The sequence below is a fragment of the Streptomyces sp. NPDC018964 genome, assembly GCF_044390325.1.
Taxonomy (GTDB): domain Bacteria; phylum Actinomycetota; class Actinomycetes; order Streptomycetales; family Streptomycetaceae; genus Streptomyces.
In genome coordinates this window covers 109,521-165,782 of record NZ_JBIRYZ010000004.1, presented here as the reverse complement: position 1 = coordinate 165,782, position 56,262 = coordinate 109,521, and the positions used below count along the sequence as shown (strand labels likewise).

Annotated in this window: 51 protein-coding genes and 4 pseudogenes (2 of these 55 running past the window's edge); 25 read left to right on the top strand and 30 right to left on the bottom strand. The window is 71.9% G+C overall.

Translation table 11 applies throughout. From position 1 onward, the window contains the following. From ACH5AO_RS08530 to ACH5AO_RS08505, 6 genes are all read right to left on the bottom strand, one after another. Positions 1–1,066, bottom strand: the 5' portion of a protein-coding gene (locus ACH5AO_RS08530) for a succinic semialdehyde dehydrogenase (protein WP_398923137.1). It extends 548 nt beyond the left edge of the window; only the first 1,066 of its 1,614 coding nucleotides appear in the window; its start codon is at positions 1,064–1,066; its stop codon lies beyond the left edge, outside the window. 130 nt (positions 1,067–1,196) lie between these two features. Then, positions 1,197–2,882 (bottom strand): serine/threonine-protein kinase, encoded by a 1,686-nt coding sequence (locus tag ACH5AO_RS08525; RefSeq protein ID WP_398923135.1) that lies wholly within the window; start codon positions 2,880–2,882, stop codon positions 1,197–1,199. 80 nt (positions 2,883–2,962) lie between these two features. Continuing rightward, positions 2,963–4,180 carry a serine/threonine-protein kinase gene (locus ACH5AO_RS08520; RefSeq protein WP_398923133.1) on the bottom strand — a complete coding sequence of 406 codons (1,218 nt, stop codon included), beginning with the start codon at positions 4,178–4,180 and terminating at the stop codon, positions 2,963–2,965. A gap of 82 nt (positions 4,181–4,262) precedes the next feature. Then, positions 4,263–5,981, bottom strand: a complete 1,719-nt coding sequence (locus ACH5AO_RS08515; protein ID WP_398923131.1) for a protein kinase — start codon at positions 5,979–5,981, stop codon at positions 4,263–4,265. A 159-nt stretch (positions 5,982–6,140) separates the two neighbouring features. Continuing rightward, the gene (locus ACH5AO_RS08510; RefSeq protein ID WP_398923129.1) at positions 6,141–8,672 is read right to left on the bottom strand and encodes a protein kinase; all 2,532 of its coding nucleotides are present in this window, start codon (positions 8,670–8,672) and stop codon (positions 6,141–6,143) included. Between the two features lie 153 nt (positions 8,673–8,825). Continuing rightward, complete coding sequence (locus ACH5AO_RS08505; protein ID WP_398923127.1) at positions 8,826–10,880, bottom strand: protein kinase; 2,055 nt, start codon at positions 10,878–10,880, stop codon at positions 8,826–8,828. A gap of 162 nt (positions 10,881–11,042) precedes the next feature. On the opposite strand from ACH5AO_RS08505, the gene ACH5AO_RS08500 reads away from it, so the two are divergent. After that, positions 11,043–11,324, top strand: coding sequence for a hypothetical protein (locus tag ACH5AO_RS08500; protein ID WP_398923659.1), 282 nt, complete (start codon positions 11,043–11,045; stop codon positions 11,322–11,324). Beyond that, positions 11,255–11,398 (top strand): annotated as a pseudogene (locus ACH5AO_RS08495) (serine hydrolase); the annotation flags it as partial. The gene ACH5AO_RS08500 and the pseudogene ACH5AO_RS08495, both read left to right, overlap by 70 nt. Positions 11,399–11,491: 93 nt before the next feature. Here ACH5AO_RS08495 and ACH5AO_RS08490 read toward each other — a convergent pair. Next, a complete protein-coding gene (locus tag ACH5AO_RS08490; RefSeq protein WP_398923125.1) occupies positions 11,492–13,198 on the bottom strand; it encodes a glycerol-3-phosphate dehydrogenase/oxidase in 1,707 nt (568 codons plus the stop codon). 273 nt (positions 13,199–13,471) lie between these two features. Between ACH5AO_RS08490 and ACH5AO_RS08485 the strand changes: the two genes are divergently transcribed. After that, complete coding sequence (locus tag ACH5AO_RS08485; protein ID WP_398923123.1) at positions 13,472–14,680, top strand: nucleotide sugar dehydrogenase; 1,209 nt, start codon at positions 13,472–13,474, stop codon at positions 14,678–14,680. Positions 14,681–15,056: 376 nt separating this feature from the next. On the opposite strand, the gene ACH5AO_RS08480 is transcribed toward ACH5AO_RS08485, so the two are convergent. The 4 genes from ACH5AO_RS08480 to ACH5AO_RS08465 form a co-directional block, all read right to left on the bottom strand. Further along, complete coding sequence (locus ACH5AO_RS08480; protein WP_398923121.1) at positions 15,057–16,181, bottom strand: GuaB3 family IMP dehydrogenase-related protein; 1,125 nt, start codon at positions 16,179–16,181, stop codon at positions 15,057–15,059. A 105-nt stretch (positions 16,182–16,286) separates the two neighbouring features. Further along, on the bottom strand, positions 16,287–17,792 hold the full coding sequence (gene guaB / locus ACH5AO_RS08475) for an IMP dehydrogenase (RefSeq protein ID WP_398923119.1): 1,506 nt from the start codon (positions 17,790–17,792) through the stop codon (positions 16,287–16,289). 168 nt (positions 17,793–17,960) lie between these two features. After that, the gene (locus ACH5AO_RS08470; protein ID WP_217128125.1) at positions 17,961–18,548 is read right to left on the bottom strand and encodes a sigma-70 family RNA polymerase sigma factor; all 588 of its coding nucleotides are present in this window, start codon (positions 18,546–18,548) and stop codon (positions 17,961–17,963) included. Between the two features lie 1,282 nt (positions 18,549–19,830). Continuing rightward, on the bottom strand, positions 19,831–20,442 hold the full coding sequence (locus tag ACH5AO_RS08465) for a response regulator transcription factor (RefSeq protein WP_003948568.1): 612 nt from the start codon (positions 20,440–20,442) through the stop codon (positions 19,831–19,833). Between the two features lie 380 nt (positions 20,443–20,822). Between ACH5AO_RS08465 and ACH5AO_RS08460 the strand changes: the two genes are divergently transcribed. Next, entirely contained in the window at positions 20,823–21,152 is a 330-nt protein-coding gene (locus ACH5AO_RS08460; protein WP_398923117.1) for a WhiB family transcriptional regulator, read from the top strand. Between the two features lie 105 nt (positions 21,153–21,257). On the opposite strand, the gene ACH5AO_RS08455 is transcribed toward ACH5AO_RS08460, so the two are convergent. Continuing rightward, the gene (locus tag ACH5AO_RS08455) at positions 21,258–22,154 is read right to left on the bottom strand and encodes a LysR family transcriptional regulator (protein ID WP_398923115.1); all 897 of its coding nucleotides are present in this window, start codon (positions 22,152–22,154) and stop codon (positions 21,258–21,260) included. Between the two features lie 80 nt (positions 22,155–22,234). Here ACH5AO_RS08455 and ACH5AO_RS08450 point away from each other — a divergent pair, with 80 nt between their 5' ends. From ACH5AO_RS08450 to ACH5AO_RS08435, 4 genes are all read left to right on the top strand, one after another. Beyond that, positions 22,235–22,915 carry an MOSC domain-containing protein gene (locus tag ACH5AO_RS08450; protein ID WP_398923113.1) on the top strand — a complete coding sequence of 227 codons (681 nt, stop codon included), beginning with the start codon at positions 22,235–22,237 and terminating at the stop codon, positions 22,913–22,915. Between the two features lie 61 nt (positions 22,916–22,976). Continuing rightward, positions 22,977–23,750: an SDR family NAD(P)-dependent oxidoreductase gene (locus ACH5AO_RS08445; protein ID WP_398923111.1), complete on the top strand. Its 774-nt coding sequence runs from the start codon at positions 22,977–22,979 to the stop codon at positions 23,748–23,750. 160 nt (positions 23,751–23,910) lie between these two features. After that, positions 23,911–24,618 (top strand): ester cyclase, encoded by a 708-nt coding sequence (locus ACH5AO_RS08440; protein ID WP_398923109.1) that lies wholly within the window; start codon positions 23,911–23,913, stop codon positions 24,616–24,618. A 215-nt stretch (positions 24,619–24,833) separates the two neighbouring features. Then, positions 24,834–25,226 carry a DUF6281 family protein gene (locus ACH5AO_RS08435; RefSeq protein ID WP_398923107.1) on the top strand — a complete coding sequence of 131 codons (393 nt, stop codon included), beginning with the start codon at positions 24,834–24,836 and terminating at the stop codon, positions 25,224–25,226. A gap of 44 nt (positions 25,227–25,270) precedes the next feature. Here the strand turns inward: ACH5AO_RS08435 and ACH5AO_RS08430 are convergent, their stop codons facing one another. Then, on the bottom strand, positions 25,271–26,374 hold the full coding sequence (locus ACH5AO_RS08430) for a hypothetical protein (RefSeq protein WP_398923105.1): 1,104 nt from the start codon (positions 26,372–26,374) through the stop codon (positions 25,271–25,273). A gap of 310 nt (positions 26,375–26,684) precedes the next feature. On the opposite strand from ACH5AO_RS08430, the pseudogene ACH5AO_RS08425 reads away from it, so the two are divergent. From ACH5AO_RS08425 to ACH5AO_RS08390, 8 genes and pseudogenes are all read left to right on the top strand, one after another. Then, a pseudogene (locus tag ACH5AO_RS08425) lies at positions 26,685–26,942 on the top strand (NERD domain-containing protein); the annotation flags it as partial. 686 nt (positions 26,943–27,628) lie between these two features. Then, positions 27,629–28,369 (top strand): hypothetical protein, encoded by a 741-nt coding sequence (locus ACH5AO_RS08420; RefSeq protein ID WP_398923657.1) that lies wholly within the window; start codon positions 27,629–27,631, stop codon positions 28,367–28,369. Next, a complete protein-coding gene (locus tag ACH5AO_RS08415; RefSeq protein WP_398923103.1) occupies positions 28,363–29,007 on the top strand; it encodes a hypothetical protein in 645 nt (214 codons plus the stop codon). Before ACH5AO_RS08420 ends, ACH5AO_RS08415 begins: the two co-directional genes overlap by 7 nt. 110 nt (positions 29,008–29,117) lie before the next feature. Next, positions 29,118–30,488, top strand: a complete 1,371-nt coding sequence (locus tag ACH5AO_RS08410) for an ATP/GTP-binding protein (RefSeq protein ID WP_398923101.1) — start codon at positions 29,118–29,120, stop codon at positions 30,486–30,488. Further along, complete coding sequence (locus ACH5AO_RS08405; RefSeq protein ID WP_398923099.1) at positions 30,442–31,074, top strand: RloB family protein; 633 nt, start codon at positions 30,442–30,444, stop codon at positions 31,072–31,074. Before ACH5AO_RS08410 ends, ACH5AO_RS08405 begins: the two co-directional genes overlap by 47 nt. A 187-nt stretch (positions 31,075–31,261) precedes the next feature. Then, positions 31,262–32,836 (top strand): hypothetical protein, encoded by a 1,575-nt coding sequence (locus tag ACH5AO_RS08400; RefSeq protein WP_398923097.1) that lies wholly within the window; start codon positions 31,262–31,264, stop codon positions 32,834–32,836. Positions 32,837–33,053: 217 nt separating this feature from the next. Beyond that, entirely contained in the window at positions 33,054–33,845 is a 792-nt protein-coding gene (locus ACH5AO_RS08395) for a hypothetical protein (protein ID WP_398923095.1), read from the top strand. A gap of 45 nt (positions 33,846–33,890) precedes the next feature. After that, positions 33,891–34,577, top strand: coding sequence for a DUF7008 domain-containing protein (locus ACH5AO_RS08390; RefSeq protein ID WP_398923627.1), 687 nt, complete (start codon positions 33,891–33,893; stop codon positions 34,575–34,577). Positions 34,578–34,652: 75 nt separating this feature from the next. Here the strand turns inward: ACH5AO_RS08390 and ACH5AO_RS08385 are convergent, their stop codons facing one another. After that, positions 34,653–34,859, bottom strand: coding sequence for a DUF397 domain-containing protein (locus tag ACH5AO_RS08385; RefSeq protein WP_398923093.1), 207 nt, complete (start codon positions 34,857–34,859; stop codon positions 34,653–34,655). Then, positions 34,856–35,710: a Scr1 family TA system antitoxin-like transcriptional regulator gene (locus ACH5AO_RS08380; protein WP_398923091.1), complete on the bottom strand. Its 855-nt coding sequence runs from the start codon at positions 35,708–35,710 to the stop codon at positions 34,856–34,858. The genes ACH5AO_RS08385 and ACH5AO_RS08380 overlap by 4 nt, the downstream gene beginning before the upstream one ends. Positions 35,711–36,644: 934 nt before the next feature. On the opposite strand from ACH5AO_RS08380, the gene ACH5AO_RS08375 reads away from it, so the two are divergent. From ACH5AO_RS08375 to ACH5AO_RS08365, 3 genes are read left to right on the top strand one after another with little or no spacing between them, the layout of a single operon-like run. After that, positions 36,645–37,049, top strand: coding sequence for a hypothetical protein (locus ACH5AO_RS08375; protein ID WP_398923089.1), 405 nt, complete (start codon positions 36,645–36,647; stop codon positions 37,047–37,049). Between the two features lies 1 nt (position 37,050). Beyond that, positions 37,051–37,332, top strand: a complete 282-nt coding sequence (locus ACH5AO_RS08370; protein ID WP_037872376.1) for a type II toxin-antitoxin system Phd/YefM family antitoxin — start codon at positions 37,051–37,053, stop codon at positions 37,330–37,332. A 5-nt stretch (positions 37,333–37,337) separates the two neighbouring features. Beyond that, positions 37,338–37,619 carry a type II toxin-antitoxin system RelE/ParE family toxin gene (locus ACH5AO_RS08365; RefSeq protein ID WP_398923087.1) on the top strand — a complete coding sequence of 94 codons (282 nt, stop codon included), beginning with the start codon at positions 37,338–37,340 and terminating at the stop codon, positions 37,617–37,619. Positions 37,620–37,835: 216 nt separating this feature from the next. Here the strand turns inward: ACH5AO_RS08365 and ACH5AO_RS08360 are convergent, their stop codons facing one another. From ACH5AO_RS08360 to ACH5AO_RS08345, 4 genes are all read right to left on the bottom strand, one after another. Then, complete coding sequence (locus ACH5AO_RS08360) at positions 37,836–38,420, bottom strand: TerD family protein (RefSeq protein ID WP_398923085.1); 585 nt, start codon at positions 38,418–38,420, stop codon at positions 37,836–37,838. After that, positions 38,377–39,084: a hypothetical protein gene (locus ACH5AO_RS08355; protein WP_398923083.1), complete on the bottom strand. Its 708-nt coding sequence runs from the start codon at positions 39,082–39,084 to the stop codon at positions 38,377–38,379. Before ACH5AO_RS08355 ends, ACH5AO_RS08360 begins: the two co-directional genes overlap by 44 nt. Positions 39,085–39,191: 107 nt before the next feature. After that, on the bottom strand, positions 39,192–39,767 hold the full coding sequence (locus tag ACH5AO_RS08350) for a TerD family protein (RefSeq protein ID WP_398923081.1): 576 nt from the start codon (positions 39,765–39,767) through the stop codon (positions 39,192–39,194). Positions 39,768–39,901: 134 nt separating this feature from the next. Continuing rightward, entirely contained in the window at positions 39,902–40,168 is a 267-nt protein-coding gene (locus ACH5AO_RS08345; RefSeq protein ID WP_398923079.1) for a GlsB/YeaQ/YmgE family stress response membrane protein, read from the bottom strand. 167 nt (positions 40,169–40,335) lie between these two features. Here ACH5AO_RS08345 and ACH5AO_RS08340 point away from each other — a divergent pair, with 167 nt between their 5' ends. Together ACH5AO_RS08340 and ACH5AO_RS08335 are read left to right on the top strand one after the other, a co-directional pair. Further along, a complete protein-coding gene (locus tag ACH5AO_RS08340; RefSeq protein ID WP_398923077.1) occupies positions 40,336–40,725 on the top strand; it encodes a BlaI/MecI/CopY family transcriptional regulator in 390 nt (129 codons plus the stop codon). Between the two features lie 6 nt (positions 40,726–40,731). After that, positions 40,732–41,667 carry a M56 family metallopeptidase gene (locus ACH5AO_RS08335; RefSeq protein WP_398923075.1) on the top strand — a complete coding sequence of 312 codons (936 nt, stop codon included), beginning with the start codon at positions 40,732–40,734 and terminating at the stop codon, positions 41,665–41,667. A gap of 308 nt (positions 41,668–41,975) precedes the next feature. Here ACH5AO_RS08335 and ACH5AO_RS08330 read toward each other — a convergent pair whose 3' ends face one another. Together ACH5AO_RS08330 and ACH5AO_RS08325 are read right to left on the bottom strand one after the other, a co-directional pair. Beyond that, on the bottom strand, positions 41,976–43,001 hold the full coding sequence (locus tag ACH5AO_RS08330; RefSeq protein WP_398923073.1) for a sporulation protein: 1,026 nt from the start codon (positions 42,999–43,001) through the stop codon (positions 41,976–41,978). Between the two features lie 97 nt (positions 43,002–43,098). Further along, complete coding sequence (locus tag ACH5AO_RS08325; protein WP_398923071.1) at positions 43,099–43,317, bottom strand: hypothetical protein; 219 nt, start codon at positions 43,315–43,317, stop codon at positions 43,099–43,101. A gap of 300 nt (positions 43,318–43,617) precedes the next feature. Here ACH5AO_RS08325 and ACH5AO_RS08320 point away from each other — a divergent pair. From ACH5AO_RS08320 to ACH5AO_RS08310, 3 genes and pseudogenes are all read left to right on the top strand, one after another. After that, a pseudogene (locus ACH5AO_RS08320) lies at positions 43,618–44,076 on the top strand (ATP-binding protein); the annotation flags it as partial. Positions 44,077–44,315: 239 nt separating this feature from the next. Beyond that, positions 44,316–45,590, top strand: a pseudogene (locus tag ACH5AO_RS08315) (helicase-related protein); the annotation flags it as partial. A 119-nt stretch (positions 45,591–45,709) separates the two neighbouring features. Beyond that, a complete protein-coding gene (locus ACH5AO_RS08310; RefSeq protein ID WP_030861073.1) occupies positions 45,710–46,126 on the top strand; it encodes a DUF1761 domain-containing protein in 417 nt (138 codons plus the stop codon). A gap of 11 nt (positions 46,127–46,137) precedes the next feature. On the opposite strand, the gene ACH5AO_RS08305 is transcribed toward ACH5AO_RS08310, so the two are convergent. The 5 genes from ACH5AO_RS08305 to ACH5AO_RS08285 all read right to left on the bottom strand — a co-directional run bounded on the left by ACH5AO_RS08305 (position 46,138) and on the right by ACH5AO_RS08285 (position 51,498). After that, entirely contained in the window at positions 46,138–47,187 is a 1,050-nt protein-coding gene (locus ACH5AO_RS08305; RefSeq protein WP_398923069.1) for a hypothetical protein, read from the bottom strand. 162 nt (positions 47,188–47,349) lie between these two features. Beyond that, on the bottom strand, positions 47,350–48,978 hold the full coding sequence (gene groL, locus ACH5AO_RS08300) for a chaperonin GroEL (RefSeq protein WP_381223889.1): 1,629 nt from the start codon (positions 48,976–48,978) through the stop codon (positions 47,350–47,352). A gap of 149 nt (positions 48,979–49,127) precedes the next feature. Next, positions 49,128–49,436: a co-chaperone GroES gene (gene groES, locus ACH5AO_RS08295; protein WP_006130737.1), complete on the bottom strand. Its 309-nt coding sequence runs from the start codon at positions 49,434–49,436 to the stop codon at positions 49,128–49,130. 302 nt (positions 49,437–49,738) lie between these two features. After that, entirely contained in the window at positions 49,739–50,578 is an 840-nt protein-coding gene (locus ACH5AO_RS08290) for a polysaccharide deacetylase family protein (RefSeq protein WP_398923066.1), read from the bottom strand. Continuing rightward, positions 50,575–51,498 (bottom strand): polysaccharide deacetylase family protein, encoded by a 924-nt coding sequence (locus tag ACH5AO_RS08285; protein ID WP_398923064.1) that lies wholly within the window; start codon positions 51,496–51,498, stop codon positions 50,575–50,577. Before ACH5AO_RS08285 ends, ACH5AO_RS08290 begins: the two co-directional genes overlap by 4 nt. A gap of 90 nt (positions 51,499–51,588) precedes the next feature. Between ACH5AO_RS08285 and ACH5AO_RS08280 the strand changes: the two genes are divergently transcribed. Beyond that, the gene (locus ACH5AO_RS08280; RefSeq protein WP_398923062.1) at positions 51,589–52,776 is read left to right on the top strand and encodes a methyltransferase domain-containing protein; all 1,188 of its coding nucleotides are present in this window, start codon (positions 51,589–51,591) and stop codon (positions 52,774–52,776) included. Between the two features lie 24 nt (positions 52,777–52,800). Here the strand turns inward: ACH5AO_RS08280 and ACH5AO_RS08275 are convergent, their stop codons facing one another. The 4 genes from ACH5AO_RS08275 to ACH5AO_RS08260 form a co-directional block, all read right to left on the bottom strand. Then, on the bottom strand, positions 52,801–53,436 hold the full coding sequence (locus ACH5AO_RS08275) for a Uma2 family endonuclease (RefSeq protein WP_398923060.1): 636 nt from the start codon (positions 53,434–53,436) through the stop codon (positions 52,801–52,803). 127 nt (positions 53,437–53,563) lie between these two features. After that, positions 53,564–54,706 (bottom strand): LCP family protein, encoded by a 1,143-nt coding sequence (locus ACH5AO_RS08270; RefSeq protein ID WP_398923058.1) that lies wholly within the window; start codon positions 54,704–54,706, stop codon positions 53,564–53,566. Between the two features lie 99 nt (positions 54,707–54,805). After that, positions 54,806–55,858, bottom strand: coding sequence for a LacI family DNA-binding transcriptional regulator (locus ACH5AO_RS08265; RefSeq protein ID WP_398923056.1), 1,053 nt, complete (start codon positions 55,856–55,858; stop codon positions 54,806–54,808). A gap of 148 nt (positions 55,859–56,006) precedes the next feature. Further along, positions 56,007–56,262, bottom strand: the 3' portion of a protein-coding gene (locus tag ACH5AO_RS08260) for a hypothetical protein (RefSeq protein WP_398923054.1). The gene runs 41 nt beyond the window's last position; only the last 256 of its 297 coding nucleotides appear in the window; its start codon lies off the right edge, out of view; its stop codon occupies positions 56,007–56,009.

Below are 56,262 nucleotides of genomic sequence, written 5' to 3'. Positions count from 1 at the left end.
GCTGGCGCTGTCCGACCAGCGAGCCCATGTCGGCGCCGTAGGCGAGGGAGGTGCCGAGGCGGAGCGCCTTGGTGCGGGCGGTGAAGCGCTCCAGGAAGGTGTCCGCGACCGACGCGTGGACGTAGAGCCGCTCGATGGAGATGCACAGCTGGCCGGCGGAGGAGAAGCAGGCGTGGACGGCGCCCGCGGCGGCCTTGTCGAGGTCGGCGTCCTCCAGTACGAGCATGGCGTTCTTGCCGCCGAGTTCGAGGGAGACGCCGATCAGGCGGGCGGCGGCGCCCTGGGCGACCTCGCGGCCGGTGCGGGTGGAGCCGGTGAAGGAGACGTAGTCGGCGTGCCGGACGACCTCGGGGCCGACGACCGGGCCCTCGCCGAGGACGACCTGGAAGACGTCGGCGGGCAGTCCGGCCTCGATCAGCAGGTCACGGGCCCACAGAGCGGTGAGGCAGGTCTCCGTGTCGGGCTTCATGACGACCGCGTTGCCCGCGACGAACGCCGGGAGGGCGTCGCCGACGGAGAGTTCGAGGGGGTAGTTCCAGGGGGCGATCTGGCCGACGACACCGCGCGGGTGGCGCAGTTCGGTGACCTTGGTGAGGGCCGGCACGGCGCCCGCGTGCCGCCTGGGCCGCAGGTAGGCGGCGGCCCGGCGGCCGTAGTGGCGGGCGGCGACGGCGACGGCCTGCACCTCCTCGTGGGCGTGCAGCCGGGCCTTGCCGGTCTCCAGCTGGATGAGGTCGAGCACTTCGGCCTGGCGGGCCAGCACCAGGTCGTGGAAGCGGAGCAGGACGGCGGCGCGCTCCCGTACCGGGATCCTCGCCCAGACGGCCTGGGCGGCGCGGGCCGCCTCGAAGGCCTGCGCCACGTCCTCGGGCGTCGACTCGGGCAGGTCGGCCAGCTTCTCGCCGGTGAACGGCGTGTGGTTGGCGGTCCGGCCGGAACCGGCCACGCCCTTGGTGAGCTGGGCGACCAGTTCCGGCGTGACCACGTCGGCGGCGGTACGGGCACCCGCCGGCGCGGGGGCGAGGGGGTTGGTGCCGGTCGTTTCCCGGGTCTGCGCGTCCGTCATGAGCCGCAGGGTATGCCCGGGGGAACGCTTTGTGTACCCGTCGGTAACAGATTCACCCACCGCTCACACACCGCCAGTGAACGCTGGCAACGAAGCCCCTGATCAGGGCGTCGACCGTGACACCGACCGTTCAGAGCTCGCGGATGTCCCACGAGTCGATGACCTTACGGGCGATCTCCCGGCCGGCCTCGGTGAAGTGGCCCTTGCCCGGATACACGATCCAGAGCCGGTACATGTCGCCGTCCTTGTTCCGGTAGTACACAACCTGTGCCTCGTGCACCAGCGCCGGAGTGGTGGTCGTCGTGTAGACGATGGTGTTCGTGGCCGCCTCACGGTCCTTGTACGTGGTCTCGCGCGGCTTGCCCTTCGGGGCCGGGGTGTCGGCGATGCCCCAGCCGTACTCGCCGTCCTTCAGCTCCTCCCAGTGCGCGAACGCCTCTTCCGGGGCCGAGGCCTCGATCTCGCCGTCCTTGTCCTCGGCCTTGATGTCGCGGTCGATCTCGACCCGCACCAGCCCGCTGGGGTCGGTGAAGGAGGCGACCGTCCCGTCCGAGTCGTCGGCCTGCTCGTCCTTCACGAAGCCCTCCGGCACCGCGACGGAGACGCCCACCCGCTCCGGGAGGTCGTGGCGCTTCCAGCCGTCCGGCAGCGGCCCCGCGAACGGGTCCGCGATCACCAGGTACGCGGCCACCGCCGCCGCGACGACCGCCGCGCCCAGCGCCGTCAGCGTCCTGCGGCCGATGCGGACGCCCCTGCTCCCGGACTCCCCGGCGGGGAACCGGGCGACCTGGGTGGGCTGCGGGGCGGGCGGGTTCGCGGCCGTTTCCAGCGCGGCACGGACCCGGTCGGCGTGGGGACGGCGCGCCGGGTCCTTCTGCAGCAGCCCGGTGATGACCTCGGCCAGCGGGCCCCGCGCGGAGGCGGGCGGCGCCGGTGTGGCGTTGAGGACCGACTGGAGGGTGGCGGGGGTGTTGCCGCGGCGGAACGGCGAGACGCCCTCCGTCGCCGCGTACAGCACGACACCGAGCGACCACAGGTCGGAGGCGGGGCCGGGGCGCTGGCCCAGCACCCGTTCCGGGGCGATGTACTCGGGCGAGCCGACGAATCCGCCGGTGTCGGTCAGACTGGTCTCGCCCTCGATCCGGGCGATGCCGAAGTCGGTGAGGACGACCCGGTCGTACCGGCCGAGCAGCACGTTGTCCGGTTTGACGTCCCGGTGCAGGACGCCCGCCGCGTGCGCGGCCTCCAGCGCGCCGAGCACCTCCAGGCCGACCCTGGCCGCCTCGCGTGCGGAGAGGGTGCCCTCCTCCTGCAGCACGGCGCCCAGCGAACGGCCCCGGACCAGTTCCATCACGATCCACGGGCGGCCGTCGACCACCGCGACGTCATGGACGTCGACCACCGCGGGGTGGTCGAGCCGGGCGGCGGCGCGGGCCTCCCGGCGCATCCGCTCGAAGGCGTTGGAGCGTTCGCGTTCGGGAAGGTGGTCCGGGACGCGGGGCTCCTTGACGGCGACCTCGCGGTCCATGGTCTCGTCCACGGCCCGCCACACCGTGCCCATGCCGCCGTGCCCGAGCTTGGCGAGCAGCCGGTAGCGGCCGGCGATCAGCCGGCCGGCACCGGGGTCGTCCTGTGCCTGTGGCTGTGGCTGCGGCTGCGGCTGCGGCTGCGGCTGCGGTGGTACCGCCTGGGCCGGTGGTGCCGCGTACGGGTTGTCGGGGTGCGGCACGGCCGCGGGCGGTCTCGGGGCCGGCGGCCGCAGGTCGAAACTGGTCGGCTCGTCGGCCCCGTGGCGGGCTCCCCCGTTGCTGCTCATGGCTCATCCATATCGCGCCACGCCCCCACGTATCCACCGCGGATGCCGACCGGTCACAGACCCGTGACCCTCGCGGGGGCCTATCTCCCGTTCACGGGACCGTGCGGCCGGACCGAGGAGTCGGCCGGTGTGGGACTGGCCGGGGGACGCGGGGAGCCGGAGGGCGACGCCGATGCGCCCTCGGGTGTCTCCGGCGCCGTGCTCGCCGGCGTACCGCCCCCGTCGCCTCCCCGGTCCTGCAGGAGCAGCGCCGCCGCGGACAGCCCCGCTCCCACCATGGCGGCGACCGCCAGCGCCGCGACGAGCACGCCTCTCGTGGGCTGCCGCCGGACCGGACGCGCCTCGGGCCTCCCGCCCGCTTCCTCCCGCCGCACCGGGGGCCGCCGGCGGGGCACGGCCCGGTGCGGGGGCAGCAGCCCGGGGGGCGCCGACTCCGGCGTACGGCCCGTCTCCCGGAACGCCCGCAGCATCAACTCGGCCCGGTCCGCGTCCAGCCGGCGGTCGGGGTCGCGCTCCAGCAGGCCGCGCACCACGGGAAGAAGCGGTCCCGCCTCGGCGGGCGGCCGGATCTCGTCGACCACGACGGCGTGCAGGACCCCGCCGAGCGAGTCGCGCCGGAACGGCGACTCGCCGCTGAGCGCCGTGCACAGCAGCGCGCCCAGCGACCACAGGTCGGACTCCGGTCCCGTCCTGGCACCGGACATCCGCTCGGGAGCGGTGTACTCGGGCGAGCCGACGAAGGAGCCGGTCTCGGTGAGCGTGGTGGAGCCCGACAGCCGGGCGATGCCGAAGTCGGTGAGGACGACCCGGTCGGTGCCGTTCTCCAGCAGGACGTTGGCGGGCTTGAGGTCGCGGTGCAGGACGCCCGCCGCGTGCGCGGCCCGTAACGCCCCGAGCAGGTCGATGCCGATGCGCGCGGCCTCGGCGGCGTCGACCGGGCCCTGCTCCGCGATCCGGTCGGCGAGGGACGGCCCGTCGATCAGCTCCAGGACGATGTACGGGCGTTCGTCGTCCTCGACGACGTCGTGGACGACGATGATGTGCGGGTGGCTCAGCTGGGCCAGGGCACGCGCCTCGCGCAGGGTGCGGTCCCGCTGCCGCCGGGCGTCCGCCGCGGAGAGCGTCTCGTCGAGGGGGAGTTCCTTGACGGCGACACCCCGTCCGAGCAGTTCGTCGGTGGCCCGCCAGACCACACCCATGCCGCCGCGCCCGAGCCTCGACTCCAGACGGTAACGGCCCGCGATGACCCGGCCGTTGGTCCTGGCGGTCGCGTTCTCGGCGTCCCCGTCGGTCCCCATGGGCCCATCATGCCCCACCGGATGTGTCCGCTCCGGTACGGCGATTCGGACAAGCGGCGCGCGTTTGCTCCCGCCACGGGGGTCAGGGCTCGCGCCACCCCTTCAGCACCGTCTCGAACTGCCCGCTGACCGTGGCCCAGTCCTCGGCCGGCCCGGACATGTAGAGGGCGTACTCGACGCCGTCCCGCGAGAGGTACATCTGGTCGACCGCCCGCCGCGGCCCCGGGAACTCGGTGTCCTTGGCCAGCGCGGTCCAGCCGTACTCCAGCCGGGCGCTCTCGCGGTCCCGGTAGACGCGGCGGTCCAGGACGATCCGCTGGTAGTCGACCAGGCGTTGCCCTATCTGCTGGTCGAGATCGCGCAGGTGCTCGTACGGGTCGTCGAAGTCGGGCGAGTCGTCGACGGCGATGCGGATGAAGTGCTCGCCGCCGTCGGGCGTGTAGTCGACCTGCCGGGTCGCCTCGTCGAAGACCACGCGCTCCCAGTCGTCGCCGGGCAGGGCGATGCTGAAGCCGTAGGGGTCGCTGCGGCGGACCCAGCCCTCCGGGAGGCCCCCTCGCGACTCGGTCTCCCCCGTCTCCGTGGGACCGGGCGCGGGTGCGGAGGTGTCCGTCGGGGACGGGGCTGCCGTGATGCCGCCCCGGTCCTGCTGCTGGAGCATCACCGCGGTTCCCCCGCCGATGATCGCCGCCAGGACGACGACCAGGGCGATCATCCGTCCGCGCACCCGCCGGCGGGGCGCGACGGCAGGGGACGCGTACGGCTGCTGAACGGTCGTGGGGCCGCCCTGCGGGTACTGCGGGGCCTGGGGAACCTGCGGGGCCAGGGGAACCTGCGACGTCTGGGCGGCCTGCGGCGCCTGGGGAACCTGTTGCGCCTGGGGAACCTGCGGTGTCTGGGGGACCGCCTCCGGTCCGGTCTCGTACGGCAGGGGCGCGTGGGCGTCGACGGCCCGGGTCGGCACGTACTCCTGCGCCGCCCGGGGCCGGCGCCCCTCGGCCACCTCGGCGAGCATCTGCTCGGCCCGGACCGCGTCGGGGCGGGTGTCCGGATCCTTGCGCAGGAGTGCGCTGATGACGGGCCCGAGCGGGCCGGCGTGCCGGGGCTCCTGGGCCTCCTCCTCGACGACCGCCTGCATCGTGGTCAGCGGTGAGGTGCGGCGGAACGGCGAGATGCCCTCCACCGCCGCGTACAGCGTCGCGCCGAGCGCCCACAGGTCGGAGGAGGGGCCGGGATCGTGGCCGCGGACCCGCTCGGGTGCGAGGTAGTCGACCGAGCCGACGACCTCGCCGGTGCGGGTGATCGCCGTGTCGCCGTCTATCTGCGCGATGCCGAAGTCGGTGAGCAGCACCCGGCCGTCCCGCCCGAGGAGGACGTTGCCGGGCTTGACGTCACGGTGCAGTACGCCGGCGGCGTGCGCGGCGCGCAGCGCGCGCAGCACCCACAGGCCGATGCGCGCGGCCTCGCGGGGGTCGACGCGTTCCTGTTCCTTCACCGCGTCGGCCAGCGAGCGGCCCTCGATCAGCTCCATCACGATCCACGGCCGGCCGTCGTGCTCCAGCACGTCGTGCACCGTGACGACGGCGGAGTGGTTGATCCGCGCGGCCGCCCGCGCCTCCGCGCGGGTGCGTGCCAGCAGCATGGCCTGTTCGCTGTCGGAGACGTAGAGTGCCGCGGTCAGTTCCTTGATGGCGACGGCCCGGTGCAGCACCTCGTCATGGGCGCGCCACACCCGGCCCATGCCACCGCTCCCGATGGACTCTCCGAGCCGGTAGCGGCCCGCGACGAGCGAGCCCTGCATCTGATTCACGTTGCCCCGCAATGGTCTTGACAGGGTCAGCGTAAATATCCCGGCGCGTCCTGGGAACCGAGGGCGTGCCATGGAGACAGCACTGTGACAGTTGTCGCTGTGGGGGACGGGAGGCAGCCAAAACCCCTGCGGCTGCGTGGAGTCGGTGGTTCAGCCGGTGAACCGGTAGGTCGCCGCCGCCTGTTCGAAGAGCCGCGTCACCTCGTCCCGCTCGGCCTCCGGTCCGCGTACCTGCACCACGTGGTAGCGGCCGTCGATCAGCGCCGCGAGGTTGCGGACGTACAGCTCGCCGCCGTCGCCGGTCCAGGTGAACTGGCCCTCGGCCATGGTCCGTCCGCCCACCTCGATGGTCTTCAGGCCGGTGGAGGTGGCCCAGCTGGAGTCGCGGTAGGGCTGCAGTTCGCGCTCGTCGTCCCGCTGGTAGGCCATGGGGTCGCTGCCGTACTTCCGCGCGCTGTCCCGGCCCGGTACGACGATGAGCTCGAAGTCGCCGCTCGCGTAGACGACCTGGCCGCTGCCGTTCTTCGCGGTGCGCTGCCAGCCCTCGGCGACGGCGACCCGGAAACCCTCCGGGTCCTTGGCCAGGGTGAAGCCGTCGGCGACCTCGGGGGCGGTGGTCTGCGTCCCGGCGGAGGCGGCCGACTCCTCGGGGCCGTCCTCCGGCTCCGTCGGGGTCTTCCCGTCCTCCGGCTCTTCGCCGGTGTCCGGGAGGCTCGGTGCGGGGCTCACCGCACCGGCCGAACCGGTGCGGTCGTCCGCACCCGAGGTGTCCTCACCGGACTTCGGCATGAACAGCATGGCGTAAGCGATCGCCGCCGCCATGGCGAGCAGCACCAGCAGGAGCAGGGTGCGGCCGAGCCTGCGCGGGGAACCGGTGTCCTGTCTGGTCCGCTTGTGCCGTCCGTGGTGCACGGGGAGCCCGGCGCGGCGCCTGCGCACCAGCTCTCCCCGGCGCCGTACGACGGGCAGCCGGCCGGCGTCCACGGGTGGCGCCGCTATGACGTGCACGCCCGCCTCGGGTTCGGGCGCCGACCGCACCAGCGAACGCAGCCAGCCGCGCAGCTCCTCGATGTCGAGCCGCTCGGTGGGGTCCTGGCGCAGCAGCGACTCCACGACCGGCCGCAGCGGTCCGCACTCCTCGGCGAACGCGGGCGGCTCGGCGCACACCATCTGCACCAGCTCGGCCGTCGACTCCTCCGGGTAGGGGGCGTGTCCCTGTACGGCGCGGAACAGCAGGGAGCCCAGCGCCCACAGGTCGGTGGCGGGGCCGATGGGGGCGGCGAGCTGCCAGTTCTCGTGCACGGGTCCGGCCTGCTCCGGCGCCCACCGCTCGGTCACGGGGCCGACGACGGCCATGCGTGTCTGGCGTGCCCGCTCGGCGGCCAGCGCGGTGGTCGGGCCGCGGCGCGCGGGGACGTGGGCCGCCAGGTCGTCCCAGCGCGCGGGCGGGGCGGCGGCCACCGGTTCGAGGTCCGCGGGGGCTCCAGGGGCTCTGGGGGCGGTGCGTCCGCTGCCGCCGTCCGTGCGGGGCACGGTCCCGTGCCGGCCGGCGGCGCCCACACCGTAGGGGTCGGCTATCCGCCCCGGCGGGGCCGCGCCCGCGTCCTCGTCCCCCGGCCGGGGGACGGACGGCGGCCGTGCGGAGGTGCTGCCGTACTGCGGGGCGGTGGCCGGGCCGCCGCCCTCGGGGGCGGGCCGGGCGCCGGGCAGGGCGGCACGGCCGTTCTGCTGGGCCTCCTGCACCCGGGCGGCGGCACGGGTGCCCGCCCGGTACGCGGCGATCGCCCCCGCGCGGGCCGCCCGCACGTCACCCGCGCTGTCGAGGGCCTTGGGGGCCGCCACGGGCGAGAGACCGCCCGCCGTGTCCGCCCCGCCGCCGGGCATCCGGCCGGCCCGTGCCTCGATGGCGGCCCGGCGCGCGGCGTCGGGGTCGGGGGCGGGGTCGGCGGTGAACCCGGGCGGCCAGGACGGGGCGCGCCCGGCGTCCGGTGGTCCCGCCGGTGCCACCGGGCCCGGGGCCTCGCGCGTCGCCGCGGGGTCCGGCTCCTCGTCGTCCGGAGGGGGCACCGGGTCGTATCCGCACAGTGCCTCCTCGGCCGCGCCGACCGCGAGGCCGGTGAGCATCACCCGGCCGTCGTCGCAGACGAGCACCGTGCGCGCGGTGATGTTGCGGTGCACCCAGCCGTGGGAGTGCAGGACCCGCAGCGCGGTCAGGACGTCGGAGGCGACCTCCGCCGCCCGGTACGGGGACAGCGGTTCCTCGGCGAGCAGGGCGGCGAGCGGACGCGCCGGCACGAGTTCGCTGACGATCCACAGCGAACCGCCCTCCGCGAACACGTCGAAGACCTGGTCCAGGCGCGGGTGGTCGGGGACGGCGGCCGCCGCCTGCGCGGCCTCGACGGCGCGCCGCACGACCGGGTCGGCGGGCCGCCGCGTGTCCCCGCGCGCGGGCCCGGGGCCGCCGCGCCGCGCACCCCCGTCACGGGCGGTGAAACCGTCGGGCAGCCCTCCCGCGTCCAGCACCTCGGCCTCGACGACCTCCGGCAACGGAACCTGCCTGACCAGGACTTCCTGCCCGCTGTAGGTGTCGAAGGCGCGGGTCTCGGTCAGTTCGTACTCGTCGGAGGGCGGCAGCGGCAAGCGGTAGCGGTCGGCGAGAACCCGTCCCGCGTAGTCGTCCACGTTGCCTCCCCCGGCCCTACGGTCGGTCGGTTTCGTTCGTCCGGCGGGCCGTTCCGGCTGCGTACGGTCCGCGAGCATTCACGATACGTGCCGGAGGCAACCCGTAGAGAGGGGATGCCACATCTGACTCCCCATTCCGCGGGCCGGTCATGCTCAGGACTTCGGCCGGAACGTTTCCGTCAGCGTCCGCCACGTGTCCTTGCGCCGGTCGCTGCCCCAGTCGGCGGCCTTGGCCGTGTACATCAGCCCGTACCCGAGCCGGTCGCTGACGACGGTGCCCCGGTCTATGGAGCGGTACTTCGTCCCGCTCTCCACATAGGTGAACTCCCAGTCGGCCGTGTCCCAGCCGCGGTAGTCCACCGCCTCTATGCGGATCCGCTGGTACTGGGCGCGCACCATGCCGCGTTCCTGGTTCTTCCAGTCCGCGACCGGGTCGTCCTTGGGCGTGGTCGTCCAGCCGATGAGCAGCTTCTGTCCGTCCGGCCCGGTGAACCGGTCCCCGGCGGCCCCGGTCGACTGGAACTTCCACCCCTCGGGCAGCCCGATCGAGTACCCCTGGCTCCCCTCGTACGTCTCCGCCGCCGACGTACCGCCGCCGTCCTCCTCTTTCTCCGCCTCTTCCCCCGCCTCGTCCTCGTCCTCGGAGGAACCGCCGGCGCCGGCGCCCGTGGTGGTGGTCGCCCCGCCCGTTCCCGCTCCCGTTCCCGTCGGCCCGGTCGCCGTGCCGTCGGTGTGGGTGCCGTCGCCTTCGTCGTTCTTGGTGTCGGCGCTCGGGGTCCCCCTGACGACGGTCGCGCCGCCGCCCTCGGCTCCCTTGTCGCCCGCGCCGTCGTCGCCGAGCGTGAGGGCCAGCACGGTGCCGAGCACGGCGAGCACCACGACCACCGCGATGATGACCAGTGTCCGTCGCGGCACCACGTCGGTGAGCGGCGCCCGCGGCACGGTCCTCGCCGGCAGGTCCGGTGGCGTCATCACCGGCCAGCCCGAACTGCGGCCGCCCGCGGCCGGCTCCTGCCGTGCGGTCCCGCGCGCGCTCGGGGCGGACGCCTGGGCCGGCTTCACGGCCGGGGCGGAGGGCGATGCCGTGCCGGGGCGCGTCCTGGAGGCGCCCGTCGGCGTGCTCCTGGTTCCCGCGGCCGGTCCGGCGGTCGAAGCGGTGCCGCCGCTGCCGGACTTCGCGCGGGCCGCCGCGGCGGCACCGGCCGAGCCGGCCGCCACCGCCGCCTTCCGCACGGAACGCAACGCGCCCCGCAGCTTCTCCCCGGCCTCCTCGCCGCGCCTGCCTCCGGTGTCCGGCTGCTCGGGCAGCGGCACGACCTTCGTCGCGTCCGCCGGTTCCCCGGCCTCCTTGGACGCGGGCGCGTTGACGATCGCGTTCAGCATGGCCCGGGCGCCGCTGTCGTCGAGCCGCTGGGCGGGGTCCTTGGTGAGCAGCCCGTAGATGACGTCCCTGAGCGGTCCCGCGTTCTTCGGCTCCTCGAGCGGCTCGGTCATCACCGCCGTGAGCGTCGCGATCGCGGACCCCTTGTCGTACGGCGGAGTGCCCTCCACCGCCGCGTACAGCAGCCCGCCGAGCGACCACAGGTCGGCCGCCGGCCCCGGCTTGTGCCCGCGGGCCCGCTCCGGGGAGATGTAGGAGGGGGCGCCGACCAGCATGCCGGTCGAGGTGATGGACGGGTCGCCCTCGACCTGGGCGATGCCGAAGTCCGTGAGCACGACCCGGCCGTCCTCGGCGATCAGCACGTTCGACGGCTTCACGTCACGGTGCAGGATGCCCTCGCGGTGCGCGGAGCGCAGGACGTCCAGGATGGCGAGACCGACCTCGGCCGCGCGCCGCGGCTCCAGCAGGCCGTCCTCCCGGATGGCCTCGGCGAGCGACTTGCCCTCGACGAGTTCCATCACGATCCAGGGCCGGTCGTCCTCCTCGACCACGTCGAAGACGGTCACGGCGCTGTTGTTGCGGATCCGCGCGATCGCCTTGGCCTCGCGCAGGGTCCGGGTGATCAGCCGCCGCTTCTCCTCCTCGTCGATGCTCGACGGGAAGCGGAGTTCCTTGACGGCGACGGTCCGCCCCAAGGTCTCGTCCTGGGCCCGCCACACCGTGCCCATGCCGCCGCGGCCGAGCACGTCTCCCAGCCGGTACCGCCCGGCGAGGAGACGTGCGCTCTCGTTCTGACGGGATGTCCCCGCCCGCTCCGCCTCCGACATGCGTCCCCTCATGCAACCCGCCCTGACAGAGCCTTCATTGTCCCTCACCCGACAAGTGGTCGACGCCCAGGGTGCCTCTGGGGCCCGGCGCGCACGGCACCCGGGCGACGGACGCCCTTCCCCGGCCCTGCACGACGGGCCTCCGCCACGGGAGGAGCCGGGATGCCGCCGATCCGGACTCTACTGGCCGTTCCCGTCTCCCCGGCCTTGCTCGCCCTGCCCCCGAGCACCTCCTCGGCCCCGGCCGTCCCGCCCGCGGACGCGCTCCTCCCGCTCCTGGTCACGCGGGGCGGCGTCCCCCGCCTCCCCTACTCGAACATCAACTACGTCCTGCTCGGCCCGGTCGTCGAACAGGTCACCGGCCGCTCGTACGCCGCCGAGCCGGCAGCCATGTGCGCACCGCCGCCATCGTCGACGGCCGACATGTCCACATTTTCCGGGTGAACACGGACACGATGGCGGACCCCGGTCTCGAACCCGCGGTGCTCGCGGCCGAGTTCTGCCCCCGCGCTTCCTGAAACGACCGGGTTCCGAACGAAGATCCCGGTTCCCGCCACCCGTTCGAGTGATTCGCTCCGGGGCCGGTCCGCGGCGCGACTACAACGGCGCGATTACAACGGAACGATGTCCGGCGCCCCCAGCCGTGCCGCGTCCGCCGTCAGGTCGTCGGGCTGCCGCTGCGACTCCCGTTCGGCCTCCACCCGCTTCTCGTAGTGCCGCACCTCGCGCTCGATCTGGCCCTCGTCCCAGCCCAGCACCGGCGCCATCAGCTCGGCCACCTCACGGGCGCTGCGCGTCCCCCGGTCGAACGTCTCGATCGAGATGCGGGTGCGCCGGGTCAGCACGTCGTCCAGGTGCCGCGCGCCCTCGTGCGAGGCGGCGTAGGTGATCTCGGCACGCAGATAGTCGTCGGCCGCCCGGAGCGGCTCGCCCAGCGAGGGGTCCGCGGCGATGAGGTCCAGGACCTCCTCCGCCAGCGCGCCGTACCGGTGCAGCAGGTGCTCCACCCGCACCACGTGCAGGCCGGTGCGCGCGGCCGTGCGCGCCCGCGCGTTCCACAGCGCGTGGTAGCCCTCGGCGCCGACCAGCGGCGTGTCCTCGGTGACGCAGTCGGCGACGCGCACGTCGAGTCCGTGCACCGCCGCGTCCACCGCGTCCTTGGCCATGACCCGGTACGTCGTGTACTTGCCGCCCGCCACCACGACGAGGCCGGGCACGGGATGGGCCACGGTGTGCTCGCGGGACAGCTTGCTCGTGGCGTCCGACTCGCCCGCGAGCAACGGCCGCAGACCGGCGTACACGCCTTCCACGTCGTCCCGCGTCAGTGGCACCGCGAGCACCGAGTTCACGTGTTCCAGCAGGTAGTCGATGTCCGCGCTGGACGCGGCCGGGTGCGCCTTGTCGAGGTTCCAGTCGGTGTCCGTGGTGCCCACGATCCAGTGCCGGCCCCAGGGTATGACGAACAGCACGGACTTCTCGGTGCGCAGGATGAGCCCGGTCGTGGAGTGGATGCGGTCCTTGGGGACGACCAGGTGGATGCCCTTCGAGGCCCGTACGTGGAACTGTCCGCGTTCGCCGACCATCGCCTGGGTGTCGTCGGTCCACACCCCGGTGGCGTTGACGACCTGCCTGGCGTGGATCTCGTACTCGCCACCGCCCTCGACGTCCTGCACCCGGGCGCCCACGACGCGTTCGCCCTCGCGCAGGAACCCCGTGACCCGCGCGCGGTTGGCGGTCTTCGCGCCGTACGCCGCGGCCGTGCGCACCAGCGTCGTCACGAACCGGGCGTCGTCCATCTGGGCGTCGTAGTACTGCAACGCTCCGACCAGCGCGTCCTTCTTCAAACAGGGCGCGACCCGCAGCGCGTGACGTCGCGACAGGTGGCGGTGCACGGGCAGGCCCCGCCCGTGTCCCCGGGCCATCGCCATGGTGTCGTACAGCGCGACGCCCGCTCCGGCGTAGAGCCGCTCCCAGCCCTTGTGCCGCAGCGGGTACAGGAACGGAACCGGGCGCACCAGATGCGGAGCGAGCTTCTCCAGCAGCAGGCCGCGTTCCTTCAGCGCCTCCCGCACGAGCACGAAGTCGAGCATCTCCAGGTAGCGCAGGCCACCGTGGATCAGCTTGCTGGACCGGCTGGAGGTGCCCGACGCCCAGTCACGCGCCTCGACGAGGCCCGTGGACAGGCCGCGCGTCGCGGCGTCGAGCGCCGTACCCGCACCGACCACGCCGGCGCCCACCACCAGCACGTCCAGTTCGTGCTCGGCCATGGACGCGAGTGATTCGGCGCGCCGCGCCGGCCCCAGTGTCGCTGTCCTCACCGCTGCCTCCCGCTCATCGGTCGCATCGGCCGCACCCGTCGGGCGAAGCCCGGTCCCCCACCCTCATGCCCAGATTCTGACCGGCTTGCCCGACTTCAGCCACCACGGGCCCCAGCCTGTGGACAACCCGTGCGGGACGACTCACCGAAACTCGGCCGACCAATCCCACATGTCGGTCATATTTACTCCTAGTCTGACATTGCGCTCGCCTACCCGGTCCACAGGGCTTGCGCACCTGTCGCACTCCGGTTATTGGGAAGGACGGCCCACGCCATGCCCGCAGATCTCGCCGTCATCGGACTCGGCCCGTACGGCCTGCCCCTGGCCCAGGCCGCCGTCGCCGCCGGCATCTCCACCATCGGTTACCGGACCGGCCCCGAGCCGGGCTCCCTCAGCGCCGCCGAACAGCGCCGCATGCTCGCACAGGGCTTCCGTACGACCGCCAACGCCACCGAACTCGGCCGGGTGCGCACCGCCGTCATCTGCGCACCCACTCCGCGCGGCGCGGACGGCGGACTGGATCTGGGCCAGGTGGAGGCGGCCGCCCACACCCTCGCCGCGTGGCTGCGCCCGCACACCACGGTGATCCTCGAGTCCCCCGTGCCCCCGGGGACGACGGAGGGCCCCCTGCTGCGCCTGCTCGAGTCGGTGTCGGGCCTGCGCGCGGGGCACGACTTCCACCTCGCCTACTCCCCCAACCGGATCGACCCCGGCAACCGCGACCACACCCCCGCCAACACCCCGAAGGTCATCGGCGGCCTCACCCCCGCCTGCACCGAGTCGGCCGCCGCCTTCTACGGACGCATCACCGACAAGGTCGTCCGCGCGCGCGGCCTGCGCGAGGCGGAGACCGTGCAGCTCCTGGAGACCAACTTCCGGCACGTCAACATCGCCCTCGTCAACGAGATGGCCACCCTCTGCCACGACCTGGGCATCGACCTGTGGGACGTCCTGCGCTGCGCGGAGACCAAGCCCTTCGGCTTCCAGGCGTTCCGCCCCGGCCCCGGCGTCGGCGGCCACACCGTCCCCCAGGACCTGACCACCCACGCGGGCCGCACCCTGCGCATGGCGGAACTCGCCCAGGAGGTCAACGGCCGCATGCCGCGCTACGTCGTACAGCGCGCCGCCGCCCTCCTCAACGAGCACGGCAAGTCCGCGCGCGGCGCACGCGTGCTCCTCCTCGGCGTCACCTACAAGCCCGACCTCGCCGACCGGCAGGGCTCCCCGGCCCAGGAGATCGCGGTCCGGCTGATGGAGCTGGGCGCCTCCGTCAGCTACCACGACCCGTACGTGCCGTCCTGGAACGTCCTCGACCGTCCGGTCCCCCGCGCGGACTTCCTCTACGAGGCCGCCGCCGACGCCGACCTGACGATCCTCCTCCAGCACCACCGCACGTACGACCTCCAGGGCCTGTCGGTGAAGGCCCAGCTGATGCTGGACACGCGGGGGGCGACGCCTACGGGGGCGGCGCATCGGTTGTGAGGAGGGGGCGCGCGGGCGCCCTCCACGCCACAGGGGTTGGTGGTGGGCGGGGTGTTGTACCGGTACGGTGGAAAGCGGGTGGAGCCCACCGCAGAGGGCACTGCGGCAGGCTCCTGAATGGTGAACCGAGTGTCCACCCCTACCTCTCATAGGGGTGGCTGCTCACCATCCGTGAATCCACAAGATGCGCCTCCTCCGGAACTTCACCATCCGCAGACGGATCCGGTCCCAGGCGGTGGGCTTGCGGTGACGGCCCATGGCGCGCCCCTGAACACCACGCGCGCCCCGGACACGCGAAAGAGGCCGGTCACCTCACCAGGTGACCGGCCTCTTCAGTGCCGTATCGAATCGGTTCCGTACCGAAGCCCGCCCGGCCCTACCGCCGGTGCTGTGAGTCCGCCACCGTCACCTCGACGCGCTGGAACTCCTTCAGCTCGCTGTAGCCGGTGGTGGCCATCGCGCGGCGCAGGGCGCCGAAGAGGTTCATCGAGCCGTCGGGGGTGTGGGAGGGGCCGGTGAGGATCTCCTCCAGGGTGCCGACCGTGCCGAGATCGACCTTCTGGCCGCGCGGCAGCTCCTCGTTGACGGCCTCCATGCCCCAGTGGTTGCCCTTGCCCGGACCGTCCGTCGCGCGGGCCAGCGGGGAGCCCATCATCACGGAGTCGGCGCCGCAGGCGATCGCCTTGGGCAGGTCGCCGGACCAGCCGACACCGCCGTCCGCGATGACGTGCACGTACCGGCCGCCGGACTCGTCCATGTAGTCGCGGCGGGCGGCGGCCACGTCGGCGACCGCGGTGGCCATGGGCACCTGGATGCCGAGCACGTTGCGCGTGGTGTGCGCGGCGCCGCCGCCGAAGCCGACCAGCACGCCGGCCGCACCGGTGCGCATCAGGTGCAGGGCGGCGGTGTAGGTGGCGCAGCCGCCGACGATCACCGGGACGTCGAGCTCGTAGATGAACTGCTTCAGGTTGAGGGGCTCGTGCGCGCCGGAGACGTGTTCCGCCGACACCGTCGTGCCGCGGATGACGAAGATGTCCACGCCCGCGTCGACGACGGCCTTGGAGAACTGGGCGGTGCGCTGCGGGGAGAGCGCGGCGGCGGTGACCACGCCCGAGTCGCGCACCTCCTTGATGCGCTGCCCGATCAGCTCCTCCTTGATGGGTGCGGCGTAGATCTCCTGGAGGCGGCGGGTGGCCGCCTCGGCGGGCAGGCCGACGATCTCGTCCAGCAGCGGCTGCGGGTCCTCGTAGCGCGTCCACAGGCCCTCGAGGTTCAGCACGCCGAGGCCGCCGAGCTCGCCGATGCGGATCGCGGTGGCCGGGGAGACGACCGAGTCCATGGGAGCGGCCAGGAACGGCAGCTCGAAGCGGTAGGCGTCGATCTGCCAGGCGATCGAGACCTCCTTCGGGTCCCGCGTACGGCGGCTGGGGACGACGGCGATGTCGTCGAAGGCGTACGCCCGGCGGCCGCGCTTGCCGCGCCCGATCTCGATCTCAGTCACGTCTGTGGCCTTTCCCTGATGCGTTGCAGCGCCTTCCAGTATCCCCGACGGACACGCCGAGGGCGGTCCCGGAGGTGTCCGGGACCGCCCTGGAAGGCCTTCTGACTACTTGCGGCTGTAGTTCGGCGCTTCGACCGTCATCTGGATGTCGTGCGGGTGGCTCTCCTTGAGGCCCGCGGAGGTGATCCGCACGAACCGTCCGTTGGCCTGCAGCTCGGGCACGGTCCGGCCGCCGACGTAGAACATCGACTGGCGCAGACCGCCGACCAGCTGGTGGACGACCGAGGAGAGCGGGCCGCGGTAGGGCACCTGGCCCTCGATGCCCTCGGGCACGAGCTGCTCGTCGGAGGCGACGCCCTCCTGGAAGTAGCGGTCCTTGGAGAACGACTTGCGGTCGCCGCGGCTCTGCATGGCGCCGAGCGAGCCCATGCCGCGGTACGACTTGAACTGCTTGCCGTTGATGAACAGCAGCTCGCCCGGGGACTCCTCGCAGCCCGCGAGCAGCGAGCCCAGCATGACTGTGTCGGCGCCCGCGACCAGGGCCTTGGCGATGTCGCCGGAGTACTGGAGGCCGCCGTCGCCGATGACCGGGACACCGGCCTCCTTGGCGGCGAGCGACGCCTCGTAGATGGCCGTGACCTGCGGGACGCCGATGCCGGCGACGACGCGGGTGGTGCAGATGGAGCCGGGGCCGACGCCGACCTTGATGCCGTCCACGCCGGCGTCGATGAGGGCCTGGGCGCCGTCGCGGGTGGCGATGTTGCCGCCGATGACGTCGACGCCGGAGGAGTTCGACTTGATCTTGGCGACCATGTCGCCGACCAGGCGGGAGTGGCCGTGCGCCGTGTCGACGACGATGAAGTCGACGCCCGCCTCGATCAGCGCCTGGGCGCGCTCGAAGGCGTCACCGGCCACGCCGACCGCGGCGCCGACCAGCAGCCGGCCCTCGGCGTCCTTGGCCGCGTTGGGGTACTTCTCGGCCTTCACGAAGTCCTTGACCGTGATCAGGCCCTTGAGGACGCCGTCGTCGTCGACCAGCGGCAGCTTCTCGATCTTGTGGCGGCGCAGCAGCTCCATGGCGTCCGCGCCGGAGATCCCGACCTTGCCGGTGACCAGCGGCATCGGCGTCATGACCTCGCGCACCTGGCGGGAGCGGTCGGTCTCGAAGGCCATGTCGCGGTTGGTGACGATGCCGAGCAGCTTCTTGTTGCCGTCGGTGACCGGGACGCCGCTGATGCGGAACTTGGCGCACAGCGCGTCGGCCTCGCCGAGGGTGGCGTCCGGGTGGATGGTGATGGGGTCGGCCACCATGCCCGACTCGGAGCGCTTCACCAGGTCGACCTGGTTGGCCTGGTCCTCGATGGACAGGTTGCGGTGCAGTACGCCGACACCGCCCTGGCGGGCCATCGCGATCGCCATGCGCGATTCGGTGACCTTGTCCATGGCGGCGGACAGCAGCGGGATGTTGACCCGCACGTTCTTGGAGACGTACGAGGCGGTGTCGATCTGGTCGGGCGCCATGTCCGACGCGCCCGGCAGCAGCAGCACGTCGTCGTAGGTCAGCCCGAGTGTCGCGAATTTACCGGGCACTCCGTCGACGTTGGCAGTCATGACACCTTCCCCAAATGGCCTTGATCGGTGCGGATGTCCATGCTAACGGGAAGCGGAGGTGTCACATTCCACGGTTTCGCACGGCTCACGGCTTCGTATGTTCGTACGGGAACGGCTGATCTTCCGTTCATATTCCGTTCGTATGCCTGAGGGGCGGCGCGGTGGCGGTTATTGCTCCGCCAGGGCGCGCAGCCGGCTCAGCGCGCGGTGCTGGGCCACTCGGACGGCGCCGGGTGACATTCCCAACATCTGTCCAGTCTCCTCCGCCGTGAGGCCCACGGCGATCCGCAGCAGGAGCAGCTCGCGCTGGTTCTCGGGCAGGTTGGCCAGCAGTTTCTTGGCCCATTCGGCGTCGCTGCTGAGCAGGGCGCGTTCCTCCGGGCCGAGGGAGTCGTCAGGGCGTTCGGGCATCTCGTCGGACGGCACGGCCGTCGATCCGGGGTGCCGCATCGCCGCGCGTTGCAGGTCGGCGACCTTGTGGGAGGCGATGGCGAAGATGAACGCCTCGAAGGGCCGGCCGGTGTCCTTGTAGCGGGGCAGCGCGAGGAGCACCGCGACGCAGACCTCCTGGGCGAGGTCCTCGACGAAGTGCCGGGCGTCGCCGGGCAGCCGTGACAGACGGGTGCGGCAGTAGCGCAGCGCCAGGGGGTGGACATGGGCGAGCAGATCGTGCGTGGCCTGCTCGTCCCCGTCGACCGCGCGGTGGACGAGCGCGCCGATCGCCCCGTGGGCCGTGCCCGCCTCGTCGTCGCGCATCGGTCCATGGTGCCCTGCGGCCGTCTGGTCCGCGGCACCGTGCCCCTGGTTGTGCACCGAAGCGTTATGAGCAGGTGCGCCGGAACTCATCCCTTGCGCCCTCCCCTTCCGCTCGACCGACTCGTCCCCGAGGAACTCCACACCTCAAGGATGCGGCATCCGCGGCGAAACGAGCAGCGGGCGTTCGGCGGCTGTCTCCGACGCGCCGGCGGACGGGGTTCTCCGCACCTCGGGCACGGCGGACGACGAGGGTTTCCACACCCTGGGGACGGCGGACGACGGACGCGGCCGCACCCCCGACACTGCGGATCCGACCAACCGCGCCGACCACACCGACTCGACACGCTCCGGGGCCCACCCGACCGCGGCCTGCCGTGCGACTCGGTCCGGGGCTGTGGGACCGGCGACCCGCCATGCGGCTCGGTCCGGGCCCGTAGGGTCGGTGACCCGTCATGCGGCTCGGTCCGAGGCTGTGGGGCCAGTGACCCGTCATGCGGCTCGGTTCGGGGCCGTGAGACCGACGACCTGTCGTGCAGCTCGGTCCAGGCCCGCAAAGCCGGTGACCCGTCATGCGGCTCGGTCCGGGGCCGTGAGGCCGGTGACCCGTCGTGCGGCTCGGTCCAGGTGCATGGGGCCGGTGGCGTGCCGGGTCGGGTGGCGGGGGACGTGCTCGTCGGCGGCGTGTCGGCCGGGGTCGCGGGTCTTCCGGGTGGCGACGGCGCACCGCGCGGGGCCACAGGCCTCGGGCCCGCCGGAAGCACACCGCGCGGAGCCACGCCCCGCACCCCCACCGAGAACACACCACACGGAGTCACACCCCGCACCCCCACCAGAAGCGCACCGGGCGGAGCCTCAGGCCCCGCGTCCGCCGAAACCACGCTCCACCGGGTCGCGGAACCCCGTGGTCGTCGAGCTCCGCACCGTCGGCCGGTGAGCTTCGCTCGGGCCCGGTGCGCATGCGACCGGTCACGCGGAGGTGTCGCGTCGACGGTCGCGGCCGGATTCCGGACGGGGGCGTCCGCAGGCCCCCGCACACCGGCTGCCGTGCGGTGCCGCGCGCCGGGGTGGGCCGGGCCGGGGCGGAACGGGCCCAGGGCCTCCCGTTCGGATCGTGCCGGATCCCACGGCCCCGGTTCCGCACCAGGCCGCGCAGGCGCAAACGCAGGCGCAGACACAGGCGCAGGCGCAGGCATCCGGCGTTGTGCCCCCGGGTCCCGTCGCCGTCCCGTGGTGCGGGGCACGGGGCCCTGCTCGCTACCCGGCGTGATCCCCACGCAAGGCCTTAGCGCACCAGGCCCCACCGGAAGCCGAGCGCCACCGCGTGGGCCCGGTCCGACGCGCCGAGCTTCTTGAAGAGCCGCCGCGCGTGCGTCTTGACGGTGTCCTCGGAGAGGAACAGCTCGCGGCCGATCTCGGCGTTGGAGCGGCCATGGCTCATGCCTTCGAGGACCTGGATCTCCCGCGCGGTGAGCGTGGGCGCCGCACCCATCTCGGCGGAGCGCAGCCGGCGCGGGGCGAGCCGCCAGGTCGGGTCGGCGAGCGCCTGTGTGACCGTCGCCCGCAGCTCCGCGCGGGAGGCGTCCTTGTGCAGGTAGCCGCGCGCACCGGCGGCCACCGCGAGCGCCACGCCGTCGAGGTCCTCGGCGACCGTGAGCATGATGATGCGTGCTCCGGGGTCGGCGGACAGCAGCCGCCGGACCGTCTCGACGCCGCCCAGACCGGGCATGCGCACGTCCATCAGGATCAGGTCCGAGCGGTCGGCTCCCCAGCGGCGGAGGACTTCCTCGCCGTTGGCAGCCGTCGTCACGCGCTCGACGCCGGGCACGGTCGCAACCGCGCGGCGGAGCGCCTCCCGGGCAAGCGGGGAGTCGTCGCAGACGAGGACGGAAGTCATGGCCGCCCTCCGCAGCTGATGCGCGTCACCTTGAGCCTCCAGGCTGGTACGAAATCGTCACCTGTGCGGTCGACCGTCTCGGACACCCGTCCGAGCGCTTGTTCCTTCAACCGCCTCGCACTCTCAACGACGGTCACTCGAAAGAGTTACGGGGCCGTCTGCCACCTTCGGCACTCTACGTGAGGAGACGGACACGGTGCAGATACGCGCGACGTACCCTCGAAGTTTCATCACAACCCATGCCCCATTCAGCCCCTTTTCTTCCCCTTTGCTGGTGTCCGGGGCTAGATTCGCAATGAGTCATATTTTCATCTCCTTGGATCGTAGTTGTACGGTCGTGGACACCGGATCCGCCCAGAACGGCTACAAGGGGTCACGCAATGGCAGATTTCTCCCGCCTTCCCGGACCGAACGCGGACCTGTGGGACTGGCAGCTCCTGGCTGCCTGCCGCGGAGTGGACAGCTCACTCTTCTTCCACCCGGAGGGCGAGCGTGGTGCGGCTCGGAGCGCTCGCGAGAACTCGGCCAAAGAGGTCTGCATGAGGTGCCCGGTGCGCGCCGAGTGCGCCGCGCACGCGCTGGCGGTTCGCGAACCGTACGGCGTGTGGGGCGGACTGACCGAGGACGAGCGCGAAGAGCTGATGGGGCGGGCGCGCAACCGCCTGGTGTCGGCGTCGGCCATCGGAGGGCACGCCGCATCGGACGACTGAGGGAACGTTTCTCCACGGCACGGGGCACCTACACGCGCCCTTGTTCCGTCACTGGGGGTGACCAATCACTCCTCACGCACGGTGATCCACGTACCCGGGACCCCCTTACCGGGCGGCCGCTCCGGCCAGCTTCTCCAACGTCGCGGTGACCGCCGGTACCTGGGCGAGGTCCGGGAGGGTGAGCGCGACGATCTCCCGGCGCACGGCGGGCTCCAGCGCCACGGTGCGCACGCCCCTGGGCCGTACCGACTCGACGGCCAGCTGGGGCAGCACCGCCACCCCGAGCCCGGCGCCGACCAGTCCGGCGACGGCCGGGTAGTCGTCGGTCGCGAAGTCGATGCGCGGCGTGAAGCCTGCCGCCTCGCACACCTCCACCAACTGGCCCCTGCAGCGCGGGCAGCCGGCGATCCAGGGTTCGTCCGCGAGTTCGCCGATGGCGACCGACCCCGCGCGGGCGAGCCGGTGCCGTTCGGGCACGAGCCCCACCAGCCGGTCCGACAGCAGCGGCCGTACGACGAGGTCGTCCCACTCCTCGGCGCCCGCCGCCCCCTCGTACCGGAAGGCGAGGGTCACGTCGCAGTCGCCCTCGCGCAGCATCTCCACGGAGCGGGGCGGTTCGGCCTCCTCCAGGGAGACCCGGGTGCCGGGGTGGGCGGCGCGCAGGGCGGCGAGGGCCGTGGGGACGAGCGTGGAACTGCCGCTGGGGAAGGAGACGAGCCGGACGCGGCCCGCGCGGAGCCCGGCGATGGCGGCGACCTCCTCCTCGGCGGCGGTCAGTCCGGCGATGATCCCGGCCGCGTGCCGCACCAGCGCCTCACCGGCCTGCGTCAGGCGCATCTCGCGGCCGCTGCGTATGAGCAGGGGCGTGCCGACGGACGCCTCCAGGGCCTTCATCTGCTGGCTGACGGCGGGCTGGGTGCAGCCCAGTTCGCGGGCCGCGGCGGAGAAGGAACCGGTGGCGGCCACGGCGCGCAGCACGCGGAGATGACGGGCTTCGATCACCCTTCAAGGATAAGCCGACCTTTGACACGGCGCCGGATAATGCGTCGCCGCTTTGATGACCATCGCTTACCGTGCGGTTCATGAAGCTTCTCTCTGTGAACCTGGGGCGACCCGAGGCCGTGCCGTACACGGATCAGCGCGACGGCGTGACCGGCATCGACAAGCGGCCCGTGGACGGACCGGTGCGGGTGGCCGCGCCGGGGCCGAAGGGCACCGGTGCGAGCGGTCTGGCCGGGGACGCCGTGTGCGAGACGCGGCATCACGGCGGGGACGACCAGGCGGTGTACGCCGTGGCCCGCGAGGACCTCGACGAGTGGGAGCACGCGCTGGGGCGCCCGCTGACCAACGGGATGTTCGGCGAGAACCTCACCACCGAGGGGATCGACGTGTCCGGCGCCCTGATCGGTGAGCGCTGGGCCGTCGGTCCCGAGGTGGTGCTGGAGGTCACCTCCGGGCGCATCCCCTGCCGCACCTTCCAGGGCCATCTGGGTGAGAAGGGCTGGGTGAAGCGGTTCACGGAGCGGGGTGCGCCGGGGGCGTACTTCCGGGTGATCCGGCCCGGTGAGATACGGGCGGGGGACGCCGTACGGATCCTGCACCGGCCGGAGCACGAGGTGACGGTCGCGTTGCAGTTCCGCGCGGTGACGACCGAGCGGGCGCTGCTGCCCCGGCTGCTGGCGGCCGGCGGGGCGCTGCACCCGGAGGCGCTGGCGACGGCGCGGACGTACGTGGAGAAGTACGGGACGGGGTCGACCGCCTGACCGCGTGTCCAGGGGATGACATGAAGCGGATGCCTCCCCTCCGGGTAACTACTCTTGCGCCATGACAACGGCTCTGATTACGGGATCGACGGCTGGGATCGGTGCCGCGTTCGCGCGGCGGCTGGCGGCCGACGGACATGACCTGGTGCTGGTCGCCCGCGACACCGTCCGGCTGCGCGAACAGGCGACCGAGCTGCACGACCGCCACGGCATCGAGGCGGAGGTGCTGACCGCCGACCTGGCCGAGGACAAGGGCATCGAGGCGGTGGCCGCCCGCCTCGGCGACCGCAAGAGCCCCGTCGACCTGCTGGTCAACAACGCCGGCTTCGGCCACCGGGGCCGTTACCTCGAGGTCCCCATGGCCGACGAGCTGAGGATGCTGAAGGTGCACTGCGAGGCGGTGCTCCGGCTGACGTCGGCGGCGGTGGAGGCGATGCGCGAGCGCGGACGCGGAGGCGTCGTGAACGTCGCCTCGACCGCCGCGTTCGTGCCGCGCGGGACCTACGGGGCGTCCAAGGCGTGGGTCGTGCAGTTCACCCAGGGCGCGGCGCAGGACCTGGCGGGCCACGGCGTACGGCTGATGGCGCTGTGCCCCGGTTTCGTGCGCACCGAGTTCCACGCGCGGGCCGGGATGGGCACGGACAACATCCCGAACTGGATGTGGCTGGACGCGGACAAGGTCGCCGCGGCGGCGCTCGCGGATCTGGCCCGGGGCAAGACGCTGTCGATCCCGGATCCGCGCTACAAGGCGCTGATGGGCGCGGCGAAGCTGGTCCCGCGCGGGCTGCTGGGCGGGCTCTCGTCGCGGACGGGACGGAAGTACGGGCCCCGGTAACCGCGACAGCCCCGACAACCCCGGTAACCACGGCAGCCTTGGTAGCCGTGGTCCGGCGGTCACGCGGTCGCGCGGTCACGGCGGGACGGACTCCGCTCCCCGGGAGAAAATGGGTGCTGAGGAAGACCGACCCGGACGCAGGGGACCGGAGGCGAGCGCCATGACCTTCGTACAGCTCATCGACTGCCGGACCAGCCGGTTCGAGGAGATGGACCGGCTCATGGACCAGTGGGTCGAGCAGACCAGGGGGAAGCGGACGGCGACCCACGCGGTGGTCGGCAAGGACCGCGCGGACACGTCGCACGTCGTCGAGATCGTGGAGTTCCCGTCGTACGAGGAGGCGATGCGGAACTCGAAGCTGCCGGAGACCGACCGGATCTTCCGGGAGATGGTGGCCCTGTGCGACGGTGTGCCGACGTTCACGGACCTGGACGTGGTGCGTGACGCGCGGCTGAACGCGGACTCCGCGCGGCGCTTCTTCGAGGTGGTCGCCACCGCGGACGACCTCTCCCCGATGACGGGCCTGATCGAGGAGCACTACCACGACCACGATCCGGCCAACGAGCAGGACGTCATCGGCCTCGACCACTTCCGGCGCGAGATGGACGTGTGGCGCGGCGGCTTCGACTTCGCGTTCCGGATCGAGGACCAGCTCGCCGAGGGGGACCGGGTGTGCACCCGGTGGAGCTGGGAGGGCACCCACAAGGGCGACTTCCTCGGCATCCCGGCGACGGGGAGGAAGGTCTCCATGACGGGCACGACCGTCTTCCGCTTCGGTGACAGCGGGAAGATCGTCGAGGGCTGGTGGCAGTACGACCGGCTGGGGCTGATGGTGCGGCTGGGGGCGCTGGAGCCGACGGGATCGTGACGGCGGCCCCGCGGTCCGGCCGGTCCGGGACCCACGCCCACGGCTTCCCGGACGATTCGACCGGCCGCTGACCGAACGAACACCCCTTCCGCCCCGTCGTCCTCATGAGGCCGGACGCGTCTTCGCCCCGGAGCACGTCGGCTCGACCGCTCCGGCCTCACGACGTGGACGTACACGAACGCGTGCGCGTCCGAGGCGATCACCGGGGAGGAACGATGAGGCGGCCGGGACGGATCACGCGTCCACCACTGGTGGCGGCCCTGCTGATGCTGGCTGTGGCCTGCACGTCGGGGAGCGGAGGAGGCGAGGGGGAGGCGTCCTGCGCCTACCTCGTCCGCTACCAGGACCGCACCTACCAGGGAGTCGCCGGCGTGCGGTTCACGGTGGGAGAGGAGCTCGGCCCCGCCACCCTCCCGCCGTGCGACGACACCGGCGGACGGGATGAGGCCGGACAGGCCGGGGAGACGACGACCGCCTACCGGGTGGACGGCGTCTCTTCCGAGGTGGCCGTCGCCGTCGGGGACGGCCCCGACGACACCACCTTCGTGACCGCCCACCCGGACGAGGGGCTTCCCCCGGAGGTACGGAAGCTGATCGACGGGTCCTGACACCGGCCGCGCCCCGGCCGGGCGGGCCCTCGGAGGCGGGCCGGTCAGCCGCCCGTCCCGGGCGCCGGCCGCGTCCAGCGGTGGAGCGTGGCGCTCTTGTCGTCGTACGTGAGCCAGGTCCCGTCGCCGAGCGGGCGCACGTAACTGTCGACGGGGCCCGTCGGGTACGTGACCACCCCTCGTATGCGCAGCGTGTGCGCGTCGAGCAGCCAGTGACGGGCCCGTTCGAGGTCCTCGTCGGCGTCGACGGTCGAGGCGATGACCGTGTCGGCGTCGACGAAGCCACAGCTGTGGTCCCAGTAGATCCCGTCCTCGTCGTCGTCCTCGTCGTCGGCCTCGCCGTCGGCCGCCTCCGGCTCCTGCTCGGCGATCACCGTGCCGTCCAGGGCGTGCAGGCGCAGGTCCGCCCCGTAGTGCTCGACCGTCAGGAAGCCGGGGTGTCCCGCGTGGACGTCCGCCAGGATGCGGTCCAGGCCCTCGTTCACGTCCCAGCCCGTCAGCTTCCCGCCGTCCCGGCGCGCCCAGTGCAGCAGGACGCCGTCCTGGCCCATGCCGATGCACAGCCCCATGTGCACGCCGTCGGGGTGGGAGAAGTGGTACGAACCGGCCGCCGCGCTGTCGGCCAGCGGCAACCACCCCAGCTCCCGTCCGTCGCGGGCGTCCAGGACCACCCAGCGCTCCTGCCAGTCACCGGGCTCCGGCTCCGCCACCACATGCGCCCATACGAGCCCGCCGTCGTCCGATATCCGGCAGGAGCCGTGCTCCGAGCCGCGGCACACCTCCTGCTCGTCGCCCGTGTGCGGGTGATCGAGCTCGGGGCCCCAGCAGTGGTGCCGGTACTCCCACAGCGTCTTCCCGTCCGTCCCCATGGCCCGTACCGCGCGCTGCCCCGAGAAGACCGCGAAGGTGCCGTCCGGGCTCACCGAGTGGACGCCGCGGTCCCACCGGGGCCAGGGCAGGGGGAAGACGGCCGCCGGCGCGCGCTCCCCCGCGAACAGTTCCTGAAGGTCGTAGACCTCCAGCTCGTGCCCGTTGCGGAGGAGGACGCGGCAGGAACCGTCCCCGCGGCTCTCCAGCGCGAAGCCCCTGACCAGTGCGCGCCCACCCGGCAGCCTCACCGAGTCGCGCAGTTGTGCGGTGATCGACATGGCCCGAAGGTAAGGGACCCCACTGACAGGACGGCCCGCCCTCCGCCCTGCCCCGGCGTCCACCGCGTCCGGTCGTCGCCGTCGGGGCGGGCCCCGGTGTCGGAGGGGGCGACTAGGATTTCGCACCTGTCGTCAGGGGAGGATCACCACGCCGCGGCGTGCGCGGGCCCTCCCGCCCGCTGTCCACGGAGGTGCTCGGTGTCCCCCTGCTCCGAAGCCGGCCGCTCCCGCTCCCCGTGAGCGCTGGTTCCAGCCGCGGCGGTCGGGCTTCCGGTGGGAGCAGGAGGGGCTGGACCACCTCCGGGGGCTGATGCCGGGCATCGAGCCCTACCGGGCGTGGGCGACGTTCCAGTTCACCGGGGCGTCCGGGCGGATCAACGAGTGCGACGTGCTGATCGCGGTCCCCGGCGGGGTCTACCTCCTGGAGCTCAAGGGGCACCCGGGCCGGGTCGTGAACCACGGCGACACCTGGCAGTTCCACGGCGACGACCGGGTGCGGACGCTGCGCAACCCCCTGCACCTGACCGACCTCAAGGCGAAGGAGCTGAAGGGGCAGCTGGAGCGGGCGGCCCGCACGCTGGGGATGGATCCCCGGCAGGTCCCCTTCATCAAGCCGGCGGTCTTCCTGCACGATCCCGGTCTGGTGAGCGGCCTCGACGAGTTCCAGCGCACCTCCGTCTACGGCCGCGACGACGGGGCGAGCGGACTGCCGAAGGTCTGGGACGACCTGCTCGGCCGCCCTCCGGAGCGGGAGAGCCGGCGCATCACCCCGGTGATCGGCCAGCGTCTCGAGCAGCTGATGCAGCGGATCGGCATCAGTCACTCCACCGCCCACCTGCGGTTCGGCGACGACTGGAAGCTCCAGCCGCGCGCACTGGACGCCGGTCCGGGCTGGGAAAACCGGCTGGCGGTGCGGGACGACGGGCTGGTGCAGGAGAGCGGCCGGGTCCGCATATACCTGGCCGGGCAGGCCGCCTCCGCGGAGCAGCGGGCGAAGGTGGACCGCGCGGCCCGCCGTGAGTACCAGGTGCTCCAGGGGATCAACCACCGCGGCATCGTGCAGGCGGCGCAGATCCGCGAGCACCAGGGCGGTCCGGTGATCCTCTTCCGGCACCGCGAGTCCGATCTGCGGCTCGACGCCTATCTCGACGCGTACGGCGGCCGGCTCACCCCGGCGGTGCGGCTGGACCTGGTGCGCCAGCTCGCCGAAGCGGTCCGTTACGCGCACCACCGCTCCCTACCGAGCGGGACCGGGTGTCCACGGCGGAGGAGCTGGCGGCCGAGCTGCGGGCGCGGCACGGTTCGGGGGCCGGTGCCCCCGCCGTGTCCCTGGCCAGGGCGCTGGCGGTGGTGCGCGCGGCGGTCGAGGCGGAGATCCGCAAGCGGGACGACGACCCGGCCTCGGCCGCCTCCGGTGAGCCGGCCGAGGCGCCCGCGCGGCTGGCCGTGCAGCGGCGTGGCGGCCGGGTCGTCGTCGCGCTGGAGGACCAGCCGGGTTCCGACGATCCGACCCCCGCCGAGCTCGCCGACTACGCGGCGGCGCTGGGTGAGACGGCCGCCGACCTGGCCCGCCGGGAACCGCTGCCGGGCCGGGCCACGGTGCTGCGTGAGCTGCGCGCCGTCGTGGCTCCGGACGGCATGGCGCCGCTCGCCGACACGCGGCTGGTGGAGCTGGCCGCGTCGATGGCGGGCGGGGTGGCGTTCTCGCCGCGTCTGGAGCTGTTCCCGCTGGATCTGGGGCTCTCGCGGGCGCTGCGCATCTCGCAGGCCGCGGCGGGGGTCCGGCCGGAGAGCGGCATTCCGCTCGAGGACCTGCTGTCCCGGGTGCGGGCGCGGTTCCCCGGTCTGACCGTGCTGGACGAGACGACGTACGTCGAACTGTCCGAGGCGCTGGCCGAGGCGGGTTTCCCGCTGGACTGGGATCCGGAGCGGCGGCGCTTCCTCCCGAGGGCCGAGGAGGGCCGCGCCGGCCGGCCCTGTCGTCCTCCGTGCTGACCAGCACCGGTTCCCTGTACGCGGCGGCCCAGGGCCGCATCGCCGAGGGCCGTGACCCGCGTGAGGTGCTGTCCGCCCGGCTGACGGAGTCCCGTCGTCTCGGCGGTTTCCTCACGCTCACGCTGAAGGGCCCGGACCTGCCGGGCGTCGCCGACGCGCTGGCCGCCCGGTACGACGCGGTGGGGGTGTCGCTGGGCGCGGTGTTCCTGGACGCGCTGCGGGAGCTGGCCGAGGAGCAGTCGGTGCGCTGGCAGGCGCTGCTGAAGGCGGACGCGAAGTTCACGGCGACGGGCACGCTGGGCGCGGCGCTGGCCTCGTACACGCGGCTGGCGGCGGAGCGGGTGCGGCGGCGGGTGGTGGACGTCGCGGAGGGGGCGGGTCCGCGCTCGGTGGTCCTGCTGCACGAGGCCGGTCTGATCACCCGTTGCTGGGACGCCGGCGGCCGTGAGCTGCTGGCCGGCCTCCAGCAGGCGGCCCGCCGCCCGGCGGACACCCCGCACGGCCTGTGGCTGCTGCTGCCGACGGAGGACCCGCGCGCGACGCCCACGCTGGACGGCCGGACGGTGGAGGTGGTGGACCGGGCGACGGAGTGGGAGGTGCTGGACGGGCTGTTCCTCAAGAGTTTGAGAGCACTCTGAGAACGCTTCGTTCACCCGCCTGATTACCGGGTTCGGCTTGCCAAGTCCCATTACCGACGATTCACTTGCAAGAAGTCCGGTGAAACTAGGTTCTGGAGGGGGGGTACACGATGCTTCTCAACTTCCGGGTGGCCAATCACCGGTCGATCAGGGACGAGCTGGAGTGGCAGCTCCACCCCGTGTACGACGGGGACCGGCCCACGGGTACGTCCTGGCAGGCAGTGCCCGTGGCAGGGGTCTTCGGGTCGAACGCGGCCGGCAAGTCGAACGTCGTGGACGCGCTGCGTTACATGACGACCATGGTGATCCGTTCTCCGCTCCTGGCGGAGGACGGTGAAGGTGTGCGCAGGCAGCCCTTCTCACTGGACACCGTGGCACCGTCGGAATCTTCCTGGTACGTCACCGATCTCCTTCTCCGTGGCGTTCGCTACAACTACGGCTTCGAGGTGGACGACCAGAGCGTCGTCGGTGAATGGCTCTATGCCTATCCGGAGGGCCGTAAACGAGTGGTGTTCGAGCGGGACGGTGATGCCTTCCGGGTCGGCAGCTCCCAGCGGGAGGCCAAGGCACTGACCACGGTGGCGGAGGTGACGGCGCCGAACGCCCTCTTCCTGTCCATGGTGGCCCGGTCGAGAGCATCCGTGGCCTCCCTCGGCCGGGTGTACCGCTGGTTCCGTGAGGACCTGGTCTTCCGGATCCCCGCGCCGGACCGCGGGTTTCGTCCCCTTCCTCTGGTGATGCGTGAACTGGCCTTGCGCCTGGACAGGATGGAGGAGCCGGCACATCTCCGGGACCTTCTGCGTGCCGCGGATCTCGGCATCGAGGACTTCCGCGTGGAGGCCGTGGAGGAGGACCCCTTCGAGGAGGGCCGGCCGCTCCTGAAGGACCAGTCACCCGACGGGACGAAGGCGGAGGAGACACTGTTCGGTGTTCCGCCTCGCAGAGCGCACCAGGTGCGGCGCGAACTTTGGCTTCGGCACACGGGAAGGAACGGATCATTCGAACTTCCCCTGTCGGCCGAGTCCTTGGGAACCAAGGCGATCGTGGAATACGCGCTGGCGCTGGAGCGGGTGACCAGCACCGGCGGCACCCTCGTGGTCGATGAGCTGGACAGCAGTCTGCATCCCCGGTTGAGTGCTTTCCTCGTCGGCCTCTTCCAGGACCCGGACCGCAACCCCCACGGCGCGCAGCTCCTTTTCACCAGCCACGACGTGAGCCTGCTCGGCCGCAAGGCCGGTGAGGACGTTCTCAAGCGGGACCAGATCTGGTTCGCGTCGAAGAACGAGTTCGGTGAGACCTCGCTCTATCCGCTGTCCGACTTCAGGCCACGGCAGGACGAGAACAGGGAACGGCGGTATTTGAGCGGAAGTTATGGCGCGGTGCCGGTGATCGACGATACCTTCGCGTTGGCGATTGCCGGGCGAGGGGGAGCGGGTGGCGAGGCAGCCGAAACCGGACGGCAGGAAGACACCGAGGCGTGAGTCCACGCTGCGCCGCAGGCCCGCCCACCGGGATCCACTGCCACCGATCCTGGTGGTGTGCGGGGCGATGAACACGGAGCCGGCCTATTTAAAAGGCTTGCTGGCTTCCGTGGACAATCGCGCCGTCGCGGTGAAGATCAAGATCTGCGCTCAGGACCCCGTGTCGGTGGTCCGCCATACCGCTGCCGAACGCGACAAGGCCGGCGACCACTACCAACAGGCCTGGTGCGTACTGGACGTCGACGATTTCGCACATTTGGACGACGCTTTGAGGCTGGCCGCGGACGAGGGTGTCGAGGTCGCTCTGTCCAACCCGTGTTTCGAGGTGTGGCTGCTCCTCCATTTCCGCGACCACCGCGCCGCGGTCACCGGCTACGCGCAGGCCAAGAAGCACCTCTCCGGCCATCACCCCAACTACAGCAAGTCGGCTCGCGAGTTCGATTTCGGTCGGTATCGCGCGGGGTGGCCGGAAGCCGTGGAGCGGGCCCGCAAACTCGCCGACAAGGGCGAGGAGGCCAAGGCGAACCCGTCGAGCGCGATGTGGCGACTGGTCCAGCAGATCGTGCCAACAGGTCGGCAGGCTTGATTCGTCGGGTACCGGTGGATGCCAGGGGAACAACAGCCCTCCGGCTCCACGGCCTCGGCCGCCGACTCACCCGGACGTATTCTGTTTCATGGCGTTTCCCACCAGGAGGCTCACGGCCGTAACCGGCGTCCGTTTCCGGGGGGTTGCACCATTCACCGTACAACCCGTAATAGAGGGGGAGGTCAAGGTGGAACTGCTGTACGTCGTGGAACTCGACGTCCGCGCCTCTGGTCCGGATGAGCTCGGTCCGGGAGAGGTCCGGGAGCGCGTGTTACAACATGTCGCCAATTGGTTGAACTTCGAGCACTCGCCCCCACTCTCGACCAAGTCATTCGACGTCCCTGGTTCCGCCACGTTGGTGAGCCAACGCGGTGATCGTGCGGACACCCGCGTCTCGTGGGCGCTTGAAGGGACGGACGACGTCAACGCGCTTGTCGTCACCGTGAGAACCGAGATCACCAGGAGTGGCAGAGCGGACTTCGTCTGTGTGGTCACCGTCTTCAACGAGGGGGAGCGTACCGCAGTCCGACTCGAGCTCGCGAGAGAGTCACTGGACGGCGTACTGGCTCCGGCCGGAATTGATTTCTTCCGGCGTCCCTATCTCCTGGTACTGCTCCTTCGTGACCGCGATCTTCAGTGCTGGGCGGGTCCGAGCCGGGTCGACGGACGCTTCAATTGGGTCAATCCGAAGCACACGGAGTTCGTCTGGGAAGCGATCACCGCAGCGGGTCGGCTCCTGCCGATTCTGCTCGTCGACGGGGCCGACGAGGGTGGTGAGCAATTGGCCCGTCGCGCTGCGAGCGAGTTGGCCGGCCTTGCCGCGGTGCTGGCCGTGGACGCCCGTTCCCAGCGGATCATCGAAGACCGGCTCGTTGAAGTCGACGCCACCATTCCGCGGGGTGGCGCACGTCTGGTGTGGCCGGACCTCGCCCTCCGGCACCCGGCATTCACCAAGGACGAGTCCGTCCTCGCGCCAGGCAGACTGCTTCGGATGCTGAGTTCCGTTTCGGTGACCGTGCGAGGCGTCAACCATCTCCTCCACAGGGCGAGTGCCGCTCAGCGATCGGCACGGAACGAAAAAATCGCGGCAGACCTCGAAGCAGCGAAGAACCGCGGCAACTTGGCGCACCAAGTGGCGGCCCAGAACCGTGCCATCGAGGAACTGAAGAGTGAAGTCGAGCAGTACGTCGCTTGGCTTCAGGACGTCGAGACGGAACGCGACGGGTACAAGGCGAAGGCGGCTCTGGCCACGTACTGGCGACAGGAAGCAGATCGCGCACGCCAGGCGAGTGGACTACGCGCCACCGACTGGTCCGAGGCGCCGGAACTCGACCCGGTCGACCTGACAGAACTTGCGGCCTTCCTGAAAGCGCAGTCACGAGAAGCGATCGTTTTCACCCGAAATGCTCACCAAGCATGGAAGCGTGACGACTATCCGCACATCCACGTGATGAGGGACGCGCTGATCACCCTGACGAAGGCCGCGATCGAGTATCGCCGACTCGAGTGCCAGTTGGGCATGCTGCCGGACGATTGGTTCAAGCACGAGTGGGAGTTGACACTCGCGTCGACAGACAAGTTCATGAGCAAGAACGGTCTGGATGAGTTCACTTTCGAGGACAGGACGTACAGCCGGCTGCCACACCTCAAACTAGGCGACCACACCTCACCGAACGAGGTCGGCCGCATATATTTCGCCATGGATTCCGAGGGTGAGCGATTCATCGTCGACCACGTGGGGCTGAAGCTCTACAGCCTGTGAGGGAGAAGCGCCGAGCCCTGCACAGGCGTGCCCGGTCTTCGCCGTCGTCAGTACGGAGTGACAGCACCGTCCCGGACGTTTCGATGGTCTGCTGGAGGTCACGGGGCTCGTTCTCGATAACGGGTCCGGCACGGGTGGTGAACTGTGCGTGAGGACCTGGGACCGTGTGTGAGGGCTGCGGCCTGTCGGGGAGTGGGGGCGGGGGATGTCGCGTTCGGTGCGGCGCACGAACCTCCGCTTCGCCCGCTGCGGACGGTTCTCCTGGGTGGTGGCCCTCGGCTCCCTAGCGACCGCCGCGCTCCTGATGGCCGCCTACCGCGCGGGCGGCGCGTTCTTCGCTCTCGCCCCGTCCGGTGCCGAGGCGGAGCGCCGCGCCTGGAGCGAGGCCGCGTACACGTCGTGGTGGGCCGCGCTCGCGCCCGGACACGGGGCGGGGGTGGTGGTGTACGGGCTCTTCGCCGCGCTGATCTCCTACATCATGATCAAGCACAACCTGATGGGCATCTGCTTCATCCTCTTCTTCGTCTCCATCAGGAATTGGGTCACCTACGGAGTCGACCAGGGGAACACGGACGGCTTCTACGGCTGGAGCCCCATGCGCAGGCTCCTTGGGTACGTGATCTTCTCGCTGCTGCTCAGCGTCGTGGCGTTCAGCTCGCTGTTCATCGGGATGTCGGCCGGTGAGATCCCGTGGACCGCCCCTTTCCTGATCCTTTATCTGATAGCCCTGCCCGCCTACATCCTGGTGCCCAACCGGTTACTCAAGAGCGCGATGAGGGACTTCCGCACCCGCGAGATCGCCAGCACCCGCGAGGAGTTCGCCCAGGCACGAGACAACTGCCCACCCCTGTCCGTCGACCGCTTCCAACTCCGCGAACTGGAGCGCGCCGAACTGAACCACCTCCGCACCCTCGACGTCCGCCTCTTCAAGATCAAGGAACTGGTGGCGACCGCCTCCGTCTATCTGGCGTCCTTGGTCGCGACGCTGGCCCGGATCTTCATGCACTGACCTGACGTTCCTCTCGGCGTCCACCGCCAGGACGGCCACGTCGACATCGCCGCCGCCCTACGTCACACCGCTCGCGACTGGCGAAGGCCCCTGGCCGCCCTCGGCCACCTCGGTAAGCGGGACGCCTCCCTCGCCACCGTGCTCGCCGCCGTCATCGAGGCCGAGCACGTGCCCTACCTCGCCGCCCTCCGCTACAAGGACTCCGGGCTGCGCAAGCGGGCGCAGTGGGAGCAGGTCTGGGAGCAGCAGCGGGAGGAGGACCGGACCGGGAAGCGGCTCGACATCAAGGTGCCGCCGAAGTACACCGGCGCGGACTTCCTCAAGCACTCCTACTGGTCCAACCGCGGCAAGCTCGACGTGCCCAAGGAACGGTTCATCTCCTACCCCGGCGCCTCCCCCGAGGCCGACGGTTCCCTGCTGCTCGGCTGGGCCGGCTGGAACCACCGCGACCAGGCCGACGCCCTCGTCGGACTGATCCGCAGCCGTGTCGAGACCGGCGGCTGGACCAAGGACGACCCCCGCTTCGTACCGCTCCTCGCCGGCCTGCGCGAGGTGCTGCCCTGGGTGCACCAGTGGTACGGCGAGTACGACGAGGAGTGGGAGGGCAACCCCGCCGAGGAGATCCAGGCCGCCCTCGACACCGGCCGCGCGGAGCGCGAACTGTCCGAGGCCGATCTCGTCAACTGGCGCCCCGAGAAGAAAGCAGGCGGACGGCGCAAGAAGAGCGAGTGAGCAGGGCAGTGCCCTTCGGGCATGAGTGAGGGGCGGTGGGGAGCACAAAAGGCTTCCCACCGCCCCTCGTTCGTTTCAGGCGCCTGCGGCCATCCGCACGAACGCCGTCCACTGGGCGGACGGCACATTGAGGATCGCCGCATCCGGGCACTTGGAGTCACGGATCAGTACGGCCGTACCGGCGTCCGCGACTTCGACGCAATCGCCGCCGTTGCCCGCGCTGTAGCTGCTCTTGAACCAGCGCAGTTCGCCAGCGGCAGGCGCGGGGCTGCCTGTCTTCATAGCTCTCCCAACAGCTTCTGGATGAAGGCCAGCGACTCCCTGGGAGTCAACGCCTGGGCCGCGAGGACTCTGTACGTCGCCTCCAACGGGCTGACCTTCTTCGGGTCCGAGTACAGGGCACTTGTGTCCTGCACCTCCATGTAAGCCATCCTGCGCTGATCGGCGAGATGGATCAATGTGAAGGGGCCCGCCAGTCCTGCGTGCTCGTCGCGCCGTGTCGGCATGACTTGCAACTCAACGTTACGTTCATGCCCGTACAGCAGCAGTTGTTCCAGTTGGCCTCGCAGCACCTCCAGACCTCCGAGAGGTCGCTGCAGAACATGTTCCTCGATGACGAAGCTCAGCAGCGGAGCGGGCCGACGAGCGAAAAGCTTCCGGCGCTCCATCCGCGCAGTCACGCCCTGCTCGATCGTCTCCTCGTCCAACAGCGGACGCCACATGCGGAAGACCGCGCGTGCGTACTCCTCCGTCTGCAAGATGCCCTTGACCACGTGGTCGGAGTAGGCGTGCAGCTCAACCGCCTGCGCCTCCAGCTCCGCGTACCGCCGGAAGAACCCCGGGTACCGAGCCTTCGCCACCTCCCCCTTCATCGCCACCAACACCCCCCGCCCGCCCACCTCCCGATCCACCGCGTCCACCAGTTCCGGCCGGGGAATCCGCCGCCCCTGCTCCACCGCCGCGATCTGCGCCTCGCCGTACCCGACCCGCTCGCCCAACTGCGCCTGCGTCAGCCCCGCGGCCTCCCGCAGCAGCTTCATCTGCCGCCCGAAGCACCGCAGGAACCCCCCGTTGGAATCGGCCGCACCCGCGCCGCCCTCCACGCCCGCACCCGAGTCCGCTCCCGACTCCATCGCACCCGCCCCCTCAGCACATCCATCCGTCCACCGGTCACTCGTGCTCGCACCGTAGGACAAACGCACAGCAACCACGCCGCGCACCAGGCAAGTTCCGACTTACGGGTGAATCCGCCCCGCCCTGACGGAGGGCGAGGGCGCGGGACACGACGTGGAGAGGGGCTCTGCGAAAACGGGAGTGGGAGCGTCGGGGCCGCTCCCACCTCTTCACGCAACGCGTACGTACGCGCACGCTCTGTGCGGTACCGTCACCAACAAGCAGCCCCCGCGACGGCGGCAACCGTTCGCGAGGGCCTGGACCACCAGTGGAAAAGGACTCCACCGTGATTTACCGGCACCATATCGCGCCCCCGCGCGCCTTCACTCAGTTCTCGCACGACCTCATCCGGCATCCCCGGCTGTCCTCCGACGCCGTACGCCTCCTGACCTGGCAGCTCTCCCTTCCCGACGGGGCACGTGAGCCCCTGTCACGCACCGCCGAACGCGCCCGTATCGGGGCGTGTGCCTTCACACGGGCCAAGCGGCAGCTCAAGGAGGAGGGGTTCGTGCACGAGCGGCGGCTCCAGGGGCCGGGTGGTCACTGGGTGACCCAACAGCTCGTCTCCAACGTGCCGTTGAGCGAGGCCGAGGCCGCCAAGATCCTCGCCCGGCTGCCCGTACACGTACCCGACGCCTCCGCGTCGCCCCAGCTCGCGCCGAGTGCCCGCGTTCCGGCGGCCGGTGCTCCGACCCCTCCGCCCACCGACGGTCATCCAAGAAAAGACCCCGGGGAAAACACCTCCCACCGTCCCGCCGGGCCGGAGCGGAAGCCGGACCCGGAGCCGGAGCCCGTCCCGGAAGCGACCGAGACGACCGAGCCCCCGAAGCCGCCCGCGCCCTCGTCGCCGCCCTCCCCCGCCTCTCCCCCGACCTGCGCCGCATCCCGCGCGGCATGCACGACGAGCTGGCCCGGCTCGTCTCCCGCTGGCTCGCCGCGGGCCACACCCCCACCGCCGTCCGCACGCACATCCTGCGCGGCCTCCCCGACGACGGCACGCCGGTCCACCGCCCCGGCGGCCTCCTGCGCTACCTGCTCCGCGACGTGCCGCCCGCGCCGGTCCCCGACGCCGTCCCGATCGCCGGACTCCCTTCCCCCGCACGCCCGTCCAGCCGCCTCGCGGCCTTCCGTGAATGCGAGGGCGACCACGTACAGGCGACCCTCTTCCGGCCGGCCGGCGACGAAACCCTCTGCCGCCGCTGCCTCAACTCACCTCCGCCGGTTGCCGGTCCGCAGAGCAGCGGCGCGACGACACATCACCGGCAGCCCGACCTTCATGTACATCTGCTACATTCGTGACATGAGCGAACCGGTAGTCGAGTCCATGGCCGAGGTCCGCAGCCACCTCGCCGACGTCATCGACCGCGCCCGCCGCGAGGAGACGCCGACGATCATCACTCGGCGCGGCAAGCAGGAAGCCGTCGTGATCGACATCCAGGAGTACCAGCGGCTGCGCCGACTCGCCGAGGACGCCGAAGAGGCATGGCTCAACCGGCTGGCCGATGAAGCAGAGTCCGAGGGCACCGACGGGTCGGTCTCGCTCGAGGAGATGGCCGCTCTGCTCCGCGACCAGCAGGGCTGACGCACATGGGGTACGTCGCGCGCTTCACCCCGCACGCCCAGCGGGACATGCTCAAGATCCCGCGCCCCGACGCCCTGCGCGCCCTGTACCGCCTGACCGAACTCCAGAAGGCGATGGACGCGGGAGACACGGCGGGGTTCGACGTGAAGGCCCTCCGGGGGCACGAGGCCCGGTGGCGGCTCAGGGTCGGTGACTACCGCGTCGTCTACACCGTCGAGGACGGCCGGCTCATCGTGTGGGTCCTGACCGTGGGCAACCGCCGCGAGGTCTACCGTCAGGTTCCCTAAGAGGTCACCGCAAAAGCAGAGGCCCGCCTGAGTTCTCGGCGGGCCTCGCGCCTGCTCGCCGCAACGAGCAGGGGGTTCTCTACGAACGTGTCAGTATTTCCAGTACTCACCAACAGGAACGAGACGATCACCCACCGTCACGCACTTCCGCCGCCGCCTACGGCACGGCTGCCCCGGGACCCGGACCGGACGGTGCGGACGTGGCGGTGGTGGTGTTCAGAGGTGGGGTGTGATGGCCGGGAGCAGGTCCTGGAAGGTACGGCCGGTGGCGGGTGCGCCGATGGCCTTCATCTGCCAGCCGCCGCCGGAGCGGTGGACCTTCGCCATGATCTGGGCGGTGTGCTCGCCGCCCCCGGTGAGCGTGTAGCGGGCCAGTTCGGCGCCGGTCGTCTCGTCGACCAGGCGACAGAAGGCGTTCTGCACCTCGGCGAAGGTCTGGCCGGTGAACGAGTTGACGGTGAAGACGATCTGGTCGACGTGGGCGGGCACGCGGGCGAGGTCGACCAGGATCGACTCGTCGTCGCCTCCCGTGCCCGCGCCGCCGGTGAGGTTGTCGCCGGTGTGCCGGACCGAGCCGTCGTCGCTGGTCAGGTGCTGGAAGAAGACGACGTCCGTGGGCTGCCCGGCGGCGAAGAGGACGGCGGAGGCGTCCAGGTCGATCTCACGCGTCCCGGTGAGCTTGGCGAGGAAGCCCTTGCGGGGTGCGGCCTGCCAGCCCAGCCCCATGCGGACGGACGTCAGGGCGGTGCCGTCGGACTTACTGAGGCTGATCTGCTGGCCTTTGCTCATGTTGACCGACATGGGACGGGTGCTCCTCAGGGTTGCTGGTGGTGTGTGCGTCGTGGGGGTGGGAGGGGCGGACGGCCGGTGGAGGGGCGGAGTGCGGAAACGGCTCCTCGCGCAGGTACCGGCGCAGGTGGGGCAACATGCCCCGGTGCAGCAGGGCCTGGTGCCAGTCCATGCGGGCCCGCCGCGTGCGCGCCGAGTGCGCGGACCCGTCACCGCCGCGTACCGCCGTCCTCAGCAGTGCGGCGAAGGCGAGGAGGGCGCTGGTGCCCGCGATCAGCGTCAGGATCCATCCGGCGGTGATCAGCGAGCCGGGCAGGGCGCTTGCCGTGTCCGCCAGCCGGAGCAGGTAGCCGAGGACGAGCAGGACCGCGGCGGACGCGGCGGCGACGAGCGGGGTGAGCACCGCCAGGGCGGGCAGCAGGCTGCCGGTCACGGGGTGGGACGGCGGGCCGGACCGTGCCGACGTACGCGCCGCGAGGTACGCGCCGTATTCCGCGCGTGCCGCGACGGCTATCCCGTCGGCGTCCCCGAGCGCGCGCAGGCGCAGACGCTCCGCGGCCCGGCCGGTGGGATCGGCCCCCAGTGCCTCCCGTACGTCCGCGGTGCCGAGCGCCAGGCGCAGTACCGCCTCGAAGTCCGGCCCGTCCTCCGGGCGAAGGCGCAGTGGGTCGGCCACGTGGTCTCCTGACGGGTGGAAGGCTTCGGCGGTGCTCTCGGAGCGGCGCGGACGCGGCGGACCGGCCCCGAGGGGAGCCGGTCCGGCGCCGTGCCGTCCGCGGGGTGTCAGACGCTCACGCCGAAGTCGGCGGCGATCCCGGCCAGGCCCGAGGCGTAGCCCTGGCCAACGGCGCGGAACTTCCACTCCGCGCCGTTGCGGTAGAGCTCGCCGAAGACCATCGCGGTCTCGGTGGAGGCGTCCTCGGACAGGTCGTAGCGGGCGATCTCGGCACCGCCGGCCTGGTTGACGACGCGGATGAAGGCGTTGCGGACCTGGCCGAAGCTCTGGCCGCGGTTCTCGGCGTCGTGGATGGAGACCGGGAACACGATCCTGTCGACCTCGGCGGGTACGCCCGCGAGGTCCACCTTGACGACCTCGTCGTCGCCCTCGCCCTCACCGGTGAGGTTGTCGCCGGTGTGCTCCACCGAGCCGTCGGGGCTCCTGAGGTTGTTGTAGAAGACGAAGTGCTGGTCCGACAGGACCCTGCCGGACGTGTCGAGGAGCAGCGCGGAGGCGTCCAGGTCGTAGTCGGTGCCGGTGGTCATACGGACGTCCCAGCCCAGACCGACCAGGACGGCGGTCAGGCCCGGTGCCTCCTTGCTGAGCGAGACGTTGCCACCCTTGGACAGGGAAACTCCCACTGCGTGCTCCTTCTCGGCAGGTGCGGTCGAGGCCCGCGTGTACGGGCCCCGACCTAATAATCTACATCAGTGTAGAAGTTGGGGCGGGGGTGCGGCCGCGCCTCGGGGCCGGCGCGGCCGCGTGATGTCCCGCGTCAGTCGCGTGAGTTGCCGAAGAGCAGGCGGTAGGCGATCAGCAGTACGAGCGCGCCCGCGACGGCCGAGCCCCAGGTCGCGAGGTCGAAGAAATGCCGCTCCACCGGCCGGTCGAGGAAACGCGCCGACAGCCAGCCCCCCAGGAAGGCACCGGCGATGCCGATGACCGTCGTACCGACGCAACCGCCCGGATCGCGTCCGGGCAGGACGGCCTTGGCGATCGCTCCGGCGAGGAGTCCCAGCACCAGCCATGCGATGACACCCATGTCGCGACGCTCCTTTTCCTGTCCTTCTCGTGCGGGCATGCCTCTGGGCAGTCTAGCTTCTACAATCCTGTAGAAGGCGCGGGGTCCGCCGGGCGGCGTGCGGGGCCCGGGGCGTCTATACGATGTCCGCTCGGGGAACGGGCAGCGGCGGAAGGGAGACGGGGCGCGTGGCGGAACAGCGGGAGCGTTCCCGGCGGCGGGGGCAGGGTGAGCTGGAGGCGCTGGTTCTGGAAGCGCTGCGGGAGGCGGACGGACCGGCGACGGCCGGCTGGGTGCAGGAACGCCTGGGCGACGACCTCGCCTACACGACCGTCATCACCATCCTGACCAGGCTGCTGGCCAAGGGAGCGGTGACGCGGGAACGCGCGGGCCGGTCCTTCGCCTGGACGCCCGCCTCCGACCAGGCGGGCCTGGCCGCCCACAAGATGCGCAGGGTGCTGGACTCCGAGGGCGACCGCGAGGCGGTGCTGACCAGCTTCGTCACCGGCCTCGGCCCGGACGACGAGCGGCTGCTGCGGGAACTGCTGGGCCGGTCGGGGAACGAAGGGGAAGACTGAAGCCTCATGGGGGTGTTCGTCTTTCTGCCACTGGTGCTGCCCCTGACGGCCTGGCCCATCGCGCGCCTGGCCGAGCAGCACCTGCATCCACGGACCGCGACACGGCTGCTGACCGGGGTGGCCGCGGTCATGGCGGCCTGCAGCACGCTGTGCCTCGGCCTGGTGATGGTGGTCGGCACCGCCCAGCTTCCCGGAAACCCGCTGCCCGACGGCTGGTCCGACCCCGAGGTCCGCGCGGCGGTCCCGTACGACGAGGTCGTCGGCAAGGCGGCGATCCCCGCGCTCGTCGTGGTACTCGTGGCGTGCGGGCGGACACTGTGGCGGCACGGGCGGGTGCGCCGCCGCGCCCACCGGGCGCTGGCCGGACTGCGGGAGACGGAGGCGGCGGTCCTGCCGGACGACGTGCCCTACGCCTACGCGCTGCCGGGCGGCCGACGGCGTGACCGCGTGGTCGTGACCACGGCCATGCTGGAGTGCCTGGAACCGGCCGAACGCCGGGCGCTGTTCGCCCACGAACGGGCCCACCTGACCGCCCGGCACCACCGCTTCCTGCTCACGGTCCAACTGGCCGCGCGCGCCAACCCCTTCCTGCGGCCGCTGCGTACGGCGGTGTCGTACACGGCGGAACGGTGGGCGGACGAGGACGCGGCCCAGACCGTCGGCAGCCGCCGGACCGTGGCGTGCGCGATCGGCAAGGCGGCCCTGGTCTCCCGCGGCACTCCGGTGGCGACCCTGGCCGGCCTCGCCTCGGCGGGCCCTGTGCCACGCCGGGTGGCGGCCCTGCTCGGGCCCGCTCCGGCGGCGCGCAGCTGGCCGTCGCTGTTCACGTCGGTGGGGGTCGCCACGTGGGGTGCGGCGGTGGGGGCCGCCGTGTCGGCGATGTCGTCGGCGAACTCCGCCGTGACGATGATCTTCATCCTGCGCGCGGCCACGCCTCTTTGATCCCGTGATCCGGGCGGGGTGTGGCGGGCCGGCGCGCCGAAGCGCGCGGCCCGCCACACGGGCGGGGCCGGTCGGAGGCCGGGCTCGCGGGGTGGTGGGTCGAGGGCGTGGCACGCCTCGTGGATCACGCCCGCTCGTCCTTGTCGGAATCGCCGTCGGGGCCGCCGGTGACGGTGCCGGGGCCGGTACCGATGACGGTGCCGGTACCGGTGCCGATCCGGATGGCGGCCCGTGGCTCGGCGGGCTTCTTCTTCGACCTCCCGCTCCCCGCTCCGGCGCCCTTCGCCTTCCGCCGTGGCGGCGTGGCGTCAGCCCTCGTCCTCCTCGTCGCCCTCGAAGAAGTCCCCGACCTCGTCGACCACTTCGGCCGCGACCATGCCGCCGACGACGCCGACCGCGAGTCCGGCGGCGCCCGCCGCGACGACGGTGCCCATGCCGGGGCCGGAACGGCGGTGCTCGTCGTGGTGGTCACCGTGGTGGTGGTCGCCGTACCCGTGGTGACCGCCGTGCCCGGCGTACGGGTCGCCGTGGCCGTGGAAGCCGTGCGAGCCGTGGGAGCCGTACGACGCCCGGTGCTCGACCAACTGCCGGATCCAGCCGTCCACTTCCGTGTTCCAGTCACGGGAGTCGTGATGGCCGACGGTGAAGCGGGTCAGCACGTCATGACCGCCGGAGAAGAGGCCACCGCGCTTGTCGGCCTCCAGGACGACCTCCATGCCGCCCGGACCGGCCAGGAAGGTCACCTCGACCTCGTTGACCTGGTGCGCGTACTGCGGCGCCGGGGTCAGCTCGATCTCCTGGTAGAAGGGCAGCTGCTGGCCGGTGCCGTTGATGCGGCCGTACTCCAGGTCGGCCGACTTGAAGCCGAAGCCCAGCTGCCCGAGGGCCTCCAGGACCGCCTCCTGCGCGGGCAGCGGAGCGACGGTCAGCTGGTCCAGGTCGCCCTTGTCCCTCGCACCGGCCACGGCCAGCTCGGTGCGCACGCCGAGGACGATGCCCAGGGCCTGCCCGTAGAGCTCGGTGATCGGGGTCTCCCACGGCAGCATCACCGTGAACGGGACGCTGTGCCGCTGCCCCGCGCCGAGCCGGAAGCCTCCGCCGACGGTGAACCGCTCGAAGGCGACGACGCCCTCGCTCTCGCCCTCGCCGTGCTCGGCCTCGACCCGGGCCACGAGCTCCAGGGTGATGTGCTCGATGTCGAAGTCGGCGTCTCCGCCCTGCAGGTGGACCTGGCCGGTCAGCGCGCCGCCGGGGCGGGCGGCTCCCGGGTCGAGGACCGTGTCGACGGTGGGTCCGCCCACGCCCAGTGATCCGAGCAGTCGTTTGAACACCATGGTGGCGTCCACTCCTTATACGTGCGTGTGTCTCGTTCGGGTGCGGGACCGCGCGCGGGGGCGTGCGCGCGGGCCCGCGGCTGTGCGCGCGGACGCGCTACTTCGCCGCGTCCAGCGCGGCGAGGGCCTGCGCCCAGCGGACGTACTTCAACTCGGCCAGGTCGGCGACGGTCTCGACCCCGAACGCCTCCCGGAGCAGCTCGCCGTCACGGTCGGAAACACCCTTGAGCGCCCCCACCGGAGCGGCCAGGATCTCGGACAGGCTCTTGTCCGCCCACGCCTTGTCGAGCACCTTGTCCAGGTCGATCGAAGCCATGCGTGTCCTCTTCCACGTACGTGAGGCCCGGCCCTGTCGCGGACCTTCTACAAACGAGTAGAAGCATAGGGCTGTGGCGGGCCGGGGAAGCACGGTCGGGTCGGGGAGGAGGGAAAAGGCCGAAAACACACTCCCGCGAGGCAGGGCGCGGCGACGGACTCACCGCGGCGGGGCCCTGTCCGGGACGTGCGTGCGGGCGGGCCCGACAAGCCCGACAGCCTCGACCGTCGCCCCGACAGAGCGTCGTCGTGGGGACGTCGCTGCTGGTGGGCGGGGGTGCGGGCGCGGGATCTTCGGGGCATGACCACTTCCCCCCGCGCGGAGCGGCGGTCCGCGCTGCCGCTTCCGCTCGCCGATCAGACGGTGCTCTCGTTCCGCTTCACCCCGTCCCCGCGCGGGGCCCGGCTCGCCCGCCGGCTCGCCTCCTGTCAGATGGACGCCTGGGGCTGGCACCACGGCACCCCGGCGCACGACGCCGTGGAACTGATCGTCGCCGAGCTGGCGAACAACGCCGTGACCCACGGGCGCGTACCCGGCCGGGACGTCGAACTGCGGCTGACGGCCGACCGCGACGACGGGCTCGTACGGGTGGAGGTGAGCGACACCCGCGGGGAGCTCGGACCACGCGCGGGCGGCGGCGCCCCCGGGGCAGAAGGAGGCCGGGGCCTGCTGCTGGTCGCCGCCCTCGCCGACGCCTGGGGAGTCGGCGAGCGGACCGGCGGGCCCGGCAAGACGGTGTGGGCCGTGGTCGGCCTCCCGACGGGCACCGCACCCCTCGACGCCCTGCCCGCGGCCCCGTCGGGGGACTCCCACGGGACATGTGCTGCTGACGACGCCGACCCGGCCGGAGCGGAGACCGGGCGGACCGCCTGGAAGGACGGACGCTCACACGGCTCGAGGTCGACGGATTCAAGAACCTGCTGGGACTGACGGTCGAACTGGGCCCGTTCACCTGTATCGCCGGGGAGAACGGCACGGGCAAGTCCAACGTGTTCGACGCCATCGACGAACGGCGCCGCGCGGAGGAGGCGTTCGCCGAGGCCCGGGACTGCGTCATCGTCTCCACCAGCACCCTCGAACTCGGCATCGACGTCGGCGACCTGGACCGGGTGATCCAGCTCGACGCCCCGGCGACGGTCGCCTCGTTCCTGCAACGCCTGGGCCGCACCGGGCGCCGCCCCGGCACCCGGCGCAACTGCCTCTTCCTCGCGTTGAGCGACGAGGGTTTCCTGGCCGCCGCGGCCCTGCTCCTCGCCTGGTCGCGCGGCTGGGTGGAGCCGGTGACCCGGCCTCCCGAGCCGCGGCACCTCGTGGCCCAGCAACTGCTCGCGCTGTGCCTCCAGGAGCACCGGGTCGGGGAGAACCTGTGGCAGGAGTGGTGGGGCGGCCTCGGCACGTTCGGTACCGCCGCCGAACCCGTCGTACGGCACCTGGTGGAACAGGGCTGGCTGGAGCGGGACGCGGGCACCCTGTTCATCGGGCCGGAGGCCGAACGCCGCTTCGGGCAGCGGCACTTCATGAACCTGACGGCCTCGTTCACCGCGCCGCCCGAGTTCACCGTGCTCAGCGGACGGACCGAGATCGGCCGCACCGACCCGGACCTGCTGACCGAGGAGACCGACGGCCCGCACAAACTGCTGCTGGCGGGCCGCAGCCGGCTGGTGACGTACATCGACTGGCGGCGCAGGCGCTGCTTCGTGGAACCCGTGGACGAGGGCGGGCGCGCCAAGTGGAGCGGCTTCGGGGCGCAGCGCGTGCGGTCCTTCACCCTGGCCCGTGCCGTACGGGACGTGCTGCTCGGCGGGGACCCGCCCGTGTCCCTGACCCGCCGGGCGGAGGCGAGGCTCGCGGCGGCCCGGGAGAGGTACCTGGACGTGGTGCACCCGGCCGGGACCGTCATCACCCGCCGGGGCGACAGCGACGTGCGCTGGTGGACCTGGGCCGGGCACCGGGCGAACGCGACCCTGGCCGCGTCGCTCCCCTCCGTCGTCCTGCGGCACCGGAACGTCGACGACCGCTTCGTCCGGTTGCGCGACGACGTCACCCCGCGGGCGTGGCGCGCGGCGGTGGCGGACACCGGTACGGGGGCGGACACCGGTACGGGCCTGACGCTGCCGGACGTGGACCCGCACGCCGTACGGGGCCTGAAGTTCGCGGAGGCGCTGCCCGCACGGCTCGCGGAGGCCACCCTCGCGGCGCGGCTGGGGGACGCCGAAGGGGCGCGGACGGCACTGGCGGAACCGGTGCGGTTCCTGCTGCGGCAGGACGGCTGACCGGCTCCGCCGGGAAGCCGACCGGCTCCGCCGGGAAGCGGACACGCCCTGTCCTGTACGTCGCCGAGACTCGTGCTCCCGGCGGTCGCGAGGACCGCCCGTCCGCAAGGAGCCCGCGCGTGTTCTCCGTTCTCGCCGACATCAACTGGTGGGCCGTCGCCGTCACGGCCGTCGCCTCGGTCCTGCTCGCCGGCGTCTGGTTCGCGGTGGTGATCGCCAAGCCGTACGCCGTGGCGCTCGGCCGCGAGGGCGCGCCGGCGCCCGCGCAGACGGCCCTGGCCATGGCGGGGCCGCCGGTGTGCCTCCTCGTCACCGTCCTGACCAGCGCCGTGCTCGTCGAGGCGCTCGACATCACGGGCATGGGGGACGCCGTGGTCTTCGGGCTCCTCGTGGGCGTCGGCTATCTCGGAGCGATGACCTTCCAGATCGCCATCAACCCGAACTTCCCGCGCCCGCTGTACTACGGGGTCCTCAACGCGCCGTTCTTCGTGCTCACGAGCGTGCTCGGCAGCGTCGTCCTGGTCGCGACGCGCTGAGTCCGGGCCGGTCAGTCGCCGCCCCCGCCGCCGCCCCCGTCACCACCGCCGCCGTCGCCGCCGCCTCCGCCCCCGTCGCCGCCGTCTCCTCCGTCGCTGCCCCAGCCGTCGCCGCCGCCGCGTTCGTTGTCGTCGCCGTCGGTGCCGAGGTTGCTGAACCACGGGAGTTCCCAGGTGCCGGTGTCCGACTCGGAGCGGGGGCGGGGGCGGAACCTGGCCAGGCCCGTCGTGTCCCCGAGGCCGAAGGAGACGGCGACCGCGTGGGCCATGACGGCGTCCAGGGGATCCGGGCTCTCGTGGTGCACGGTGGCCAGGGGCAGCAGCACGGTGCCGGGCGGCGGGCCCGGCCAACGGGACGGACGGGTCAGCAGTGCGACCCGTCGGCCGTCGCGCAGCAGCCACGAGCTCTCCGCGTTCTCGCGCCGCAGCGTCCAGTGCCGGTCGGGCAGGCGTATCTCCACGCTGCTCTTCGACTTGCGGAACCTCTTCTGGAGGACGAGCCGGGCCGTCGTGTCGCCGACGGTCATGACCAGGCCGCTGCCCGGGACGGTGGAGTCGCCGCGGAAGCCGTACGGCGCCCGCAGGCGTACGGCGGGGGCGTGCGGGCCCCACACGTCCACGCGGACCAGGCGCCGGTCCACGGCGACGGCGACCGGTCCGGCGGGGCCGGGCGCGTAACGCCGCGCGATCCACAGCGGTACGTCCTCCGCACGCGCCCGTGCGGCGAGCGCGGCCACCTGGTCCGCCCCGCCGCACCCGCGGACCGCCCACTCGCCCAGGGCGTGGGCGAAGTCGGCGGCCCGGCGCACCTTCAGGGGCTTGGTCGTGCCGGTCACGCGGGTGACCGGCACGATGCCGGGGCCCTGCGGCAGCGAGGCCAGGGGGCGTTCCGTGCCGCCTCCGCCGAGCCAGCACCCCCGCAGGTACGCCTCGGCCATGGCGGCGAGGTTCAGCTCGGCCGGCGGTGTCGTCCGGCCAGCTCTGCGCAGCCCGATCTCGGTGAGTTCCACGGTCCGCGCCAGCGGGTTGCGGGACCGTTCCCCGTAGAGCACCTGGTTCATCCCGTCCCCCTCCTGTTCCGAATACCGTGGGGAAAGACCTCGCGGGCCGTGGCGCGGTTCCGCGATCAGCCGTCCGACGTGCGGCCACGAGTACGGCGAAGGCCCGGCACCCCGTTTCCGGGGGTGCCGGGCCTTCGCTCAGGTTCTGGCGACCTTACGTCGTCAGTGGGCGTGGCCGTGGCCGTGGCCACCGGCGGCGGCCGGCTCTTCCTCTTCCTTCTTCTCGACGACCAGGGTCTCGGTCGTCAGGAGGAGGGAGGCGATGGAGGCGGCGTTCTCCAGGGCGGAGCGGGTCACCTTGACCGGGTCGATGACGCCGGCCTTGACCAGGTCGCCGTACTCGCCGGTGGCGGCGTTGTAGCCGTTGCCCTTCTCGAGCTCGGCGACCTTGGAGACGATGACGTAGCCCTCGAGGCCGGCGTTCTCGGCGATCCAGCGCAGCGGCTCGACGGCGGCCTTGCGGACCACGGAGACACCGGTGGCCTCGTCGCCGGTCTTGTCGAGGTTGCCCTCGAGGACCTTGACGGCGTGGACCAGCGCGGAGCCACCACCGGAGACGATGCCCTCCTCGACCGCGGCGCGGGTCGCGGAGATGGCGTCCTCCAGACGGTGCTTCTTCTCCTTCAGCTCCACCTCGGTGGCGGCGCCGACCTTGATGACGCACACGCCGCCGGCGAGCTTCGCGAGGCGCTCCTGGAGCTTCTCGCGGTCCCAGTCGGAGTCGGTGGTCTCGATCTCGGCCTTGATCTGGCCGACGCGGCCCTGCACGTCCTCCTTGTTCCCGGCACCGTCGACGACCGTGGTGTCGTCCTTGGTGACGGTGACGCGGCGGGCGGAACCGAGCACGTCCAGGCCGACCTGGTCGAGCTTGAGGCCGACCTCCTCGGAGACGACCGTGGCGCCCGTGAGGACGGCCATGTCCTGCAGCATCGCCTTGCGGCGGTCACCGAAGCCGGGGGCCTTGACGGCGACCGCGTTGAAGGTGCCGCGGATCTTGTTGACGACCAGGGTCGACAGGGCCTCGCCCTCGACGTCCTCGGCGATGATCAGCAGCGGCTTGGAGGCGTTGGCCTGGATGACCTTCTCCAGCAGCGGCAGCAGCTCCGCGATGGAGGAGATCTTGCCCTGGGTGATCAGGATGTACGGGTCGTCGAGGACGGCCTCCATGCGCTCCTGGTCCGTCACGAAGTACGGCGACAGGTAGCCCTTGTCGAAGGCCATGCCCTCGGTGAAGTCCAGCTCCAGACCGAAGGTGTTGGACTCCTCGACGGTGATGACACCGTCCTTGCCGACCTTGTCCATCGCCTCGGCGATGAGCTCGCCGACCTGCTGGTCCTGGGCGGACAGCGCGGCGACGGCGGCGATGTCGGACTTCTCGTCGATCGGGCGGGCCGAGGCGAGCAGGTCCTCGGAGACCGCGGCGACGGCCGCGTCGATGCCCTTCTTCAGCAGCGCCGGGGAGGCACCCGCGGCGACGTTCTTCAGGCCCTCGCGGACCAGCGCCTGGGCCAGCACGGTGGCGGTGGTCGTACCGTCACCCGCGATGTCGTTGGTCTTGGTCGCCACCTCCTTCACCAGCTGCGCGCCGAGGTTCTCGTACGGGTCCTCGATCTCGACCTCGCGGGCGATCGTGACACCGTCGTTGGTGATGGTGGGGGCGCCGAACTTCTTGTCGATGACGACGTTGCGGCCCTTGGGACCGATCGTCACCTTCACCGTGTCGGCAAGCTTGTTGACGCCGCGCTCGAGGGCGCGACGGGCGTCCTCGTCGAACTTCAGGATCTTCGCCATGGCAGCGGGAGCCCTCTCGGAATTCTGGGTGAAATCACTGCGCCCCGGGCGCCCGGGTCCTTGTCGGAGGCTGGGGCCAGGGGCGCAGTGGTTCGAGCAAAAGTGCTTGCTACGAGGTCGGGTCGTCCGGGGTGACCCCCGGATCTCCCTTACTTCTCGACGATCGCGAGGACGTCGCGGGCCGAGAGGACGAGGTACTCCTCGCCGTTGTACTTGACCTCGGTGCCGCCGTACTTGCTGTACAGAACGACGTCGCCGACCTTCACGTCGAGCTCGACGCGCTTGCCGTCCTCGAAGCGGCCCGGACCGATGGCCAGGACGACGCCCTCCTGGGGCTTCTCCTTCGCGGTGTCCGGAATGACCAGGCCCGAAGCCGTGGTCTGCTCGGCGTCGAGCGGCTGGACCACGATGCGGTCCTCGAGCGGCTTGATGGCAACCTTGGAGCTGGCGGTCGTCACGATCCGACCTCCCCCTTCGGAGATCTCACGGGGTTAACTGTCTGAGGTGGCGACCAGGTGGATCCGTCGTCGCGGGTGCCGGACCTGCCCGTCGCGTGTTTGGCACTCTCCAGGGGGGAGTGCCAGACCTGAGACTATGACTGCGATTAGCACTCGGTCAAGCGGAGTGCCAATTGCCTGCGGCGCGTCGGGGGGTGGGGGCGTTGTTCACACCGGGGTGTGGAGCTTGCCCGTGTTGTGGTGAGCGTCCCCTGGGGGGCTGTGCCCCCAGACCCCCCTTCGGCCCTGAACGGGCCTCGTCCTCAAACGCCGGACGGGCTGGAAGGTGAGCGGTGCTCGCCGGGAACCGTCGGTGAGCTGAGAGGTGAGCGGTGCTCGCCAGGGGCCGTCGGTGGGCCGATGCGGCTGATGTGGTCCTCCAGTCTGCCCACCTTCAGTCCCCGTTCCTCCAGCTTCCCCAGCAGTCGTGTCGTTCGTTCCGTCAGTGACAGGGGCGGGGCCTCGCCCGACGGTACGGCGATGATGTCGCCGGGGGTCAGGTGGTGGGGGCCGTCGGTGTAGGTGAGGTGGCCGTCGGGTTCCAGGGTGACCCGCCACAGCACCACCGCCGCGATGCCGCAGTCGGCGGCGGCGCGCAGGGTGGTGGTGTCGTACGTGCCGTAGGGCGGGCGGAAGAGGCGGGGGCGGACGCCGAAGCGGGACGTGAGCTTGCGCTGCTGGCCGCAGATCTCGGCGCGCTGGCCGGCGTACGGCAGACCGCGCAGGGCGGGGTGGTCGAGGGTGTGGTTCTGCAGGCTCGCGCCGACCGAGCGCAGGCGGGCGAAGTGCGCGTATCCGGGGCCGGCCACCGTGTCCGTGAGGAACAGGCTGACGGGGAGGCGGCGCTCGCGCACCAGGTCGACGAAGCGGGGGTCGCGTTCGGCGCCGTCGTCGTAGGTGAGGAAGACGACCCCGTCACGGGCCGGGACGCGGTCGACGACGGGCGGGAGGGCGCCGGTCCCCGGTGCCGGTCCGGCTCCGGGCGGCCGGCCCGCACCGCCCCCCGGCCCGTTCCCCGTCCCGGCCCCCGCCCCGCCCGACGGACCGCATCCGGCGACCGCGGCCAGCAGGGCGAGGGCGCCCGCCAGGAGGCCGGCCCTCACAGGTAGTCCTCCAGGCGTGCCACCGCGTACCCCTCCGCCGTGACCTTGTCCAGGAAGCGGCGGATCATGTCCGGCATCGTGCCCTTCCAGTCCTCGCGGCCCCGGAAGTGGCTGAGGACGATGTCGCCGGGGTGCAGGTCGCGGTCCCACTCGCGGTACTCCCAGCGGTCGGCGAAGACCTCCTCGTTCCAGAGGGGGACGTGGGTGATCCCGCAGGCCTTCGCGGCGCGCAGGGTGGCCTTGTCGTAGTTGCCGTAGGGCGGGCGGAAGAGGACGGGGCGCTCGCCGTACCGCTCCTCGACGACCTCCTGCATGCCGCAGATCTCGCGCTTCTGGCGGGCGTAGGACAGGGCGGGCAGGTAGGGGTGGTGGAGGGTGTGGTTGTGCAGGCCGACGCCCCGGCCCCGCATCTCCTTGAAGTAGCCGTAGTCCTCCTTGACGAGGTAGTCGCTGAGGAAGGCGCTGTACGGGACCTTCAGCTCGCTCATCATCCGCAGGAACGCCGGGTCCTTCTCGGCGCCGTCGTCGATGGTGAGGAAGAGGATCCTCTCGTCGGTGGGGACGGTGGTGAAGACCGGGGGGAGTTCCAGCCGCCGGTGACCGTCGACCTCGAAGCCGTCGCGGGTGGTGATCCTGGGTTTCCTCGCCGGGGGCGGCGGGGCGGTCAGGGGCACCTTCCTCAGTCCCCAGCGTTTCGCGGCGGCGACCCGCGCGGCGTGCGCCGCGCGCAGCCGGGTGGCGTAGGCGTCGAGCGCGCGGGCCGGGGGCGCCTTCAAGGGCTGCTGGCCGCCCGCCGGTTCGGCCGGAGCGCTGCCGTCCGGTCCGCAGCCCGAGGCGATGGAGGCGAGAGCGAGTACCGCGAGGCCGATCCGCACACCACCGAACGGCCGCTTTTTATCTTTTTGTCCTACTGCTCGCATGGTGCCGGATCCTCGCAGCCGTCCGCTCCGGAGCCGGCCCGACACCGCGGCCGGAGGCACACGGTCCACCGACTGGCCCACAATGAGGCCGTGAACGACCTCGCCCCCCTCCTCACCCCCGAAGGCCGCGCCCTCCTCGACGAGGTCCGCGACACCGACCCGGCGCACGAACTCGCCGTCGCCACCCGTCTGCGCCGCGAGCACCCCGCCGGCCTGGTGTCGGCCGCGCTCGGCCAGGCGCGGCTGCGGCAGCGCGCGGTGGCGAAGTTCGGGGCGGAGGACGCCCGGCGGATGTTCTTCACGCCGAACGGGGTGGAACAGTCGACCCGGGCGAGCGTGGCGGCGTACCGGGCCGAACGCCTCCGGGCAATCGGAGTGCGGTCCGTCGCCGATCTGTGCTGCGGGATCGGCGGCGACGCGATCGCGTTCGCCCGCGCCGGGATCCGGGTCCTTGCCGTCGACCGCGACCCGCTGACCTGCGAGGCGGCCCGCGCCAACGCCGACGCGCTCGGTCTGGCCGGCCTGATCGAGGTGCGCGAGGCCGATGTGACGGAGGTCGACACGGCCGGGTACGACGCCGTGTTCGTCGACCCCGCCCGGCGTTCCTCCAAACGCGGCCGGATCTTCGACCCGGAGGCCTACTCCCCTCCCCTGTCCTGGGCCGTCTCCGCCGCGCTCGGGGCACCGGTCGGCCTGCTGAAGATCGCGCCCGGCATTCCGCACGAGGCGATCCCCGAGGCCGCGACGGCCGAGTGGGTCTCGGACGGCGGGGACGTGAAGGAGGCCGTGCTGTGGTTCGGCCGGGACGTCACGCCGGGTGCGCGGCGGGCCACGCTGCTGCCCGCCGGAGCCACCCTCCACGCGACCCCGTCGACCATGCTCCCCGACCCCGAAGTACGGCCGGTGGGGCGGTACTTGTACGAGCCGGACGGCGCCGTCATCCGCGCCCACCTGGTCGCCGAAGTGGCCGAGGAGGTGAACGGTGGCCTGATCGACCCGACCATCGCCTACGTCACCGCCGACGAGGCGCACCGCACCCCGTACGCCACCGCCTACGAGATCACCGACCGGCTCCCGTTCAACGTCAAGAAGCTGAAGGCGCTGCTGCGCGAGCGCGAGGTCGGCGTCCTGACCGTCAAGAAGCGCGGCTCGGCCGTCGAGCCGGAGGAACTGCGCCGCAAGGCCCTGCCCAAACCGCACGGCACCGCGTCCGTCACGGTCTTCCTGACCCGCGTCACCGGCGCCCCGACGATGCTGCTGGGGCACCCGGTGCGCTGAGGCACCGGACCGAACCGGTCCGCCTCAGGACGCGACGATCGCCTTGCCGATCGCGAAACCCTTGGCCGGTCCCTCGGGGATCACCGCGTCGGTGCCGTAGGGGACCCGGTGCTCGTCCGCGTACTTGCCCTTCTTCGGGTCGGGCGAGGTCAGGACGAGCACCGCCCCCTCGTCGTCGAAGTCGTCGACGATCACGTACACCGGGATCCCGGCCCGCGCGTACTCGCGGCGCTTGCGGACGCGGTCGCGCTGGAGGTTCCGGTGGCCCGGCGAGGCGACCTCGACGACCGTCTCCACTCCGGCGGCGGCGACGCCGAGACCGTCCTCGTCCGGGATCTCGTCGAGGTCGAGCGGGGCCACGAAGAGGTCGGGGATCCAGGCTTTCTGACGGTGGATGACGTTACCGTCGTGGTGTGCTGCGTAGCCGCTGCCTGCCAAATGCGCGTCCAGCGCTCTGCGGAGACGGCCGATGAGCACGGTGTGACGACGGCGACCGGTAGGCGACACCTCGATGGCCCCTTCGATGATCTCGGCCCGGTAGCCCTCGGGGAGATCCATGGCCTTCCACGCCTGCCACAGGACCTCGTCCAGATCGGAACCCTCCTCGGAAACGGGCTTGTCCACCATCACCGGGGCCACCTCTTCTGCGAGAGCGGTCATCGAGAAGCACCTCCTCCTTCAAGTGTGGGCGCGGGCGCCACTGCGGCACAAGCGACACGGTGACGCTACGAGTTCGGGGTTCGCGGCGTGCCGGGAGCGGCGTCGATCAGCCGAACGAGTGATCACCTCATCTCAGCGACGCCCACAGCTCCCCCGCCTCCGGCTCGTCCGCCACCACGCGGTTGCGGTCCCAGGGGGCCGGGACGACCGGCATGGTGAGGGTCGTGACGCCGTCGGACGGGAGGTCCCGCAGACTCTGGGCGAGGCGCGTCAGTTCGCCCAGCGAGTCCAGGCCGGTGTCGGTGGTGAGGCTGCCGGTGACGGTGTCGGCGAGCCGGTACAGCCGGGTGGGGCTGGTCAGCAAGTCCTCCTCCGCGACCTGCTCCAGCAGCGCCTTCACCAGCTGGTGCTGGAGCCCTATGCGGCCGAGGTCGCTGCCGTCGCCGATGTCGTACCGGGTGCGGGCCAGGGCGAGGGCGTCCGTGCCGTCGAGGTGGTGGGTGCCGGCGTCCAGGGTGAGGTGGCTGCGGTCGTCGTCGATGTCCTCCTCGGTGGTGACGGTGACCCCGCCGAGCGCGTCGACGAGGCGGGCGAAGCCGGAGAAGTCGATCTCGATGTAGTGGTCCATACGGACGTCCGTGAGCGACTCGACGGTCTTCACCGCGCACACCGGACCGCCCACCTCGTACGCGGTGTTGAACATGACCCCGGAGGCCGGGCTGGTCGACTCCCCGTCCTCCAGCGGGCAGGAGGGCCGGTCGACGAGGGTGTCGCGGGGGATGCTGACCACCGTCGCGGCACTCCGGCCGGCGTCGAGGTGGACGACCATGGCGGTGTCGGAGCGGGCGCCGCCGCTGTCGCCGCCGCCGAGCGCCTGGTTCTCCTCGCCGCTGCGGGAGTCGGAGCCGAGGACGAGGATGTTCAGGGACCCGGTCGGCAGGGGCGGGGCCGTGGCGGACGCACCCGGGGACGAGGACGGGGTGACCGCAGCCCTGGCGGGGCGGTCGTCGCCCAGGGCGTTGTCGATGTCGACGCCGGTGATGTTGTCGTTGAGCTGCCAGTACACCCAGCCGGCGGCCCCGGCGCCCAGGACCAGCAGGCCCGCCAGCGCCAGCCCCGTGATCTTCAGCGCCTTCGCCCGCCGGCCCGTCCGTATGCCGGCGAGACCCGCGCCCTCGTCACCGGCCCCGCGGTCCCCGGCCCCGTCGCTCCCGGTTCCGCCGTCCCCGGTTCCGCCGCTCTTCTCATGTCCCCTCACGAGCGAGAACATAAGTCCGAATTATGACGAGCGGCGATCCCCGGTCGGCTTTCTTGTGAAATTCTCAGACTTCCGGCCCGGCGTCCGGCGGTCCGAAACTTTCGGAGCGGCTCACGCCCCCGTCGGCGCCGCCGTACTGCTCCGCACCACCAGGCTCGTCGCCAGCTCCACCCGGGTCGCCGCCGCCGGGTCCTCGTTCCCGCCCAGATCGAGGACCAGCTTGGCCGCCGCCTCCGCCATCTCCGTCAGCGGCTGCCGCACGGTCGTCAGCGGCGGCCCCACCCAGCGGGCCACCGGCAGGTCGTCGAACCCGACCACGCTCAGGTCCTCCGGGATCCGCAGCCCCAACTCGCGCGCGGCCTCGTACAGTCCGAGGGCCTGGAGGTCGTTGCCGGCGAAGACCGCGGTGGGCCGGTCCTCGCGGCGCAGCAGGGCGAGGCCCTGCCGGTAGCCGGCCTCGTGGTGGAAGTCCCCGGTCACGATCAGCTGGGGGTCGACCGGCAGCCCGGCGGTCTCCAGGGCGGCCCGGTAGCCGTCGACGCGGGCCCGGCTGCACATCATCCGCGTGGGTCCGCTGATCGCGCCGATCCGGGTGTGCCCCAGTTCGACCAGGTGCCGGGTCGCGGCGAGCCCGCCCTGCCAGTTGGTCGCGCCGATGGAGGGCACGTCGGTACCCGGGTCACCGGCCGGGTCCATCACCACGAACGGGATGGAGCGGCTGGTCAGCAGGGCCCGCCCGGACTCGTCGAGGCCGGACAGCACGAGGATGACGCCGTGCGGGCGGCGCGCGGCGACCTGGTCGGCCCAGGTGCGTCCGGGCGTGAGCCGGCCCGCGCTCTCGGAGAGGACGACGCTCAGGCCCGCGTCCCGGGCCACGTTCTCCACGCCCCGGATGACCTCCATCGCCCAGGCGCTCTCCAGTTCGTGGAAGACCAGGTCGATCAGGGGCGAGCGGGTGGCCTCGGCGCGCCGGCGCCGGTAGCCGTGGGCGCGCAGCAGCCCCTCGACCCGGCTGCGGGTGGCGGGGGCGACGTCGGCACGACCGTTGAGGACCTTCGAAACAGTCGGGGCGGAGACGCCGGCCTCGCGGGCGATCTCGGCGAGGGTCGCCGTCCGGGCGCTCCGCCCTTGCGTCCGGGTTTCAGCGGGCTGCGGGGAAGTCATGGCGGCGATCGTAACCCTGCGGGTCCTTTCGACGAACCCCTCCGGGGGTCATGGATTCCCGGAATATTCGATATTCAATCCGAAACATTCGGCGAGAATCGTCCGCACGCGGGCCACCGGGGCCGACCCCGGCGGCCGGAGCGCCGGTTCAGTCGCCCAGGAACCACAGATACAGATGCGACCCGCTCTCCACCCGCAGACACAGCCGCTCGATCTCCGCCACCGCGTCCTCCCCGAGGAGCTCCCGGACGGACCGGTCGGCGATCTCCTCGCGCAGCCTCCTCGTCTGACGCGAGTTGAACATGGCGTCCGCGCACGGCAGCAGGCTGCCCAGAAACGGGAACCTGTCCTCGTCCACGTGCTGAAGCGCGGTCGTCCAGTCCAGTCCGCAGGACCCGCGCGCC

Excerpts from the sequence above, each read along its gene's own strand:
- ACH5AO_RS08525 (WP_398923135.1), bottom strand. The coding sequence starts at position 2,882 with ATGAGCAGCAACGGGGGAGCCCGCCACGGGGCCGACGAGCCGACCAGT.
- ACH5AO_RS08520 (WP_398923133.1), bottom strand. The coding sequence starts at position 4,180 with ATGGGGACCGACGGGGACGCCGAGAACGCGACCGCCAGGACCAACGGC.
- ACH5AO_RS08515 (WP_398923131.1), bottom strand. The coding sequence starts at position 5,981 with ATGCAGGGCTCGCTCGTCGCGGGCCGCTACCGGCTCGGAGAGTCCATC.
- ACH5AO_RS08505 (WP_398923127.1), bottom strand. The coding sequence starts at position 10,880 with ATGTCGGAGGCGGAGCGGGCGGGGACATCCCGTCAGAACGAGAGCGCA.
- ACH5AO_RS08500 (WP_398923659.1), top strand. The coding sequence starts at position 11,043 with ATGCCGCCGATCCGGACTCTACTGGCCGTTCCCGTCTCCCCGGCCTTG.
- ACH5AO_RS08485 (WP_398923123.1), top strand. The coding sequence starts at position 13,472 with ATGCCCGCAGATCTCGCCGTCATCGGACTCGGCCCGTACGGCCTGCCC.
- guaB (WP_398923119.1), bottom strand. The coding sequence starts at position 17,792 with ATGACTGCCAACGTCGACGGAGTGCCCGGTAAATTCGCGACACTCGGG.
- ACH5AO_RS08470 (WP_217128125.1), bottom strand. The coding sequence starts at position 18,548 with ATGCGCGACGACGAGGCGGGCACGGCCCACGGGGCGATCGGCGCGCTC.
- ACH5AO_RS08465 (WP_003948568.1), bottom strand. The coding sequence starts at position 20,442 with ATGACTTCCGTCCTCGTCTGCGACGACTCCCCGCTTGCCCGGGAGGCG.
- ACH5AO_RS08460 (WP_398923117.1), top strand. The coding sequence starts at position 20,823 with ATGGCAGATTTCTCCCGCCTTCCCGGACCGAACGCGGACCTGTGGGAC.
- ACH5AO_RS08450 (WP_398923113.1), top strand. The coding sequence starts at position 22,235 with ATGAAGCTTCTCTCTGTGAACCTGGGGCGACCCGAGGCCGTGCCGTAC.
- ACH5AO_RS08445 (WP_398923111.1), top strand. The coding sequence starts at position 22,977 with ATGACAACGGCTCTGATTACGGGATCGACGGCTGGGATCGGTGCCGCG.
- ACH5AO_RS08440 (WP_398923109.1), top strand. The coding sequence starts at position 23,911 with ATGACCTTCGTACAGCTCATCGACTGCCGGACCAGCCGGTTCGAGGAG.
- ACH5AO_RS08435 (WP_398923107.1), top strand. The coding sequence starts at position 24,834 with ATGAGGCGGCCGGGACGGATCACGCGTCCACCACTGGTGGCGGCCCTG.
- ACH5AO_RS08430 (WP_398923105.1), bottom strand. The coding sequence starts at position 26,374 with ATGTCGATCACCGCACAACTGCGCGACTCGGTGAGGCTGCCGGGTGGG.
- ACH5AO_RS08410 (WP_398923101.1), top strand. The coding sequence starts at position 29,118 with ATGCTTCTCAACTTCCGGGTGGCCAATCACCGGTCGATCAGGGACGAG.
- ACH5AO_RS08385 (WP_398923093.1), bottom strand. The coding sequence starts at position 34,859 with ATGAAGACAGGCAGCCCCGCGCCTGCCGCTGGCGAACTGCGCTGGTTC.
- ACH5AO_RS08380 (WP_398923091.1), bottom strand. The coding sequence starts at position 35,710 with ATGGAGTCGGGAGCGGACTCGGGTGCGGGCGTGGAGGGCGGCGCGGGT.
- ACH5AO_RS08375 (WP_398923089.1), top strand. The coding sequence starts at position 36,645 with ATGCACGACGAGCTGGCCCGGCTCGTCTCCCGCTGGCTCGCCGCGGGC.
- ACH5AO_RS08370 (WP_037872376.1), top strand. The coding sequence starts at position 37,051 with ATGAGCGAACCGGTAGTCGAGTCCATGGCCGAGGTCCGCAGCCACCTC.
- ACH5AO_RS08365 (WP_398923087.1), top strand. The coding sequence starts at position 37,338 with ATGGGGTACGTCGCGCGCTTCACCCCGCACGCCCAGCGGGACATGCTC.
- ACH5AO_RS08360 (WP_398923085.1), bottom strand. The coding sequence starts at position 38,420 with ATGTCGGTCAACATGAGCAAAGGCCAGCAGATCAGCCTCAGTAAGTCC.
- ACH5AO_RS08345 (WP_398923079.1), bottom strand. The coding sequence starts at position 40,168 with ATGGGTGTCATCGCATGGCTGGTGCTGGGACTCCTCGCCGGAGCGATC.
- ACH5AO_RS08335 (WP_398923075.1), top strand. The coding sequence starts at position 40,732 with ATGGGGGTGTTCGTCTTTCTGCCACTGGTGCTGCCCCTGACGGCCTGG.
- ACH5AO_RS08330 (WP_398923073.1), bottom strand. The coding sequence starts at position 43,001 with ATGGTGTTCAAACGACTGCTCGGATCACTGGGCGTGGGCGGACCCACC.
- ACH5AO_RS08325 (WP_398923071.1), bottom strand. The coding sequence starts at position 43,317 with ATGGCTTCGATCGACCTGGACAAGGTGCTCGACAAGGCGTGGGCGGAC.
- ACH5AO_RS08305 (WP_398923069.1), bottom strand. The coding sequence starts at position 47,187 with ATGAACCAGGTGCTCTACGGGGAACGGTCCCGCAACCCGCTGGCGCGG.
- groL (WP_381223889.1), bottom strand. The coding sequence starts at position 48,978 with ATGGCGAAGATCCTGAAGTTCGACGAGGACGCCCGTCGCGCCCTCGAG.
- ACH5AO_RS08285 (WP_398923064.1), bottom strand. The coding sequence starts at position 51,498 with ATGCGAGCAGTAGGACAAAAAGATAAAAAGCGGCCGTTCGGTGGTGTG.
- ACH5AO_RS08275 (WP_398923060.1), bottom strand. The coding sequence starts at position 53,436 with ATGACCGCTCTCGCAGAAGAGGTGGCCCCGGTGATGGTGGACAAGCCC.
- ACH5AO_RS08270 (WP_398923058.1), bottom strand. The coding sequence starts at position 54,706 with ATGTTCTCGCTCGTGAGGGGACATGAGAAGAGCGGCGGAACCGGGGAC.
- ACH5AO_RS08265 (WP_398923056.1), bottom strand. The coding sequence starts at position 55,858 with ATGACTTCCCCGCAGCCCGCTGAAACCCGGACGCAAGGGCGGAGCGCC.